General features: G+C 68.7%; 53 protein-coding genes and 1 tRNA gene (2 of these 54 only partly in view). 3 read left to right on the forward strand and 51 right to left on the reverse strand.

The annotated features are described in order from the left end of the window. The 6 genes in view from IT361_16150 to alr are tightly spaced (at most 8 nt apart) and all read right to left on the reverse strand, a layout consistent with a single transcriptional unit that may run on beyond the window. Positions 1-930 carry the 5' portion of a hypothetical protein gene (locus IT361_16150; protein ID MCC6319206.1) on the reverse strand. Its footprint begins 219 nt before the window's first position, so 930 of the gene's 1,149 nt are visible here — the first part of the coding sequence; the start codon lies at positions 928-930; its stop codon lies off the left edge, out of view. Beyond that, positions 927-2,177, reverse strand: a complete 1,251-nt coding sequence (locus IT361_16155) for a hypothetical protein (GenBank protein MCC6319207.1) — start codon at positions 2,175-2,177, stop codon at positions 927-929. Before IT361_16155 ends, IT361_16150 begins: the two co-directional genes overlap by 4 nt. Beyond that, positions 2,170-2,457, reverse strand: a complete 288-nt coding sequence (locus tag IT361_16160) for a EutN/CcmL family microcompartment protein (protein ID MCC6319208.1) — start codon at positions 2,455-2,457, stop codon at positions 2,170-2,172. The genes IT361_16155 and IT361_16160 overlap by 8 nt, the downstream gene beginning before the upstream one ends. Beyond that, a complete protein-coding gene (locus tag IT361_16165) occupies positions 2,454-2,858 on the reverse strand; it encodes a cytidine deaminase (GenBank protein ID MCC6319209.1) in 405 nt (134 codons plus the stop codon). The genes IT361_16160 and IT361_16165 overlap by 4 nt, the downstream gene beginning before the upstream one ends. Positions 2,859-2,866: 8 nt before the next feature. Beyond that, positions 2,867-4,027 carry a phosphopentomutase gene (locus tag IT361_16170; protein MCC6319210.1) on the reverse strand — a complete coding sequence of 387 codons (1,161 nt, stop codon included), beginning with the start codon at positions 4,025-4,027 and terminating at the stop codon, positions 2,867-2,869. Between the two features lie 2 nt (positions 4,028-4,029). Next, the gene (alr, locus tag IT361_16175; GenBank protein MCC6319211.1) at positions 4,030-5,118 is read right to left on the reverse strand and encodes an alanine racemase; all 1,089 of its coding nucleotides are present in this window, start codon (positions 5,116-5,118) and stop codon (positions 4,030-4,032) included. Between the two features lie 48 nt (positions 5,119-5,166). Between alr and mazG the strand changes: the two genes are divergently transcribed. Next, on the forward strand, positions 5,167-5,955 hold the full coding sequence (gene mazG / locus IT361_16180) for a nucleoside triphosphate pyrophosphohydrolase (protein MCC6319212.1): 789 nt from the start codon (positions 5,167-5,169) through the stop codon (positions 5,953-5,955). A 6-nt stretch (positions 5,956-5,961) separates the two neighbouring features. Here the strand turns inward: mazG and IT361_16185 are convergent, their stop codons facing one another. Then, on the reverse strand, positions 5,962-6,498 hold the full coding sequence (locus IT361_16185; protein ID MCC6319213.1) for a DUF1572 family protein: 537 nt from the start codon (positions 6,496-6,498) through the stop codon (positions 5,962-5,964). 5 nt (positions 6,499-6,503) lie between these two features. Beyond that, on the reverse strand, positions 6,504-7,937 hold the full coding sequence (gene asnS, locus IT361_16190) for an asparagine--tRNA ligase (GenBank protein ID MCC6319214.1): 1,434 nt from the start codon (positions 7,935-7,937) through the stop codon (positions 6,504-6,506). Between asnS and IT361_16195 the strand changes: the two genes are divergently transcribed. Both IT361_16195 and IT361_16200 read left to right on the forward strand, forming a co-directional pair. Next, entirely contained in the window at positions 7,906-9,396 is a 1,491-nt protein-coding gene (locus IT361_16195; protein ID MCC6319215.1) for a HAMP domain-containing histidine kinase, read from the forward strand. The genes asnS and IT361_16195 overlap by 32 nt on opposite strands. Next, positions 9,393-9,950, forward strand: a complete 558-nt coding sequence (locus tag IT361_16200; protein MCC6319216.1) for a hypothetical protein — start codon at positions 9,393-9,395, stop codon at positions 9,948-9,950. Before IT361_16195 ends, IT361_16200 begins: the two co-directional genes overlap by 4 nt. A 21-nt stretch (positions 9,951-9,971) precedes the next feature. Here the strand turns inward: IT361_16200 and recG are convergent, their stop codons facing one another. From recG to IT361_16415, 43 genes are all read right to left on the reverse strand, one after another. After that, complete coding sequence (gene recG, locus IT361_16205) at positions 9,972-12,074, reverse strand: ATP-dependent DNA helicase RecG (GenBank protein MCC6319217.1); 2,103 nt, start codon at positions 12,072-12,074, stop codon at positions 9,972-9,974. A gap of 36 nt (positions 12,075-12,110) precedes the next feature. Beyond that, on the reverse strand, positions 12,111-13,043 hold the full coding sequence (gene ftsY / locus IT361_16210; protein MCC6319218.1) for a signal recognition particle-docking protein FtsY: 933 nt from the start codon (positions 13,041-13,043) through the stop codon (positions 12,111-12,113). A gap of 42 nt (positions 13,044-13,085) precedes the next feature. Further along, positions 13,086-14,906 (reverse strand): hypothetical protein, encoded by a 1,821-nt coding sequence (locus IT361_16215; GenBank protein MCC6319219.1) that lies wholly within the window; start codon positions 14,904-14,906, stop codon positions 13,086-13,088. 133 nt (positions 14,907-15,039) lie between these two features. Then, positions 15,040-16,308: a M23 family metallopeptidase gene (locus IT361_16220; protein MCC6319220.1), complete on the reverse strand. Its 1,269-nt coding sequence runs from the start codon at positions 16,306-16,308 to the stop codon at positions 15,040-15,042. After that, positions 16,308-17,534 carry a cell division protein FtsZ gene (gene ftsZ, locus IT361_16225; protein ID MCC6319221.1) on the reverse strand — a complete coding sequence of 409 codons (1,227 nt, stop codon included), beginning with the start codon at positions 17,532-17,534 and terminating at the stop codon, positions 16,308-16,310. Before ftsZ ends, IT361_16220 begins: the two co-directional genes overlap by 1 nt. 278 nt (positions 17,535-17,812) lie before the next feature. Then, positions 17,813-19,072 carry a cell division protein FtsA gene (gene ftsA, locus IT361_16230; protein MCC6319222.1) on the reverse strand — a complete coding sequence of 420 codons (1,260 nt, stop codon included), beginning with the start codon at positions 19,070-19,072 and terminating at the stop codon, positions 17,813-17,815. Beyond that, positions 19,069-19,791 carry an FtsQ-type POTRA domain-containing protein gene (locus tag IT361_16235; GenBank protein ID MCC6319223.1) on the reverse strand — a complete coding sequence of 241 codons (723 nt, stop codon included), beginning with the start codon at positions 19,789-19,791 and terminating at the stop codon, positions 19,069-19,071. The genes ftsA and IT361_16235 overlap by 4 nt, the downstream gene beginning before the upstream one ends. Beyond that, a complete protein-coding gene (locus IT361_16240) occupies positions 19,788-21,176 on the reverse strand; it encodes a UDP-N-acetylmuramate--L-alanine ligase (GenBank protein MCC6319224.1) in 1,389 nt (462 codons plus the stop codon). The genes IT361_16235 and IT361_16240 overlap by 4 nt, the downstream gene beginning before the upstream one ends. 29 nt (positions 21,177-21,205) lie before the next feature. Then, positions 21,206-22,303, reverse strand: a complete 1,098-nt coding sequence (locus tag IT361_16245) for a UDP-N-acetylglucosamine--N-acetylmuramyl-(pentapeptide) pyrophosphoryl-undecaprenol N-acetylglucosamine transferase (protein ID MCC6319225.1) — start codon at positions 22,301-22,303, stop codon at positions 21,206-21,208. Continuing rightward, positions 22,304-23,464, reverse strand: coding sequence for a cell division protein FtsW (locus IT361_16250; protein ID MCC6319226.1), 1,161 nt, complete (start codon positions 23,462-23,464; stop codon positions 22,304-22,306). Next, positions 23,461-24,831: a UDP-N-acetylmuramoyl-L-alanine--D-glutamate ligase gene (murD, locus tag IT361_16255; protein ID MCC6319227.1), complete on the reverse strand. Its 1,371-nt coding sequence runs from the start codon at positions 24,829-24,831 to the stop codon at positions 23,461-23,463. Before murD ends, IT361_16250 begins: the two co-directional genes overlap by 4 nt. Positions 24,832-24,836: 5 nt before the next feature. Further along, positions 24,837-25,982, reverse strand: coding sequence for a phospho-N-acetylmuramoyl-pentapeptide-transferase (locus tag IT361_16260; protein MCC6319228.1), 1,146 nt, complete (start codon positions 25,980-25,982; stop codon positions 24,837-24,839). A gap of 24 nt (positions 25,983-26,006) precedes the next feature. After that, entirely contained in the window at positions 26,007-27,389 is a 1,383-nt protein-coding gene (locus tag IT361_16265) for a UDP-N-acetylmuramoyl-tripeptide--D-alanyl-D-alanine ligase (protein ID MCC6319229.1), read from the reverse strand. After that, positions 27,386-28,861 carry a UDP-N-acetylmuramoyl-L-alanyl-D-glutamate--2,6-diaminopimelate ligase gene (locus tag IT361_16270; GenBank protein ID MCC6319230.1) on the reverse strand — a complete coding sequence of 492 codons (1,476 nt, stop codon included), beginning with the start codon at positions 28,859-28,861 and terminating at the stop codon, positions 27,386-27,388. Before IT361_16270 ends, IT361_16265 begins: the two co-directional genes overlap by 4 nt. After that, on the reverse strand, positions 28,858-30,888 hold the full coding sequence (locus IT361_16275) for a hypothetical protein (protein ID MCC6319231.1): 2,031 nt from the start codon (positions 30,886-30,888) through the stop codon (positions 28,858-28,860). Before IT361_16275 ends, IT361_16270 begins: the two co-directional genes overlap by 4 nt. Continuing rightward, on the reverse strand, positions 30,875-31,186 hold the full coding sequence (locus IT361_16280) for a hypothetical protein (protein ID MCC6319232.1): 312 nt from the start codon (positions 31,184-31,186) through the stop codon (positions 30,875-30,877). The genes IT361_16275 and IT361_16280 overlap by 14 nt, the downstream gene beginning before the upstream one ends. Further along, complete coding sequence (gene rsmH / locus IT361_16285) at positions 31,168-32,094, reverse strand: 16S rRNA (cytosine(1402)-N(4))-methyltransferase RsmH (protein MCC6319233.1); 927 nt, start codon at positions 32,092-32,094, stop codon at positions 31,168-31,170. The genes IT361_16280 and rsmH overlap by 19 nt, the downstream gene beginning before the upstream one ends. A gap of 212 nt (positions 32,095-32,306) precedes the next feature. After that, positions 32,307-34,007 (reverse strand): tetratricopeptide repeat protein, encoded by a 1,701-nt coding sequence (locus tag IT361_16290; GenBank protein ID MCC6319234.1) that lies wholly within the window; start codon positions 34,005-34,007, stop codon positions 32,307-32,309. 68 nt (positions 34,008-34,075) lie between these two features. After that, positions 34,076-34,149: transfer RNA gene (locus IT361_16295), tRNA-Val, on the reverse strand. 66 nt (positions 34,150-34,215) lie between these two features. Beyond that, positions 34,216-34,383: a hypothetical protein gene (locus IT361_16300; protein MCC6319235.1), complete on the reverse strand. Its 168-nt coding sequence runs from the start codon at positions 34,381-34,383 to the stop codon at positions 34,216-34,218. 57 nt (positions 34,384-34,440) lie between these two features. Then, positions 34,441-35,454 (reverse strand): hypothetical protein, encoded by a 1,014-nt coding sequence (locus IT361_16305; GenBank protein ID MCC6319236.1) that lies wholly within the window; start codon positions 35,452-35,454, stop codon positions 34,441-34,443. After that, positions 35,391-36,251 (reverse strand): tetratricopeptide repeat protein, encoded by an 861-nt coding sequence (locus tag IT361_16310; protein ID MCC6319237.1) that lies wholly within the window; start codon positions 36,249-36,251, stop codon positions 35,391-35,393. Before IT361_16310 ends, IT361_16305 begins: the two co-directional genes overlap by 64 nt. Next, positions 36,244-36,726 carry a purine-binding chemotaxis protein CheW gene (locus tag IT361_16315; protein ID MCC6319238.1) on the reverse strand — a complete coding sequence of 161 codons (483 nt, stop codon included), beginning with the start codon at positions 36,724-36,726 and terminating at the stop codon, positions 36,244-36,246. The genes IT361_16310 and IT361_16315 overlap by 8 nt, the downstream gene beginning before the upstream one ends. After that, complete coding sequence (locus tag IT361_16320; protein MCC6319239.1) at positions 36,723-37,229, reverse strand: chemotaxis protein CheW; 507 nt, start codon at positions 37,227-37,229, stop codon at positions 36,723-36,725. The genes IT361_16315 and IT361_16320 overlap by 4 nt, the downstream gene beginning before the upstream one ends. Before the next feature lie 95 nt (positions 37,230-37,324). Next, positions 37,325-38,425 carry a chemotaxis-specific protein-glutamate methyltransferase CheB gene (cheB, locus tag IT361_16325; GenBank protein ID MCC6319240.1) on the reverse strand — a complete coding sequence of 367 codons (1,101 nt, stop codon included), beginning with the start codon at positions 38,423-38,425 and terminating at the stop codon, positions 37,325-37,327. After that, on the reverse strand, positions 38,406-38,903 hold the full coding sequence (locus IT361_16330; protein ID MCC6319241.1) for a chemotaxis protein CheD: 498 nt from the start codon (positions 38,901-38,903) through the stop codon (positions 38,406-38,408). The genes cheB and IT361_16330 overlap by 20 nt, the downstream gene beginning before the upstream one ends. Continuing rightward, positions 38,900-40,516, reverse strand: a complete 1,617-nt coding sequence (locus IT361_16335; protein ID MCC6319242.1) for a DUF4388 domain-containing protein — start codon at positions 40,514-40,516, stop codon at positions 38,900-38,902. Before IT361_16335 ends, IT361_16330 begins: the two co-directional genes overlap by 4 nt. Beyond that, positions 40,516-42,333 (reverse strand): ATP-binding protein, encoded by a 1,818-nt coding sequence (locus tag IT361_16340; GenBank protein ID MCC6319243.1) that lies wholly within the window; start codon positions 42,331-42,333, stop codon positions 40,516-40,518. Before IT361_16340 ends, IT361_16335 begins: the two co-directional genes overlap by 1 nt. 4 nt (positions 42,334-42,337) lie before the next feature. Then, on the reverse strand, positions 42,338-42,943 hold the full coding sequence (locus tag IT361_16345) for a GTPase domain-containing protein (GenBank protein MCC6319244.1): 606 nt from the start codon (positions 42,941-42,943) through the stop codon (positions 42,338-42,340). 27 nt (positions 42,944-42,970) lie between these two features. After that, a complete protein-coding gene (locus IT361_16350) occupies positions 42,971-44,119 on the reverse strand; it encodes a DUF4388 domain-containing protein (protein MCC6319245.1) in 1,149 nt (382 codons plus the stop codon). After that, a complete protein-coding gene (locus IT361_16355) occupies positions 44,120-46,810 on the reverse strand; it encodes a tetratricopeptide repeat protein (protein MCC6319246.1) in 2,691 nt (896 codons plus the stop codon). Between the two features lie 30 nt (positions 46,811-46,840). After that, positions 46,841-47,461 (reverse strand): chemotaxis protein CheC, encoded by a 621-nt coding sequence (locus IT361_16360; protein ID MCC6319247.1) that lies wholly within the window; start codon positions 47,459-47,461, stop codon positions 46,841-46,843. Next, positions 47,461-49,338: a chemotaxis protein CheA gene (locus IT361_16365; GenBank protein MCC6319248.1), complete on the reverse strand. Its 1,878-nt coding sequence runs from the start codon at positions 49,336-49,338 to the stop codon at positions 47,461-47,463. Before IT361_16365 ends, IT361_16360 begins: the two co-directional genes overlap by 1 nt. Before the next feature lie 15 nt (positions 49,339-49,353). After that, positions 49,354-49,716 carry a response regulator gene (locus tag IT361_16370; GenBank protein ID MCC6319249.1) on the reverse strand — a complete coding sequence of 121 codons (363 nt, stop codon included), beginning with the start codon at positions 49,714-49,716 and terminating at the stop codon, positions 49,354-49,356. A 37-nt stretch (positions 49,717-49,753) separates the two neighbouring features. Beyond that, positions 49,754-50,170, reverse strand: a complete 417-nt coding sequence (locus tag IT361_16375; protein ID MCC6319250.1) for a chemotaxis protein CheW — start codon at positions 50,168-50,170, stop codon at positions 49,754-49,756. Further along, positions 50,167-51,168, reverse strand: coding sequence for an RluA family pseudouridine synthase (locus IT361_16380; GenBank protein ID MCC6319251.1), 1,002 nt, complete (start codon positions 51,166-51,168; stop codon positions 50,167-50,169). Before IT361_16380 ends, IT361_16375 begins: the two co-directional genes overlap by 4 nt. Beyond that, a complete protein-coding gene (gene lspA, locus IT361_16385; protein MCC6319252.1) occupies positions 51,165-51,695 on the reverse strand; it encodes a signal peptidase II in 531 nt (176 codons plus the stop codon). The genes IT361_16380 and lspA overlap by 4 nt, the downstream gene beginning before the upstream one ends. Next, positions 51,682-52,098, reverse strand: a complete 417-nt coding sequence (locus IT361_16390) for a TraR/DksA C4-type zinc finger protein (GenBank protein MCC6319253.1) — start codon at positions 52,096-52,098, stop codon at positions 51,682-51,684. The genes lspA and IT361_16390 overlap by 14 nt, the downstream gene beginning before the upstream one ends. A gap of 2 nt (positions 52,099-52,100) precedes the next feature. Further along, entirely contained in the window at positions 52,101-55,319 is a 3,219-nt protein-coding gene (locus tag IT361_16395) for an isoleucine--tRNA ligase (GenBank protein MCC6319254.1), read from the reverse strand. Next, complete coding sequence (locus tag IT361_16400; protein MCC6319255.1) at positions 55,316-56,149, reverse strand: purine-nucleoside phosphorylase; 834 nt, start codon at positions 56,147-56,149, stop codon at positions 55,316-55,318. The genes IT361_16395 and IT361_16400 overlap by 4 nt, the downstream gene beginning before the upstream one ends. A 51-nt stretch (positions 56,150-56,200) precedes the next feature. Next, entirely contained in the window at positions 56,201-56,755 is a 555-nt protein-coding gene (locus tag IT361_16405) for a DivIVA domain-containing protein (GenBank protein ID MCC6319256.1), read from the reverse strand. Further along, complete coding sequence (locus tag IT361_16410; GenBank protein ID MCC6319257.1) at positions 56,755-57,438, reverse strand: YggS family pyridoxal phosphate-dependent enzyme; 684 nt, start codon at positions 57,436-57,438, stop codon at positions 56,755-56,757. The genes IT361_16405 and IT361_16410 overlap by 1 nt, the downstream gene beginning before the upstream one ends. Before the next feature lie 14 nt (positions 57,439-57,452). Further along, on the reverse strand, positions 57,453-57,671 hold the end of the coding sequence (locus IT361_16415; GenBank protein MCC6319258.1) for a DUF2723 domain-containing protein. Its footprint extends 1,740 nt past the window's final position; 219 of the gene's 1,959 nt are visible here — the last part of the coding sequence; its start codon lies beyond the right edge, outside the window; its stop codon occupies positions 57,453-57,455.

Consider the following 57,671-nt stretch of genomic DNA (forward strand, 5'->3'; position numbering starts at 1 on the left):
GAGCGCGCGCCGCGAGCGCTGCGACGCGAAGTCTGCGCCGACCGCGTACTCCCACACGTCGTTCCCGTCCGCCTGCTCGCTCCCGAGGCCGTTGATCCCCGACCATTCCGTGCGGTCCGCGGAGCCCATCAGGGAAACCCCGGGAATCGCATCAAAGCGAACGGCCACACCCAACCTGTTCGGAACGCTGGCCGAGGACCGCAGCGTGTCGGCCACGCGCAATCGCAGGTCGCCTCCCTGACGCACCGACGCGGCCGCGGAGAACCACGTGACCGGCGCGACCACCACGCCGGCCGAGGCTGCAACGCCGCTGTAGGCCAGCGTGAGGTTGCGCAGCAGCGTCCCGTAGCGGAGGCTGTCATCAAACTGGCGCCGCAGCGTGAGGCGGTTCTCCCCGGTGATCAGGTGGAGCCCGGCTCCCATCGCGACGCGTCCGTTGAACGGCGCAAAGGCCAGCGACAGGCGCGTCTCGTTGAGCCCGCCCGATGATCGATTGCTCTCGGTGAACAGGACGCTGTCCGGGCCAAGCCGCTGCCCCGAACGGATCACGGTCGCCCACGTGCGATCGAGCAACGAGTGTGAAGTGATTCCCAGCGCGAACCGGCTTTTCACCGGAAACAGAATGCCGATGGCGGCGAACCGTGGGGTCACGGTCCGGTCCCGCTGTGCCCCCTGCTCCAATTCGCGGAACTCCGGATCGTACTGGAAGAACACCCCGCGGCGCGAGCCGAGGATGATCGCCGCGGGATTCCGAGCGGCGTGGTCGTCGAACTCCCCGGAAGCTCCGCCGGTCGCGAGCGATCGGGTGCTCAGTCCGCCTAACGGATATCCGAACCCCTGCCCGCCCAGGGTTCCCTGGGCCGCGACCGGATCGGTCATGGCGGCGCCGGCGACGGCGGCCACCGCGAGGGACGCGAGCAGACGAATCATGGAATGCCGAAGGTAGTGCGCAGTGAATAGCTCACGCGCAGGCGCGGACGCAGGGCCGCGTCGGCTCGCACCGAGTGGAACCGCACCTCATGCGCCGCCATGCCCTCGTCGCTCGATCGAATCACGATCGCCCGCTGCTGGCGAAACGGATTGTTCCCCGAGGTCCACTGGCGCAACGCGGCCGCCATCTCGATCTGACGCAGCCCGCTGTCGCGCGACGCCAGCCGGAGCGTGTCCACCGGGAAGGTCGAGAGCAGCACCGACGCCCGCCCAACGTCCGCGACCTCTTCTCCAGCGAGGACGAGCTGCGGGAGCAGCAACGTACTGTCGGTGCTCGCGAACACGGGAATCGCTACCTGGGTCAGGAGCAGCGTGGCCCGGAGCACGGTAGCCGAGTCGAGAATTCTCGCCGGAACGTTGAATCGCAGAAAGGCACGCCGCGATGGCAGCCCGCCAATCGAGAGCACGTTGGCCGGAGGCAACGCGGGCGCCGCTGCAACGACTGTGTAGTCCAGCAGGTCGGTCTGCAGCTCGACGTTGTTGAGCGGAGAGTTCGAGCGCAACACGACCGCAATCTCGTCGATGCTGGTGTCCGCAGGCACCGGGTCGTACTTGAGGATCGTCGGCGCGCCACCATCGAACGAGCCCAGGCTCAGCTGCGCGGACCTGGTGCTGGTGATGCGCAAGCCCACGCGCAGCCGGCCCGGACCTTTGATGCGCTGTAACAGCCTGGCGTTGTCGAAGTACACCCGGGCGGAATCCCGCACCTGGTTGGTGTCGAGCGTCGTTCCGCCAAGCAGCAGGTCCGGCCGGAAGCGCGCCAACACCGCGGCGGTGGCCGTGTCTGCGGCCGTCGTATCGACATCATACAGGTCGATGCGCACCGGCGCGCTCACCCGCGTCCGCGTCGGGTTCACCCGCAGCAGCAGGTAGGCGCTATCGATGGCGGTGATGGCCGAGTCGCCCCCGTTGCGCGTGATCCGCGTGGTGAGGGAGTCGAAGCGCAGCACGACGCGCGTATCGATCGTGTCCCCGCGTGCAGCGAGCAGCAGCGCCCCCTCGGCGCCGAGCGACGGGATTCCCGTCACGACCGTGTCGAAGACCACGGCGTCGATCACCGTGTCGGTGACGACGACGTTCTGCCCCGGGCAGAGCACCGGACAGGCCGCGCCGCCGTCGAGATCCTCGCGGCACGCGGTCATGCCGAGCAGCGCGAGCCCCAGCAAGGCGAGGCGGGGGCTACGCAAGGCGTGTAACACGTCCTTCCACATCGAAACTATCGACAATGGCCATGATGACCGCATCTACCGGCCGATCCCTGGTAACGTTCGTGAGTCGTGCTGAACTTCCGCTGGCATACAGGACAACTTCACCGACCCCGGCCCCCACGCTGTCCACGGCGACCACATACCCACCCTCCTTCTCGAGCCCGGTCGTCACGTTCTCGACGATGAGCAGCTTGAGCGACTCGAGAGAAGGATCCTTGCGCGTGGACACGACGGTCCCGGACACACGACCGAGCTTCATCGGTGAGCGAGCGACACCGGAGTGAACGGGTGCGGCAGCAACTCGGTCAGGCGCCACGAGGCCCGGCGGCCATCGACGGTGACGCTCACCACTTCGAGGTGCGGGGCAAATTCGACGAGTGCCTGGCGACACAGCCCGCACGGTGGCGTGGGCTCGGTAGCTTCGGTGGCCACCACCAACTGCGTGAACCGTCGCTGGCCCGCCGCGATCGCGGCACTCAGCGCCGACCGCTCCGCGCAGATTCCCGCCGGGTACGACGCATTTTCGACGTTGCATCCGTGATACTCGGTTCCGTCGTCCGCCACGAGCGTCGCGCCCACGCGAAACTGCGAGTACGGGGCGTACGCATGCTGCAGCACGTCGAACGCCGTCTGCGCACCCACCCGACCCGTCGGCGGCACGGAGGGCTTCACGTCAGCACGTCGGCGAGAAACGAGGTCCCACGCCCGCGAAAGCCAAGTCCGAACCACTCGGCGATCGTGGCTCCGACGTCGGAGAACGTCCTCCGCACCGGGAGGTGCACCGGGCGGACCCGCGGCCCCACCATCAACATCGGCACGCGCTCGCGAGCGTGGTCCGTGGACGGCGTGGTCGGATCGTTCCCGTGATCGGCGGTCAGAATGAGCAGGTCGTCCTCGCGGAGAAAAGCCAGCAGGTCCGGGAGCCCCGCGTCCAGTTCGCGGAGCGCCCGGTAGAACCCCGGAACGTCGTTTCGGTGCCCGTAGAGCTGGTCGAAATCTACAAGGTTGGCGAAGAGGAACCCACTCGCCCCGTCCGCCATCCAGGCCTGGATGTGGTGGATACCCTCGGCGTTGCTGCGCGTATGGGTCGATGTGATGGACCGTCCGGCAAACAGGTCGTCGACCTTGCCGACGCCGATGCGGGCAATCCCGGCTGCGGCGAGGGCATCGAGCAGTGTTTCGCCCGCGGGCGCGATGGAGAAATCACGCCGGTTGGCCGTCCGCACCCACGCGCCCTGCGTCCCCCGAAATGGCCGCGCGATGACGCGCGACGCGTCGTGCGGGGGGACCAGCATCCGCCGCGCGGCGGTGCATGCCGCATAGAGTTCATCGAGCGGCACGACGTCCTCGTGCGCGGCGAGCTGAAACACCGAGTCGGCCGAGGTATAGAGGATCCACGCACCCGTCGCCACGTGCTCGTCGGCGTGGCGCTCCAGAATCTCGGTGCCACTTGCCGCCACGTTGCCGAGCACGCGACGCCCCGTTAGGCGTTCGAACTCCCGCACGACCTCGGCCGGAAATCCCGCGGGCCAGGTGGGAAACGGCCGGTCGAGGTGGACGCCGCACAATTCCCAGTGGCCCGTGGTGGAGTCCTTGCCCGCCGAAGCCGGCTCCAGGGCACAACGCGCTGCCGTGCCTGCGATCGGGTCCACCCCGGGCAACGAGAGCAACGATCCTATCCCAAGCGCCTCCAGCGTCGGGAGCGAGAAGTCCGGCGTGTGTTCCGCGACGTGACCAAGCGTATTGCTGTCGGCGTCGCCGTAGCGGTCGGCATCATGCGCCGCGCCGATACCGACCCCGTCGAGCACCACGAGCGCAGCCCGTCTCACCGTCAAACCGCAGTTCCCGGTGACGGCAGGTACACGCGTCGCGCCCGTAGCTTGAGTCCCACGAGCATCTCGTACGGCAGCAAGTCCACGGCGTCGCAGATCCGGTTGATATCCAGATGATCGTCACCGTCGCGCCCAAGCAGGGTTGCCACATCCCCAACCGCGCACGGCACGTCCGTCACGTCGATCATCGTCATGTCCATCGTGACGCGGCCCACGACGGGCGCCCGCGCGCCGGCAACGATTGCCTCTCCCCGTGAAGAGAAGAGTCGCCGGTACCCATCGGCATACCCGATCGCCAGCGTCGCAACGCGCCGGTCACTCGGGGCTGTCCAGGTCGCGCCGTACGACACCGTTTCCCCCCGGCGCACGGTGTGGAGCGCCACCACGCGCGCCCGCAGATGCGCGACGGGTTCCGGTACCATCTTCGACCCGGGCCCTCCGCCCACGCCGTAGAGGAACACCCCCGGGCGAACCATGTCCCATGGCGACGGGGCGTGCCGCTCGACGGCCGGCCCGTTCTCGCAGTGCACCACGCTCGGGCGACTTGGCATCGCCCGGATGGCGTCACGAAACCGCGCCAGCTGCTCCTGCAGCAAACGCTCCACATCCGGCGAGTGGAAATGCGTGAATGCACCTTCGGGCGGACTCGATGCGAGCAGCGCGGAGAGCTCGCCGATCCGCCACCACTCGATGCCGGAGCGGTGCATTCCGGTGTCAATCGCCAGGTGCCACGGGCCGCCACCGGCCGCGATCCACGCCGTGAGGGATTCCGCGGAGCCGAGGGTTGGCGTGACGCCCAGCTCTCGCGCCTCTCGATACTCCGCAGGCAGGAGTGGCGTGAAGACCAGCACGCGCCGACGAATGCCAGCGCATCGAAGCTCGCGGGCCTCGTCGAGCGTGCCGACACCATGGCCCCAGGGGTCCAGGCCTTCGAGCGCCCGACACACCTCGACCGCTCCCAATCCGTAGGCGTCGCCCTTGACCATCGGCAGCAGGGGCTTGCCGGAGCGTTGGCGCATCGCACTGGCGTTTCGGACGAGGGCGGCGAGATCGACCTCGACCCAGCACCGCTGTGCATGCGAATCCATTGACCGTCCGAAGAAGGGGGCGGTAGTATATCCGACCGGAGGTGATCAATGCAACCCAAGGCCACGCTTGAAGATACGCTCTCCTTGATGAGGGATCTCCGAGCCCGCTGCGAGTGGGATGCGGCCCAGACCCACGCAAGCCTGCGCCCATATCTCGTCGAGGAGGCGCATGAGCTCGACGACGCCATCCGGGATGAGAGCGATGCGCACATCCGCGAGGAGTTGGGCGATGTGCTCCTTCAGGTGCTCTTCCATTCCGTGGTCGCCGAGGAGCGTGGCGCCTTTGACATCGGCGACGTGGCCGGCGGTCTGATCGACAAGATGCACCGCCGACATCCTCACCTGTACGGCGATGGGGTTCGCGTGGGCTGGGAGCAGCTCAAAGCCCACAGCCGGCCGTCGATCGAACACGGACTGGCATCGGGACTGCCGTCGTTGCACCGCGCCCATCGTCTGCAGGATCGCGCCGCGGGCGTCGGGTTCGACTGGGACGATATCGAGGGCCCTACTGAGAAGGTCGCCGAAGAGCTGGCCGAAGTACGCGAGCATCTCGGCGACGCGCGGCCTCGTGGCGACGGCCATGCCGCTCCCGCAGCGGACGAGCGGCACGCGGCCCTGGAGGGGGAACTCGGCGACCTGCTGTTTGCCGTGGTGAACCTGTGTCGAAAGGCGGGAGTCCACGCGAGCATTGCCCTGGATCGAGCCAACGCCAAGTTCGCCCGCCGGTTCACCGCGATCGAGCGACTTGCCGAGGCCCGTGGGATTGACGTGAAGACCGCTGGCCTTGCCGTGCTCGATGGACTCTGGGACGAGGTGAAGCTGATCGAGCGCGGCTGAGGACGCTCAGTCCACGTCGCCGCGCCCGTCTCCGAGGAACAGCGGCGCCGCGTTGTTGGCGTCGTCGTAGAAACGGATGGCCCCGGGGGCACTGCACATCTTTCCGATCCACACGATCTGGCCGACGTGCGTGGAGAAGTGTTCCACCACGTGAAAGATCGCCGCGAAGACCGTGGTCTCGCGTCCCTGAATGGAGCGCCGCTCCATCAGCTGTTCGGGCGTGACCTTCGCCAGAGTCGCATCGACCTCGCTCAGCGTACGCTCCAGCAGGTCGATGAGCGCGTCGGCCGTGATCCCTCCACGCGTCGCGAACTCCAGCTCTCGACGTCTGGCATCGGGGGCGCCGCCAATGCCCGAGACGATCCACTGGCGCACGTTGCCCGTGAGATGCATGACCAGGTTGCCGACGCTGTTGGCCTCGTCATGGGGACGCCACCAGATGGCTTCTTCGGGCATGGCCTTGATGGCCGCGCGCACCTTGGCGGGATACTCGACCCCCAGGTAGTAGCGGGCGCGCTCGATGAATCGGACCTCGATCGACATCGGTATCAGGGTCGGAGGCGGTGCATCATGCGCGGGAACGCAATGCACTCGCGGATGTGGGGCGTCCCGGTGATCCACGCCACCGTGCGCTCGAGCCCAAGCCCAAACCCGGAATGCACGAACGTGCCGTACTTCCGGAGATCGAGGTACCAGCCGTACGCGTCGACCGGAAGGCCTTCCTCGTGGATGCGGGCGAGCAGTTTGTCGTGGTCATCCTCGCGCTGGGATCCGCCGATGATCTCGCCGTACCCTTCCGGGGCAAGGCAGTCGTCACAGAGCACGGTCCGCGGGTCATCGGGGTTCTCCTTCATGTAGAACGCCTTCGCCTGCTTTGGATAGTTGCACACAAAGACCGGTGTCTCGTAGTCGGCGACGAGCAGCGACTCGTCCTCGGCACCGAGGTCGTCGCCCCACGTGATGGTGCTGCCCTTGCCCTGCAGGATGGCCACGGCGTCCGTGTATTGGATGCGCGGGAACGGCCCCCGCACCTTCTGCAGCGGTGCCAGGTCGCGCTCGAGTTCCCGAAGCTCGGCCTGCCGCCGCTCGAGGACGCGACCCACGAGGTAGACGAGCATGTCCTCCTGCAGCTGCATGTTGGCGTGCGTGTCGTACCACGCCATCTCCGGCTCGATCATCCAGAACTCGGTCAGGTGCCGCCGGGTCTTGGACTTCTCGGCCCGAAAGGTCGGGCCAAACGTATAGATGCAGCCCAGCGCCGCCGCGGCAGCTTCGCCATAGAGCTGGCCGGTCTGTGCCAGGTAGGCATTACCCTCCTCGAAGTACTCCGTGGAAAACAGTCCTGAGCGTTCGCCGATCGCTGCGGTCAGGATCGGCGTGTCGACGTGGATGAATCCGCGTTCGTAGTAAAAGTCGTGTATCGCCTGCTCGATCTCGTGCCGGACGCGCATCAGGGCAACCTGACGGGGCGACCTCAGCCACAGGTGCCGATGGTCGAGCAGAAAGTCGACGCCGTGTTCCTTGGGCTGAATGGGATAGTCGAGCGGGCTGCTTCCGATGACTTCGAGTCGCGTGACGCCCATTTCGTAGCCGCCGGGCGCCCGCGGCTCGGCACGAACCTCACCCGTGACCGCAACGCTCGTCTCCTGCGTCAGAGTGCCGAACAGCGCCCAGTCCTCCGGCGAGAGCTGGCTCTTCACGAGCACGCACTGCAGCTGTCCCGTGCCATCACGGAGCACGAGAAAGGCCACCTTGCCCGATGACCGCAGGTGCGCGACCCAGCCGCGGACGGTGACGGACTGCGAGACCACCTTTGGCAGGGTCGCTACCGTAGCGTAGGTTTTTGACACGTAAGGCCTTGGGTGGAATTGGGTGCGGGGGACGCGAAAGGTATGAATGGCGCGGAACCGCGGCAACCGAGCCCGCGGCCCCGCGATTCCCGGGAGATCGATGACGCTTCGTACACGCCTGGCCCTCGGCATTCTCGCGATGGTCGTGGTCATGCTCGCACCGCTCATCCTGTCGCTCCGCGCGATGGATGAGTTTCGTCGCGACGCCGAGCGCCTTCGCGATGTCGAGTTCCGCGCCGCGGTGATCGTCGGCCGGGCAAGGACCGCGCTGCAGGACATCGACCAGACGCGGATGTACCTCTCGCTGTTCCCATCCCCACAGACGGCCGCGCAGTTCCAGGCCAAGCTCGACACCCTGCGGCTCTACGTGGATTCGCTCGGCGGCATGACGAACATGGTCACCGTGCCACGCATGCGAAACTCCATGCGCGCCGTGCAGGACGAGGCAGAAACGGCGCTGCGCCTGGCTTCGGCCGGGCGGGCAGCGATGGCGGACTCGATCATTGATCGACCACTGCTGAGTGCGATCGGCGACGTCGAGCGCATCCTCACCGTGACCGAACAATCGATTCAGGAGGAAACGCGCGATCGGGTGTCGGCGGTCGCGGTGGAATCCGAGACGGCGCGACGATCGGCACTCTTCCTGCTCGCTGGAGCGGCGGTGCTCGCCGTACTCATCGGCCTGTGGCTCACGCAGTCGGTGTCTGGTCCGATCGACGAGCTCGACGCGGGCATGCGCGCCGTCTCTGAGGGCGACTTTGGCCACCCGCTCGGTATCGACGCCGGTCGGCGCGACGAGTTCGGTCGACTGGCGGCGTCGTACAACTCCATGGCGATGCAGCTGCGGGAACTCGATCGGCTGAAGGCCGAGTTCGTGTCCGTGGCGTCGCACGAACTCAAGACTCCCATCAACGTCATCACGGGCTACCTGCAGCTGCTGAAGGAGCACGTGTATGGCCCACTCACCGACCGACAGAACGAAGTCGTCGACACGTTGGCCGCGCAGGGAAAGGCGCTGTCGCGACTCGTGCGCGGATTGCTGGACGTGTCGCGATTCGAGGCCGGGGGGGGCCGCATCGACCCACGCACGATCGCGCTCCCGGCATTCCTCGGCGACCTCGAGCGCACCTTCCGCGTGCTCGCCATCCAGCGCGATGTCTCTTTCGAGGTCGCGCGAGAGAACGAGCTTCCGGCGGAGGTGGTGTGGGATCCGGAACAGATGAACGAGGTGCTGGGTAACCTGTTGTCAAACGCGTTCAAGTTCACGACGAAGGGCGGATTGGTGCGGCTCCGCGTGCGACGCGAGGGCGACCAGGTCCAGATGACGGTATCGGACACCGGCGCGGGCATTCCGGCGGCCCAACTGCCCTACGTGTTCGAGAAGTTCTATACGGCCGACAACCAGACGACGGGACTCAAGGGAACGGGCCTCGGCCTCGCCATCGCCAAGGGCATCGTCGGCGCCCACGGCGGCTCGATCTCGGTCCAGAGTTCCGTAGGTTCCGGCACCGCCTTCACGATCCTGCTGCCGCTGCGCGCGCTCGCGGCGCGGGTCGTCAACCCCCGCACGGCCGAAGCCTCTTCTGCATGACCCGCACCGCCAACATTGCCCTGCTGCTCCCGCTCGTTGTCGCGTGCCACCGACCGCCCGCGGTCCCGCGCACCGTGCCGCCACCGGTGACGATCGTGCTGGCGGACAGCGCCCTTTCCGAGTGGCCCACCACCCTTGCCGACGCGTTGCGCGCCGCAGAGGCCGGCAAGTTCGATGTCGCGGACCAGGCGCTGCTGCAGTACGGACTCAAACACTCGGGAACGCGCGAAGGCACGGAGAGTGACTTCTGGCGCGCGGTGCTCAAGGCCGACCCCCTCAACGTGGGGCCGCAGGCCCGTGAACGCATGGCGTTGTTTGACGCCTACCTCGCGAGTGGGCCGACCGCGCCACACTACACCGAAGCCATGGTGTTTCGCCGTCTTCTCGAAACCGTCGACTCGGCTCGCGCAGCGGTCGCGTCCCTCCGCCAGGTGACCGACGCGCGTCAGCGTACGCGCGAAGAGGAGATCCGCAAGCTCTCCGACGACCTCGATCGCACGATGGCGGAACTCGACCGCATCAAGAAGCGGCTGGCGCCGGTCAAGCAGCCGTGATCGCCACCTGATCGCGCGCCGTCATCCCACGCGAAAAAGCTCCAGGGCACGCGAGTAGCGATGGCCGATCGTTCGGCGGAGCGTCGCGTGCTCGGGCCGTGCGAGGGTGGGGTCGTCGGACAGGAGGCTCGTCGCGACGCGCTGTGCCGCCTCGAGCAGTGCCTCGTCCCGCACGGGGTCCGCGATCCGGAATGACGCGTCACCACTCTGCTGCTTGCCAAAGAGGTCGCCCATGCCGCGGAGCCGGAGGTCGGCGCGCGCGATCTCGAAGCCATCGTCCGTCGTCGTGAAGACGCGCAGACGCTCCGCGGCCTCCTCGCCGACGTCACCTAACAGGATGCAGTAGGACTCCTGGGCACCACGCCCGACACGCCCGCGGAGCTGATGGAGCTGCGACAGGCCGAACCGCTCGGGATGTTCGATGAGCATCACGGTGGCGTTGGCAACGTCGATGCCGACCTCGATGACCGTGGTGGCCACGAGCGCATCAATGGCGCCGTCGCGGAAGGATCGCATGATCGCGTCGCGCTCGTCGGCCGGCAGCCGCCCATGCAGCAGGGCGAGGCGAAAGCCGGCGAGCGCCCCGCCGGCCAGGTCGGCGTGCATGGTCGTTGCCGCCCTGAGGTCCACCTTTTCGGACTCCTCGATGACCGGGTAGACGATGTACGCCTGGCGCCCGGCGCGCAGCTGCGAGGTCACGAACGCGAGCACCCGCGCGCGCGCCGACTCCGGCCGGTGCGCGGTCGTCACAGGCTGACGCCCCGGTGGCCGCTCGTCGATCGTGCTCACGTCGAGGTCGCCGTAGGTGGTCAGCGCGAGCGATCGGGGGATGGGCGTCGCCGACATCAGCAACATGTCCGGCGATTCGCCCTTGCCGCCTAACGCGGCGCGCTGCTCCACGCCAAAGCGATGCTGCTCGTCGATGATCGCGAGGCCCAGGCGTCCGAAGCGCGTCGCCTCCTGCACCAGGGCGTGCGTGCCGATTGCGATCACCGGCGCGGTGGATGCCAGCTGCGCCTCGGCCTCGCGGCGCGCCGCGGTGCCCTGACTTCCCCAGAGGGGGACCGGGAAGATTGCGAGCGGCGCGAGCAGCTGGCCAAGCGATCGTGCATGCTGCTCCGCCAGCAGCTCGGTCGGCGCCATGAGCGCCGCCTGAAAGCCGTTCTCCATCGCCAGCAGCGCGGCGAACACCGCCACGATGGTCTTGCCGCTGCCCACGTCTCCCTGGAGCAGCCGGTGCATGCGATGCGCCGAGCACATGTCCGCGGTGATCTCGCGAATCGCCCGTCGCTGTGCCCGCGTCAGCTCAAACGGCAGCGCCGCGGCGAGGCGGCTGGTGAGCGTCTTCTGCGCCTCGAACATGATGCCACGCCGCGGGGCCCGCGCCACGGCGTTCGCACGCCGCTGCAGGATCTGCACGAACAGCAGTTCGTCAAAGGCCAGCCGGTTGCGCCCACGGATGGCATCACCGAGCGTGGCCGGGCGGTGCACGAGCTGCATGGCCTCCGCAAGCGGCGGCACACCGACGGCATCGCGGATCGCTGCCGGCAGGTAGTCCTCCACCTGAGACGTGAGGGCGTCGAGGTGCTGCTCGATCAGGGCGCGGATCTGCCGAACGGTCACGCCCTCGGTCGCGCGATAGACGGCGAGCACGCGCCCCTGCTCCGCGTCATCGTCGTCGTCCGCCCCGAAGTTCACGTACTCGCGCGGCTGCAGCTGCCGGCCGTGGTAGAAGCGACACGGCCCCGAAAGCAGCAGGAGATGCCCCTTGTCGATCGAACGATCGAGAAAGGGTTGACCAGGCCACGAAACCTCGAGCAGGCCGGTGGGATCCCTGATCACGGCCTGGAAGATCCGCAGGCCGCGACGCGTCGGCAGGACGCCTTTGGAGATCACGCGACCGAGCACGGTGACATCCATGCCCGGCTGCACCGCCTGAATGGGCGTGATGGTGCTCGCGTCTTCGTAGCGATGCGGCACGTGGTACAGCAGGTCGCCCGCCGTATGAAGGCCGATGCGGTGCATGAGCTCCGCCCGGCGTTCACCGACGCCTTTGAGAAACTGGATCGGGGTCTCGAGGGCCACCCGCGGGCGCGCCGGCCCATCGCCGTGCGCGGCGCTCACGCGAGCGACCGGCGCATCAGGCGATCGCCGTCCACCTCAGGCCTCGAGAACCTCGCGGGCGAACGCGTCGGCATCGAACGGCTCCAGGTCCGTCGCCTGCTCTCCCGTACCGATGAACTTCACCGGCACGTCGATCGCCTCATGCACCGCGACCACGATCCCTCCCTTGGCCGTGCCATCGACCTTGGTCACGACGAGTCCGGTGACGGCCACCGCGTCGGCAAACGTGCGCGCCTGCGCCACGGCGTTCTGCCCGATGGTGCCGTCGAGCACCAGCAGCGTCTCGTGTGGGGCCTCGGGGAGTCGACGCTTGATCACGCGCGCGACCTTCCGCAGTTCATCCATCAGGCTATCGCTCGTGTGGAGGCGACCGGCGGTATCGATGATGACCACATCGGCGCCGCGTGTCACGCCGGCGTCAATCGCGTCAAAGGCCACCGCCGCGGGATCCCCACCGGCGCGACCGCCAACAAAGGCCGCCCCCGTGCGCTCGGCCCACACGCGCAGCTGATCGATCGCCCCGGCACGAAAGGTGTCGCCGGCGCCGAGCACGACCTGCTTGCCCTCCGCGCGAAAGCGCGAGGCCAGCTTGCCGATGAACGTGGTCTTGCCTGCCCCATTGACTCCGACGACCAGGATGACCGTGGGGCGCGAGGCCGCGAGACGCAGCGCCGGATCGGCGTTACCACTGCGCAGCGCGCCGGCGATGCCTGACGAGAGCGCGCCGAGGAACTGGTCGTGCGACTTGACGTCGCCGCGCCTGGCGAGCCGGTCAAGGTCCTCCACCAGTCGCAGCGTCGTCGGGACGCCGAAGTCGGCCTCGAGGAGCAGTTCCTCCACGGCTTCGAGCGAACCCTCCTTGGCGCCTCGACGCGCCAGAACGGTGACGTCAGTGAGCGCGAGATCCTTGATCCGCTGCCACAGGGATCTGCGCGGAGTGTCGTCAGAACGGCGGAACAGTCGAGCCATGAAGGAAAGGTAGCGGGAACTGTGCCCCGGGCCGCGCGGCGATCAGCGCAATCCGCTCCGACGACGGATGATCCACTCCAGGCAAAACGCGGCGATCGCCAGCGCAAACAGGATCGGGAGGTCGCGCGCTCGCGGTCGCTCGCCAGAGGCCGCGCGCGTTCCATAATTGCCCGCGCGCACGGTGGGTCGGCGCGGCAGCAGCTCGGACGACGGATTCACCACAAGGAGCGATGCGCCGCCCGCGGCCTGGACATCGTATGTTCCGACCGGCAGCGGGGCCGATTCCGCGTCGATGCCCGTCGCGCCGAACCGCAGGGCGAGCGTATCGCTGCTCACCACCGAGTCAGCGCGGCGAGTGAGCACCACGCGCACCACGCTGTCCGCTTCTGCGCCTCGTCGCCACCGCACACGCTCGCCCTGTCGGATGGACGGGGCGTAGGGAATGGCGGCACGCACGTCCGACCGTTCGCCGGCAAGCCAGTCGAGGGCACTCCCCCACACGGCGGTGAACGCATCGGCACCCGCGCCCCCTCGAAAGCGCCAGCGCCAGTAGCCAGAGGCACCACTCACGAGCACCCGGCGCGGCGTCTCCCAGCCGACGATGGCCACGCGACGGTCGAGCCGACGAGCGCGTCGCGTCTCGAGCACCTCGAACTGGGCCTCCGGCAGGCTCGCGGCCACTTCGAGCGGCGGGAGCGAGTCCCACGGCGTTCCGGTGAGCGCTGCACTCATCGGAGAGGGCGGCGCGCCGGTGGCAAACCACTCACCGGTGTTGCCGCCGGGTGGCGCGACCAGGGCAAGGGCTCCGCGCGTGACATCGCGCGGCGGCCCGAACAATGAGGTATCCCCATGCAGGACCACGAGCGGCGCGTTGCGGATCGCGCGACGCACCACGTCTTCGGAAACCGAAGCCAGCGTGCCGTCCTCGCGCCATTGTCCGGGCGCAACGCGAAGGTAGGTCCGCGTGGGGAGCGCCGCGGTGCCGCGGAGCAGCGCCGCCAATTCGCGCGAATCGAGGTCCGGCGCCGTCGACACCAGCACGGCGGCCGCGGCCGACCCCACGTCGACGGCGGTGGCCGACGCGTCATTGCGTGGGTCGGCATCGCCGGTCGACGTGAAGGACGCTCGCAGCTCACGATCGCCGGCTGCGGTCCCCGCCCGGGCGGCAGGCGCCACAAAGCGCAGCGTCACCGCCCGCTCGCCGAACGCGCCCAACGAATCGAGCGTCGCGGTGGCCACCTGGCGTCCGTCGAGCGTGAGCGCCAGCGTGCCCGCCCCGGCACCACCGCTCCCGGCTCCCACCGTAACGCGCACGTTGACCGTGTCGCCATCCGACGCCACACGCGGAGCAAGCACCTCCGTGACCGCTGCGTCGCGCGAACGGGCCTCAGGCGCGACCTCGACACGGGATCCCGCCGGCAAGCCGGCGAGCGCGTCGGGGTCGTCGATCTCACCGTCAGTGTACACCAGCAGCGGGCGCCCCGAGGCGATTGCGCGTTCGACCACCGGCCGGAGCCGGGACGCCGCATCCAGGCTCGGCGTCGCCGCCGTCGCCCGGCGCGAGGAGTCGCCGAATGCGATCACGGAGTCCGACGTCGCTTCCAGCGCCGCCGACCGCGACGCCACATAACGCGACGAGTCTCCACCCCGCAGCCAACTCGCGGATGCATCCAGGGCAACCAGGGGTCGCGCCGCGCGCGCCGTCCCGAGGATCACGTTGAGGGCCAGCGCGGCCGCGGTGGTCATGCCCACGGCCCGCAGGAGCATCGTGATGCGCTCGCCGCGTGCGCCGGCGAGAGCTTTGGGATACGCGATATACGCACCGGCGGCGCCGATGACGAGGGCGAGCAACCAGAGAATCATGGGGGAATGGTACGCACCGCGCCGAGCCCGACGGCGGTGACAAGGGGCGAAGCGCAGGAGCAGCGGCCGGCATGACGTCGAGCGCCCACAAGTTCAGCACCGGGCCACCGTTCCGGGAGTCCCGAATGTCAGGTCAGTCGTGATCCCGCACCGTGTCCGATGGCGAGGAGGCGCCGTTCGCGTGCTGGTCGAGCCGCGCGAGCGCAATGGTCCGCGCCCGATCAAAGGCCGAGCGTTCTGACGCCTCGAGCGGTGCGCCGGCGGTGGACGACAGCGCGGTCCTCGGGTTCTGCTGGACGCCACGCACCAGGACTTCAAAATGCAGGTGCGGCGCGGTCGCAAGGCCGGTCATACCGACGAAGCCGATGGTCTGGCCGATCCCCACCCGCACGCCGCGCCGGATGCCGGTCGCGAATCCGCGCAGATGACCGTACCGCGTGACGAAGCCGTTGGGGTGGCGCACATCGATCACGTTGCCGAATCCGCTCATGCGTCCCGCCGTGACCACGACGCCGTCGCCGATCGACCGGACAGGGGTACCGGAGGACGCAGCATAGTCGGTGCCGCGATGACGCCGAACCACGCCGAGGATCGGGTGGCGCCGCATGCCGAACACCGAGGAGATCCGACGGAACTCGAGCGGCGCCCGGAGGAACATCGCCTGCATGCTGCGTCCGTCCTCGTCAAAGTATCGTGCTCGGCCTTCACTGCCTGGCAGTCGGATCACGCGCAGTCGCTTTCCCCCCGTGGTGTAGTCCACGGCGAGCACGTTGCCCACGCGCACGACGCCCGTGGTGGTCTGCTGTCGCTCGATGAGGACCAGGAAGGCATCACCCTCCTGCAGGTCGCGGCTCATGTCCAGGCGGTACTCGAAGACGTCGGCAACATCCCACGCGAGTTCGGCGCGCACATCCCGGGGCAGGTTTACGGCCCCTCGATCGAAGGCGTCGTAGAGATTCGCGCCAAGGGTTCCGCCGACGACCAGGGTGTCGGTCGTCCAGGGCAGCGACTCTTCGGCACCGACCCAGCCCGAATCGCTGCGACGCAGGCGCAGCAGGCGGTCGACCGCGAGGTGGAGCACGATCTCCGACGGCACGGAGTCGGCGGACTCGGCGCCCAGTGTGATGCGCATCCCGGCGCGGAGGCGCCGAGGATCGAGGCCGGCGGTGGCCGCGTCCAACGCGTCCTGCGCTTCCTTGCCCGTGAGGCCGAGTCGATCGAGCAGCTCGGTGATGGTCTCCCCGCTGCCTAACGTGTCGACCCGGGTGACCCACGATGGCACCCGACGGCCGGAGAGGACGGTCCCGGCCTTTCGCTCCGGGAGCGGGCGCATGACAGCAATGGCGCCCCAAGCCAGGAGCGCCACCGTGAGAAACGCCAGCACGCGACCCATCGGTCGCATCAATCCATCTGCCTCCGGATGAACGTCGGAATATCGAGATCCTGAATCTGATCCGCGGGGCGCGCTGATGGCGAGGGGGGCGCGTGCGGCGTGGACGAGGCCGGCGGCATGAAGCGTCGGTTCGGATCCGGCGGCGCCGGCTTGGCGATGGCACGCGGCGGAGGCGGAGGCTGGATGGCCGTGCGCCCGGTGTTGATCGGAATCACCGTGCGCGAGTTCCCGCCCACCGCGGGCTGTGCATGCGCCGTGACCCCGGTGTGTCCAAACGCGCGGTCGAACCCGGTGGCGATGACCGTGACGCGAATCTCGCCCTGCATGGCCGGCTCGTGCACGGCGCCAAAGATGATCTCGGCGTCATCGCCCGCGGCGTCATGCACGATCTCGGAGATCTGCGTGACCTCGCCCAGGGTGAGGTCGCCGCCGCCGGTGATGTTGAGCAGCACACCGGACGATCCGGCGATGGAGATGTTGTCGAGCAACGGCGAGGAGATCGCCTGCTGGGCCGCTTCCATCGCCCGGTTTTCGCCCCGACCGATTCCGGTGCCCATCAGCGCGGAGCCGCCGTTCTGCATGACGGTGCGCACGTCGGCGAAGTCGACGTTGACGAGGCCCGTGCGGGAAATGAGCGTCGAGATGCCCTGCGTGGCGTGCAGCAGGACCTCGTCCGCCTTCTTGAGCGCGTCCTGGAACGGGATACCCTTGCCGACGACCGCCAGCAGCCGCTCGTTGGGCACGACGATCATCGTGTCCACGTGCACGCGCATGTCGGTGATGCCCATTTCCGCCTGGCGCATCCGCTTGCGTCCCTCGAAGAGGAACGGCTTGGTGACGATGCCGACCGTGAGCGCCCCGACGTCCTTTGCGAGTTCGCACACGATCGGCGCCGCGCCCGTCCCGGTCCCGCCGCCCATGCCGCAGGTCACGAAGACGAGGTCGGATCCGCTGAGAGCGCGCTGCACCTCGTCGCGATTCTCCTCGATCGCCTGCCGGCCGATCTCGGGGCGCGCCCCGGCGCCGAGCCCCCGCGTCAGCTTCTTGCCGATCTGGATCTTCACGTCCGACTTCGACGACAGGAGCGTCTGCGCATCGGTGTTGATCGAAATGAACTCGACTCCTTCGAGTCGCTCATCGATCATGCGATTGACGGCGTTCCCACCACCGCCGCCGACGCCGACGACCTTCATCCTGGCGTTCTGGCTCGCGTTCTCCTCGAATTCGAAAATCATTGCGCGCGGCACTCCCCTGTCAGCGGGAAACGGGCTTGCATGGACGTGAGGTCGAACGGTGGATCGCGCGTGACGCACCGCACGAACCGTGCGCCCGAGCTCGCGATCGCGCCAGAATATAATGCGAAGCCCGACAGAAGAAACGTGTGACTGAAGACAAGCGCTCGACGCAAGCGGGCAAGCATGCAAGAGCGGCGCCCTCGTTCGTGAGAGCGCCGCTTCTCCACATCGCACGCTGCGAATATCAGGTTTTTGACGTGCCTAACGACCACGCACGCTCAAAAGAAGTCCTGCAACCACGTCTTCACCCGCTGGGCCAGCTTGTCCACATTGGGGGCCGCCAGCGCCACGCGACGCCCGCCCACCGTCGCGCTCCCCAGCGCCAGGCGGTTCGCCGCGTACAGCGTCAGGCCCACCGCCGTCGAGTACCGCGGCGCCTCCACCGCGTCCGCAAGGCCACTCAACTGTTCCGATGGAACGCCCACGCGCACACCCGTGCCGAACACCTCGGCCGCCAGCTCCCCCACGCCGGGGTGCGCCGCGACGCCACCCGTCAGCACGATTCCCGCGCTCAGCCGACCGGCAAATCCCGCCGTATCGATCTCGCGAATGACGTGATCGAAGATCTCGTCCACTCGTTGATGGATGATGTGCGCCAGCAGCTCCCGCGGCACCTGCCGCTCGCCCTGCGCCGCCGTCCCCGGCAACGAAATCACTTCCGACGGGTCGACGAGCGGCTCGTACGCGCAGCCGTAGCGCTCCTTGATTCGCTCGGCGTCCACCTGGGTGAGACCCAACCCGTGCACGATGTCGTTGGTGACGTTGTTCCCCCCCAGGGCAATGGTACCCAGGTGGCGGATCTTTGCCTCGTGGAACACCGCCACGTCCGTGGTCCCGGCGCCCATCTCGATCACGGCCACACCGAGTTCGCGTTCGTCGTCGGTGAGAACGGCCAGTGAGCTCGCCAGAGGCTTCACCACGAACTCCGCCACATGGTAGCCGGCTCGCTCGACGGCCTTGCGGAGGTTGCTGGCCGGCGACTGACCGATCGACACGAGGTACATCTCCGTCTCGAGCCGGGTCCCCAGCATGCCGACCGGGTCACGAACGCCTTCGTGCTTGTCGACCGTGTACTCCTGCGGAATGGCGTGCAGCAACTCACGGTCCGGAGGGATCGATTGCGCGCGCGCCACCGCGTTGGCGCGATCCACGTCGGCCTTGCCGATTTCATCGCCGGACACGGCGACGATGCCCTTGGAGGTCATCGCCTGCACGTGTTCGCCGGTGATCCCGACGTAACACGCCTCGACCTTCGCGCCCGCCATTTGCTCGGCGTCCGTCATGGCCTTGCGAATCGACTGCGTGGTCTCCTCGATGTCGGACACGACGCCGCGTCGCAGCCCGGTCGTCCGCGCCTGACCGAGGCCAAGCACCTTGATGCCGGGACGACGCGGCAGGTCGCCCACGACCTCGCCGATGATCACGGTAGTCTTGGCCGACCCGATGTCGAGTCCGGCGACGAGTCGTTCGGCGTTCATGGGAGGCGGACGATGACTTGGTCCTTGAAGCGAAGATCCAGCTCGGCGGGCACAATGCGCTGGCGCGCCAGGTCGCGCCGAACGGAAGATAGCTCGTCGAAGCGTTCGACGACGAGTCCGCGCAACGCCAACACGGGAACGTCCAGCAGCATCACGCGCAACTGGTCTCGACCCACGAACCGAATCTCCGACACCTGCGCGTACATGGAGGGATTGTCGGCCTTGAGATCAGCGAGCAGACGAAAGATCGCCGTGTCCGCGCGCTCGACGATCGGCAGGTCGGTGACCACGCGCGCGGGATCGAGTGGCAGCGCGCGCCCCGACTCCTCATACGCCCGCATGCCTCGCGGCGCCGGGACCAGGGCGATCGGTTCGTTCTCGACGATCTCCATGACCAGTTTGTTCGGGAGCCAGCGACGCAGGGTCGCCGAGCGGACCTGCGGATGTCGTTCGACGCGCGCCTCCAGCGAGTCGAGTGGCATCCAGATCGACGTGAGCGTGTCGACGCGAAGGCGAGCCACCAGCTCGGCCGGCCGCGTGTAGCGCGTCCCGCGTACGTCCACTGACCGGACGCGGAAGAACGCGAGCGATCGCCCCCACCAGGGGATGGTGAGCACCGTGATCAGCAGGAGCGCCATCGCGGCGGCCGCCAGCCGTCGTCCCCACCGCGGCCCCGGGGAAGCCGAGTCCCGGGCGGACTCGGGTGCGTCGCTCGTCATCCGCCGCGTGGCGCGGCGAGCCGCGCCAGCAGTTCGGGTCCGGTCCGCGTGATGTCACCGGCTCCCATCGTCAACACGACGTCGCCCTCGCGGACCTCGCCGACCAGTGCCGCCGCCAGGTCCGCTCGCGCGCCGCGCCAGACGGGCCCACGGCCCCTCTCCATCAGGCGTGAGGCAATCAGATCGGACGTCACGCCGGGGATCGCCCGCTCACGCGCGGGGTAGATGTCGGCCAGGTAGCAGGCATCGGCGATCGCGAGCGCGTCGCCGAACTGCGACGCAAAATCCCGCGTGCGCGAATACAGGTGCGGCTGGAACGCGACGACGACGCGTCGGCCCGGGAACGCGGCACGCGCGGCGTCGAGGGTTGCGGCGACTTCGGTCGGATGGTGTGCGTAGTCATCCACCACGTCCACGCCCGCGGCGCGGCCGAGCCGCTGAAAGCGGCGTTCGACGCCGCTGAAGGCCTCGAGCCCGGCGCGCATCGCCTCGAGCGTCGCGCCTGACGCGAGGCCGGACGCGATCGCCGCAAGTGCGTTGCGCACGTTGTGCAGCCCGGGTACACGCAACACGACGTCGCCCAGACACTCGCCGTCGAAGTACACCGCCACCGCGGTACGGCCGTCGACCAGCGTCGAGGGCACGCCGCGCACCCGCGTGTTGGCCTCGCCCAGTCCGTAGCGCAGTACCTGCGCCCCACCGGTGACGGCGAGGCTCGCGGCGCCCGGATCGTCGTCGCAGAGCACGACCGTATGCGCCGGTCCGGCAAACTGCACAAAGGCGCTCCGGATATCATCGAGATCGCGATAGATGTCGAGGTGATCGGCTTCGACGTTCGTGATCACCGCCACGGTGGGGCGCAAGGCGAGAAAGGAGCGATCGTACTCATCGGCTTCGACGACGAACACCGAGTCACCACCGAGGCGCAGGTTGCCGCCCCACGCGCCCACACGACCTCCCACGATGCCCGTGGGTGCAAGGCCCGCGGCGGCGAGCGCTTCGGTGGTCATGACGGTGGTGGTCGTCTTGCCGTGCGTGCCGGCGATGGCCACCACCCGACCTGCGTTCACGACCTCGCCCAGGGCCTCGGCGCGCCGGATGACGGGGACGTTGGCCGCGCGCGCCGCGTCCAGCTCGGGATGCGATCGAGGCACGGCGGAGGTCACCACCACCGCGCGCGCGCCCGCCACATGCCGCGGATCGTGTCCGGTCTCGATCGCAACGCCGAGCGCCGCAAGGTCCGTCGCGCCCGCCGCCTGACTGTCACACCCGCTCACGCGCACGCCGCGCCGAACGAACAACTCGGCGAGCGCGCTCATGCCGGCGCCAGCGATCCCCATGAAGTGCACAGGGCGTGGATCTGAGGGATCGAGAAGGCTCGTCACCGTGGGCAATCTACGTGCGGTGTCATGGATCAGACGCGGCTCCGCAGCAACACGTCGAGGCGCGTGGCAATCACGTGCGCGGCGTCGGGCCGCGCACGGCGCAGCGCGCCCTCGGTGAGCTCGCGGCGGCGTGCGGGGTTGGAACTCAGGCTCTGCACGAAGGCATTGAGGGCGGCCGGCGTGGCCTCCCTTTCCGAAATCCACGCGGCGGCCCCGGCGTCGCCGAGCGCGCGAGCGTTGGCCGTCTGGTGATCGGCCGCCGCCGTCGGTAACGGGACCAGGTACATGGGGATGCCCCACGCGCACAACTCGGCGGTGATCGAGCCGGCGCGCGACACGGCCACGTCGGCGGCCGCGTATGCCTCCGCGATCGGGGCGAGATACGGCCGCACGCGTACCGTCGACGATTCGCGGCCCGCATGGCCTGTGTAGTGTGCCTTGCCCGTTCCCCAGATCACGCCGACTCCTGGCGGCAGCCCACCGGCGATCCAGGCGTCAACGAGCGCATTGAGGGCAGCCGACCCCTGTGAGCCACCGACCACCAGCGCGACGGTCGTCACCGTCGCATCGAAGCCCCACTCGGCACGGGCAGCGCCGCGATCCGGGCGCGGCGCCGGCGGTGGTTCGATCGGGTTGCCCACGTCGATCACGCGTTCGCGTACCTGCCCAGGCAAGCGCCTGGCAACCTCCGGAAAGCTGGCGTAGATCTCGCGGGCCCATCGGGAGAACCAGACGACGGTCTTGCCGGGGAAGGCATTGGATTCCTGCAGCACAAACGGAATGCCGCGCACGCGCGCATACGCCAGCGTCGCGCTCGACGCGTAGCCTCCGGTGGCCACGACCAGGCGCGGACGTTCGCTGGCCGCGAGTCCGGCAACGGTGCGCCAGCCACTCACGAGGCCACGCAGCGTCGCCACATTGCGCCACGGCGCCGCGCGGTAGAGCGGATACAGGTCGAGCAACGTGTGCGGGAATCCGGTCGACGGGAGGACATCCCGCTCCAGTCCGCGCCGGGCCCCAATGAAGTGCGGCTCCACGTCCGGCCGGACCTGCACGAGCGCGCGTGCGATCGCCAGCGCCGGATACAGGTGTCCGCCCGTTCCGCCTCCGGTAAAGAAGACCCGCACTCAGCTCGCGCCGGCCGAAGGGTCCGTGGCCGCCGCGCCGTAGATGCGCTCGCGGGCGCTGCCGATGTTCACCAGGATGCCGGTCACCAGAAAGGTCAGCACCAGGTTCGAGCGGCCATTCGAGAAGAAGGGCAGCGTGAGGCCGGTGTTGGGCAACAGGTCGATGACCACGCCGAGGTGGACATAGGCCGTGATCGCGACCATGCACGTGAGGCCGAGGGCAACGAGTCGGAGGAACGGCGTTCGCGCCTGGCGCGCGATGCGGAAGCCAAGCCACGTGTACAACCCGAACGCGAGAATCACCAGCGTGAACCCGATGAACCCCCATTCTTCACCAATGGTCGACGCAATGAAGTCGTCCATGCCCATCGGGACCCAACCGTACTGTTGCCGCCCGCTGCCAAATCCGGTCCCCATGAAGCCACCCGAGCCGACCGCAATCAGCGACTGATACTGCTGGTCGGTGAGCTGCTGCGGCGCCTTGTCGGACCCGATGAAGGACCAGATTCGTGCCAGCGCGTAGTGGCGCTTCTGCAGCTCGTGCCAAAGGATCGGGGCCGCGAGCACACCGACGGCGATGAAGTGCCCGATGCGCACGTTGGCCGCGAACAGAACGATGCCCATGAGCAGCACGAACATCATCCCCATCGACAGGTCGGGCTGCACGAATGCGACGGCCGCCAGCACGCCGACCACACCGAGGAAGGCGGGCAGGCCCTTCGACAACCGGCGCATACGCTGCTCTCCCTTGCGAAGCACCAGCATCGCGGTCCAGACGACCACCGCGATCTTGGCGAACTCCGCCGGCTGCACGGAGCCGTTGAGCAGGAAGCGGCGCGAACCGAGAATCTGGCGGCCCACGCCGGGAATCAGGGTCGCGATCATGAGCACGATCGCCGTGATCATCATGGGCCACGCCCACTTCTCGAAGCGCTGCGCATCGACCTTGGCGGCAATCGCGAAGACGACGACGCCCGCCAGCACGCCGGTCAGCTGCTGGAAGAAGTAGGTGGTGGCCGGAAGCCCCTTCTGCAGGGCAACGAGCGCGCTCGCGCTGAACAGCGTGGCGAGGCCCAGGGCGGTGAGGATCGCGGTGACGAGCACGAGGGCGCGAGCTTCCGCGCTCATCGCCCAGCGGTCACGATGGGACGTGCCGCTCATGGCCGGCCCAACTCCGCCGCCTGCGCAAAGGCGCGGCCCCGCTCTTCGTAGTTGTTGAACATGTCGTAGGACGAGCAGGCGGGAGACAGCAGGATGGCGTCTCCCCGGTGCGCCAGTTGGTGCGCCCGGCGCGTGACGGCATGAAAATCCCCCGTGACCTGTTCCACCGGGGCGTTGCCCTGCAGGTCCCGCAGGATCAGCGGCGCAGCTTCACCATAGGCAATGACGTGGCGACAGTGCCTGGCGATGCCAGCGAGGAGTGCGGTGTACGGCTCGCCCTTGTGGCGGCCACCGAGCAGCAGCACGGTGGGGCGCGTCATGCTCTCCAGGGCGACCAGCGCGCTCGCCACGTTGGTGGCCTTGGAGTCGTTGATCCATTGCACACCGTCGAACTCGCCCACCGGCGCCAGGCGATGCGGCATCGGCTGGAACGAGGAGAGCCCCGCCGCGAGCTTCGCGCGCGCCCCGATGGAGCCGTGTGTGTCGGACGCCGCGATCACCGCGAGCGCGGCGGCGAGGGCGTTGGCCACGTTGTGGACGCCGAGCAGGTGCAGATCCCGCCTGGCTAACAGCGGCTCATCGGCCACGATCAGCTCGTCATGCCGACGATCGAGGAACGCGTCGCCGAGTCGACCCGCGGCGCTGAACCGCAGCACGGTGCCGGGCACGCCATCGATCATCGCGAGCGAGGCGGGATCATCGGCGTTGATGACCCAACGCGATCCGCGTCCGCCGTTGCGAAACAGGAGCGCCTTGTCTGCATAATACGCCTCGAGCGAGGCGTATCGGTCGAGATGATCCGGTGCAAGGTTCGTGAGCACACCGACCACCGGCGCCAGCGCCGGTGTGTCGTGCAGCTGGAACGACGACATCTCGAGCGCGATCCAGGCTGGCTGCACCTCGCGGATCGCGACGTCGCAGAGCGCCAGCCCGATGTTGCCCGCAGCCTCGGCGTCTTCCCCAATCGCGCGCAACAAGTGCGCGATGAGCGCGGTCACGGTCGTCTTGCCGTTGGTCCCCGTCACCGCGATGATGCGCGTATTCGGCAGCGCCGAGAGGCCGACCTCCACCTCACTCACGACCTCCACGCCGGCATCGCGCGCGCGCACGAGCGGCGGCGCATCGGGAGGGACGCCCGGACTCGCCACGACGACGCGGGCCCCCGCGATGCGATCAAGATCGTGGCGTCCCGTGTCAGCCTCGGCGCCGGCCGCGCGCACCTGGGCCGCGCGCTCGCGAGTCGACGGCGCATCGGCCGCATCGGACGCGTAGACCTTCGCCCCGTGGCGCGCGAGCAGCAGCGACGCGGCTGCGCCGCTCTTGCCGAGTCCCACCACCGCAACCTCGCCCAGGGTCCAGTCGCGCATCGGCGTCACCGCAGCTTGAGCGTGGCCAGCGCGACGAAGGCGCAGAAGATCCCGAGGATCCAGAACCGCACCACGACCTGTGACTCCTTCCAGCCCTTGAGTTCGAAATGATGGTGGACCGGCGCACGCAGAAAGACCCGGTTCGCCTTCGCGTACTCGACGCCAAACCGGGCCTTGCGGTACTTGAACATGGTCCGCTGGAGGATCACCGACACGGTCTCCATCGCGAACACACCGCCCACGAACAGCAGGAGAAACTCGCTCTTCAGCAGCACGGCGATCGCGCCCAGCGCGCCGCCGAGCGCGAGCGAGCCGGTGTCTCCCATGAAGACCTGGGCCGGATACGTGTTGTACCACAGGAACCCGATACACGCACCGACCATCGACAGGCAGAAGATGGTCAGTTCGCCGGACCCGCGCAGGTAGAATAGTTGCAGGTAGGCGCTCGCGTCGATGCGACCCATCACGTAGGCGAAGAAGGCGAACGTGGTGATCGCAATCGCGCAGAGCCCCGCGGCCAGGCCGTCGAGGCCGTCAGTGAGGTTCACCGAGTTGGAAACGCCGGTGATGATGAACGTCACCCACGGCACGTAGATCCATCCGAGGCCCACGGTGAGCGGCACCAGCAGCACGTTCTTGAGGAACGGGATCGTGGTGGACGCGCCGGGGAGGTCGGACACGGGCCAGAGCCAGAGGATGAGCGCCAGCAGGAAGCCGATGCCCACCTGCCCGGCGAGCTTGTAGCGCTCCACCAGCCCTTCGTTCTTCTTGCCTTCCCGCTTCTGTTTGAGCTTGAGGTAGTCGTCGAGGAATCCGATGCCGCCCATCCACACGGTGACGAGCAGCGCCAGCGCGACGTAGCGCTGGTTGTCGAACCGCGCCCAGAGCAGCGTGGGGATGACGCCGCAGGCCAGGATGATCAGGCCACCCATGGTCGGCGTGTCACCCTTGGCCTGGTGCGTGTCGGGTGTGCCCTCGCGCACCACCTGCCGCACCCGCAGCGCCTGCAGGCGGCGGATGAGGGGCGGCCCGAACACGAACGTGAGGAGCAGCGCGGTGACCGCCGCCGCCGCCGCTCGCACCGAGATGTAGGTGATGAGCCGCAGGGGCGGAACGTCGTCGAGGAACCGGCTGAGCAGGAAATAGAGCAAGGCGTGATGTGGTCGGCGGTCCAATCAGTGTGCGGCGGCCGGTTCCACCGGCACTCCCGCGCGCTCCTGCAATCTCGGTACGAGTCGTTCCAGGCGCGTGCCCCGCGATCCCTTGAGGAGCACCAGCGCATCGGGTGGCAGTCGCGTGGCGAGCAGCGGCCACGCCGCCTCCGCATCGGTCGCGGAGATGACGCGGGGGTCGCCAGGTGCCACGCGAGCGAACGCGTGCACAAACTCTCCAATGCCAACGATCACCCGGGCGCGTCCGGCGAGGGCGCGACGCGCAATGTCGTCGTGCAGGTCCGGTCCCTGCGGGCCCAGCTCCAGCATGGATCCCAGCACCACCACGCGCGGCCGTTCGGTCGCGATCGCGTCGAGTGTCGCCAGCGCCTCGCGGGCTGACGCAGGGTTCGCGTTGTAGGCATCATTGAGCACGAGGAACGGCCCGATGGTTTCGAGGGCGCTCCGCATCGACGGCGGCCTGAGCGCGGCCATGCCGGCGGCGGCGTCCTCGTCGGCGATGCCGCACGCCCGCGCCACGGCCACGGCAAGCAACGCATTCCGCAGGTTGTGGAGGCCGACGAACGGCACCGACACCCTCACCTCGGCGAGCGTGAACCAGCCGCGCGCCTCGTCGTCGAGCCCCCACGCGGTCGGGCGCACGTCACCCGCGTCGAGCCCCGCCGCGATCACGCGACCGGCCCGCCCACGCGCCGCGTCCACGACCTCGGGCTGCGATGCCGGTGCCACCGCGAGTGGCACGCCGGCAAACACCGCACTCTCCTCGGCAAGCACGCCGGCCAGCGACCCGAGACCCTCGAGGTGCTCCTCCCCGATGCTGGTGACCACCGCCACGTCGGGACCAACGATGGCCTGCAAGGTTGCGACTTCTCCTGGATGATTCGTCCCGATCTCGACCACGGCGACGTCCGCGTGGTCCGGAATGGCGAGCAGCGTCAGCGGAACGCCGATGTGGTTGTTCAGGTTGCCCCGGGTCGCATGCACCGAGAGGCGGCCGCCGAGGGCCCCGGCAATGAGCTCACGGGTGCTGGTCTTGCCATTGCTGCCCGCGACCGCGATCACGGTGCCACCCCACACGCGCCGCCGAAACGACGCGAGTGCTCCGAGCGCTGCGGTGGTATCCCTGACGACGCAGGCGGGCACGCCGTGCCCTGCGACCGACCTCGGGTCGGATACCACGAGCGCCGACGCGCCCCGCGCCACCACGTCGCTCACGAACGCGTGGCCGTCAAAGTGGTCTCCACGGAGGGCAACGAAGACGTCGCCAGGCGCCAGCGTGCGCGAGTCCGTATGCACGCGCGCAAGCGGCGTGCTGCCGCGCGGGATTGCCCCCTGCCGCTCTGACTGCAACGCGGCCGCCAATCGATCCAGGGTCCAGAAGCTCACGCGCGCCTCTCACTGACGAGTTCCTGCACGATCGCCTTCTCGTCGAAGGCGTGCGACGTTGTACCGCGAATCTGATACGTCTCGTGTCCCTTGCCCGCGAGTACCACCAGGTCGTCCGGCCCGGCCTCTTCCAGCGCTCGCGCGATCGCCGCGCGGCGATCCTCGATACGCAGGTGATCTCGCCGCGTCATGCCCGCCTCGATCTCGTCGAGAATGCGCTCGGGGTCTTCGGTCCGGGGATTGTCGCTGGTGAGGATCACGAGATCGGCCTTGCGCTCGGCGATACCGCCCATGATCGGGCGCTTGCCGCGATCGCGATCCCCGCCGCACCCGAAGACCACGATGAGCCGCTGCGGGGCAAACGGGCGGACGGCATCGAGCGCACGCTCCATGGCATCGGGCTTGTGGGCGTAGTCACGCAGCACCGCGGGGCGTTCGAGCACGCGTTCGAGACGCCCGGGTACCTGCGGCAGGGTGCTCAGGCGTTCGGCAATGCAGGCCAGCGGAATACCGATCGCCCACGCAGCGGCCGCGGCGCCGAGCGCATTGGCCACGTTGAAGTCACCAATCAGCGGGAGCTGTACGGGACGTGTTTCGCCGCCGGCGGTGAGCATCCACGACGATCCGCCCGGCCCGAAGCGCATCTCGCGCGCCGAGACCTCCGGCGCGCCGGCACCGAATCCATAGCGCACCACACGCGGCGCCGCAGGGAGTGCCGACCACGCGTCATCATCCGCGTTCACCACCACGGCCCCACCCGGCGCGACGAGCGAGACCAGGCGCGCCTTCGCGGCGAGGTACGCCTCCATGGTCGCGTGGTAGTCGAGGTGATCGCGCGAAAGGTTGGTGAAGACGGCGGCGGTGAACGCTACCCCGTCAACGCGTCGCTGGTCGAGCGCGTGTGACGAGGCCTCCATCGCCACATCCCGCACGCCGGCGTCGACGAGCGCGCGGAGTACGCGCTGCAGCTCAATGGGGCCCGGCGTTGTGAGTCCCTGCCCACCAGGCCACGGAGTGCCCTCACCGCCGATAAGCACGCCCAGCGTCCCGATCGACGCCGCGCGACCGATCACCCCGTCCAGCAGGTGGCGTAGCATGGACACGGTGGTCGTCTTGCCGCTGGTGCCCGTCACCCCAACGACGCGCAGCCAGCGCGCGGGGAAGCCGTACGCCGCGGCTCCCACCACGGCCGCCGCCTGGCGCGAATCGCGCACGAGCAGCGCGGGCCCGGAGACCCCCGTCGCATCCTCGACGATCGCCAGCCCCATCCCACGCTCGGAGGCATCGCGCAACCAGTGGTGCCCGTCGGCGACGCTGCCACGCACGGCGACAAAGGCCCAGCCGGGGCGGACGGCGCGGCTGTCATCGCTTACGCCAGCGATCTCCACCGGCAGCGTCCCCTGCACACCTACGAGCAGTCCGGCCTCGTGCAGCGCCAGTCGCAGCCCCTCACCGCTGCACAGCGCGCTCATGGCCGGGTGAGCCTGACGAGTGATCCGGCCTTCACCTCCCGTCCTGCCGGCGGCTGGGTCAGACTGCCGCTCCCGGGGACGAGCACGACGGCGAGCCCGGCGCGGTGCAGCACGCGCACGGCCACGCGCGTGGGCAGCCCGTGGACATCGGGCACCTGTACCGGTCGCGACGGTTGGGTGCCGCGCGTGGGCGGTTTTCGCAGGTCGATGGACACCGACGGCACGAGATCGGGCGTCGGAGTCGAGTCGACCAGCGGCACTGCGGGGAGCGCGTCGACCGTGTCCGGCTGCACCGTGTCCCGCGGCACGGAGCCTGATGACTCCACCTCGCCAGGAATCGGGTCGACCTCGCGGCGCTGTGCGGCGAGCTGCGTCCAGTCGAGTGAGGCATCCTGCGCCGCGAGCGCGCCCTCGATCACCGCGCGCGTCAGCGGCGCGGCCACCTTGCCACCGTAGATCGACTCCTCACGTGGATTGTCGATCTTGGCCAGCACCACGTACTGAGGATTCCTCGCCGGGAAGATGCCAACGAACGTGGAGGTGTACATCGCCGCGCCATAGCGTCCGTTGACCGTGCGACGCGCGGTGCCCGACTTGCCGGCCAGGGAGAATGTGGTCACGCTGGCGTCCACCGCCGTGCCGCTGTCCACCACGCTCTCCAGCATCGGCACCACCGACTGCGCCGCCGACGCGGCAAACACGCGGCGCAGCATGCGCGGCTGGTGTTCGTAGACCACACGATCGTCGGCGTCCCGGATCTCCTTCACGAGCGCCGGCTCGACGAGCATGCCGTTGGTCGCCAGAGCGCTGTACGCTGCGGCGAGTTGGAGCGGCGTCACGGACAGTTCGTATCCGATGGCGTGCGAGGCGTGCGACTGCGCCGACCAGAACCGTGGTTCACGCAGTCGACCACCCGATTCCGAGGGATACGGGATGCCGGTCGGCGTGCCGAATCCGAGGTCACGCAGCAGTTCGAAGACCTCGTCATCGGACAAACGCTCCGCAAACCGTGCGATGCCGACGTTCGAAGAAAAACGAATCACGTCGCGCAACGACATCGACCTGGCCTTGTGCACGTCGGTGATCACGCGGCCGTGCACCTCGTATCGGCCGTTGTAGGTGTCGATCACCTCGTCGGCGCCGGCACGTCCGAGTTCGAGGAGTCGTGCTGCAAAGAACGGCTTGAGCGTGGATCCCGGCTCGTACGCCTCGATAAACGCGGTCACGCCGCCGGTCCGACCCCCAGGCCGCTGGCCGGAGAGGCAGCGGATCTCGCCGGTGCGCGGATCGAGGACCACGACGTCTCCGCCATCGGCTCGCAATCGCGCGACGGCATCCTGCAGCGCCTTGTCGCAGATGTTCTGCAGCGTCTGGTTGATCGTGAGTCGGACCGTGTGCCCGCGCGCCGGCGGCTCGTCGAGCATGTCCGGCGACTCGTACCGCGCGCCCCGCAGGCCCTTCACGGCGCGCGTCCGACCCTCCGCGCCCAGCAGCAGGGAGTCGAGGTGCAGTTCGAGCCCCGCCGCTCCGCGTCCGTTGGCACCCACGGCGCCAAGCAGCTGTCGCGTACCCGGCGAGCGCACGTAGACCCGATCCCCGACCGACGTGACATGCACGCCGTTCATTCGGACGAGCGACGCCACGCGCGACGGCAGGAAGCGATCGCGCAGTTCAACCCACTTGCGCGTGCGATCCGTGGCGCGCCGGACTTCGGCCGGCGCGATCCCGGCGGCCGCCATCGCCTTCTTCAGCGCGGGCACGTTCCTGACCTCGCCAATCGCCACCGAGAGGCGTACCAGCTCGCGGCTGTAGGCGATCGGGACGCCGTTCGCATCTTCGATGTCGCCGCGCGGCGCCGGGATGGACGCGACGGCGAACTGCTGGCGCACCGCGGCCTGCGCCCACTTCTCATGCTGCCACAGCTGCACGTAGCCGGCGCGCGCAACCAGCGCGATCGCGAACGCGACGAGCACGGCATGCACCACCTGGGAACGCCGCAGCGGGCGCGGCGCTTCAGGATTGTCCACGACGCGTCACCGGCTTGGGCAGTTGAAAGATCCGGCTCGGATCGGGGCGATGCAGGCCGAGACGCCGCTCCACCAGCGGCTGCAGGCGCGCGAGGCTCTTGGCACTCCCCACGTCAGCCACGAGCTTCGCGCGCTCCGACACGAGCGTGGCCCGCTGCCGGTCCAGGCTGTGCAACGCGCGCGCGCGCGTCGCGCCGACCGTGCGGCGAGCCACGACGATGCTCGCCACGACGACGAAGCCGATGAGCACCAGCGCGATGCGCGCCCGCGCGCGCGGCGCTACGCGGCGCTTCGCCATACGCGGAGATGCGCACTTCGCGCGCGGGGATTGGCGGCCACCTCGTCGTCGCGCGCCACGATCGGCTTGCGCTGCACGAGAGCGCCGCGCGCCTGCCCGCCGCACGTGCAAACCGGCTGCCGCGGCGGGCACGTGCAGCGTCGACTCCATGCCTGGAACGCGTGCTTCACGAGCCGATCCTCGCCCGAGTGATAGGCGATGACGGCAAACCGTCCCTCGGGGAGCAGTCGATCGCGCAGGGCTGGGAGCGCCGCGGCGAGGCCGGCGAGTTCGTCGTTGACGGCGATGCGCACGCCCTGAAAGAGTCGCGCGAAATCGGCCGGCCCGGCGCTCGGCCCGAGGACGGCGCGAATGGCACCAACCAGGTCATCACTGATGGCAAACGGGGTTCGCTCACGTCGGCGCTCGATCTCACCCGCCAGTCGTGACGCCCTCGGCTCGTCGGCGTAATCAGCGAACGCGCGTTTGAGTTCGGCCCGGGGAGCTGCATTGAGCCATTCCCCTGCCGTGGCGGTCGAGTCGGCGCCCATGCGCATGTCGAGCGGAGCACCGCGCCGAAAGGTGAAGCCGCGGCCTTCGTCGTCGAGCTGGTGCGACGACACTCCCAGATCGAGCAGGATGCCGTCGAACATCTCGCCGTCCAGGTCGTCCACGAGATCCAGGTCCGCGTAGTTCCCGAGACGGACGCGGAGCTGTCCGCTCTGGATGTAGGGTGCGAGTCGCGTTGAGGCTTCGGAAACTGCGGCGGGATCCCGGTCGATGGCGCTGACCCGGACACCGCGTTCGAGGAGGGCAGCGGCGTGCCCCCCTCCCCCGAGCGTACCATCCAGGACGTGCCGTGCGTTGCCAAGCTGGTCAACGACCTCGCGCGCGAGTACCGGTGCATGATACGCGCTCTGCCAGTTCATGCTGCCGGTGTCAGGACGGGTCATACTAAAGCCGAGGTGTCTGATGCGTCAAGTAATTGTCACGAATGGAGTTATACACACGCCGTGCATGGTCCGCACACACGTCGGGAGGGGGAGCAAGGGTCACGGAGGGGCGTAGCGAGTCGCTGGAAAGCGACGAGGGCCCGCGGCGCGACGCCGACGGGCCCTCGGAGCACTGCAGCCAGCGGCCCTTACTTGCAGTAGGCCTTGATCATCTGGTCCGGGTAGCTGCTGTATTGCTGGAGCTGCGCCATCACCGGGCCAAGCTGTTGCGCGAACGTCCGGCCGCCCTTGGGCAGGTTGATCTCGGCGTCGGTGAACAGGGTCTTGGCTTCACGGGACTGATCGCAGCTCTTGGCGGTATTCGCTTCCTGCAGAACGGCCGCGCCCAGCTGGAAGCTGATAACGCCGGTGAGGAAGTACACCGTTTCGGACGGCTGCACCGCTTCGGCCAGTTTGAGCACTTCGAGCGCCTTTTGCGCGGTGGGCTTCTGCTTGTCCGTGTCGTACTGCTTGCGCAGCCGATCGGCAATCGCCGTGTAGATTCCGGAGACCTGCGCCTTATCGTCGCCGGCCTCCTGCGCCAGCTTCACCGATGCGAGGGCTTCGTCGACCTGGCCCTGGTCCGCCTGAATGCGCGCGATCTGCAGGTTGATGGCCGGGGTCTTTGGATTGATGGCGAGGAGCTTCTGGTAGGCGTTGAGCGCGACCGGCATCTGTCCCGTCTGGCGGGCAAACTGCGCGACGAGGCCCCACAGCCCCTCGTTGGTCGGGAACTTGGCGGTACCACGCGATGCGGCCTCGAGCGCCTTGGCCGTGTCGTTGGCGGCCAGGTACGCGGCCGCCTGACGGCCGAAGAAGTTGGTGTCGGCCGCGGCGGTATCGGTCTTGATCATGTCCTCGCCAATCGTCGCGGCCGCCGCGTAGTCCTTGATCGCCAGGTAGATGCGGTACTGCAGGCGGATCAGGTTCGGATCACCCGGATTCAGCTTGACGGCTTCGTCGATGATCGGCTTGGCCACGGCAAACTGCCCGGTGCGTGCGATTGCCTCGACGATGGTCTCGGTGAGGCGGATGTTGGTCGGGTCGAGGGCGAGGAGGCGCGTGAGCGTCGAGATGTACTTCTCGTCCATCTTCTTCGTCTCGTAGGCCTGCGAGAGGAGGAAGAGCGCTCGACGGTTGTCCGCGTGGAGCTTCGTGATCTCCTCGCCGATCCGGATGATCGAATCGGGCGGCTGCTTCTGGGACGCGGCGATCTCGAGCTGGCAGACTCGCGACATCACGGAGTTGGGGTACTCGCGGAGGCCCTTGGCGGCGTCACTGCTCGCGCCCGGGTACTGGTTCTGGCGCCACTTGAGAACGCAGCTCTTGACCTCTTCGATCGGCTTGCGCGCCGCTTCGATGGCGTCGGAGACGCCCTTGGCGAGGTCGCCCACCTTGGCCCCCGTCACCTTGGGCAACGGCTGCACCATGCCATCGCCACGCACCAGCAGGTGGTAGCCGTCGAATTCGTAGCCGGCATCGGTCTTGTTGATCGTGCCTTCGACGTATTCTTCGGCCCGGATCAGGTTGGCCAGCTGCTTGGCATCGTTCTGGTTGAGCGGCTCCGTCTTGGAGTAGCCGGACTGCTCGAGCGCGTTGTCGATGTCGCTCTTGACGATGATCCACAGGGTGCGGCCCATGAAGTCCTGGCCCATGCGCTGACGAAGCTGGTCGGCGAACTGCCAGCCGACGTTGCGTTCGTTGCTGCGGAAGACCGGAACCATGAACCGGGGCCCGGGCGTCTGCCCGCGCTGGAGCTGCTGGTCCTGGGCCGACAGTGCACCCGGTCCGAGCAGGGAGCCTGCGAGCAAGGTCGCGAGAGCGATCGCCTGATGCTGCCGTGCCTTCACGTTCCTGACCTCCAGAGGGTTGTTGAAGCGTACACCGACCCGACCTGCAGGGTCCGGATGCCACCAGGTGGGCGAAGAGGGACTCGAACCCCCGACATCCTGCGTGTAAGGCAGGCGCTCTGACCAACTGAGCTATTCGCCCGGGCGGTACGAGACTCTCGCGTTGCTAAACGTGCCGTGCAGCCATCCCCTCCGCCATCCCAACGGCCTACTTGAGAATCGCCACCGGAATCAGGACGCAATACCCGATGACGAGCAGAATCGGCGCCAGGGTCTCCCCACCACGCCACAGATCCACGAACCCGGCAAGGATCGTCAGGAGCGCGATCCCCCAAAACAAAAGCGGCCGCGATTGCGGCGTGTCCGGCGGTGCCATAGGGCGGAACGATACGGGCCGTCGTCGCCACGTGTCAAGCACAGACCTCCCATTACGTTACGATGAAGAACCGGGCTCCCGCGGCGGAGCCTGTGTCGGGTCGTCGACGCTCCGGAGCAGCGCCTCCAGCGCACTCTCGCGGTCCCGCTGTTCCGTGGCCGCATCCGACGCGCGCATCTGCGCCAACCGCACGCGATCGCGCCGCCGCCGGATCACATACAGCGGGGCGACGATCACGAGCAACGCGAGCGTGCCCACCGTCACGTCCGCGAACAACGCCAGCCCGCCGTACCGCCGTCGAGTCTGCTCGATCCAGCGGCGTTCGAAGCCGCCCAGCGTGAGTCCATACCCGCGTCGGAGCGCGCGATCCAGGCTCCCCTCCTCGCGCCAGTACCGAAAGAGCAGCGTCAGCCCGCGCGCCTCGTCGAGCGCCACCAGCTCCGCGACGGCCCGATACGACAGCGCGTACGCGGCGTCGGCCTCGCCGCTGCCCGCCGCGAATCCGGAGTCGAGACCGGCAAGGGTTCGATACCGACCGAGCGCCAGGCCAAGGTTGGCGGCGATCACCTCCTCGCGGCCCCACTCGCCGGCCGCCCAGGACGCATACCCCTCGTCGAACCAGCGGGGCGGAAGGTCACCCAGCGCCTCATGCAGGGCGAGGTGAGCGAGCTCGTGCCGGAGAACCTGCCGCGGATCGCCCGCACTCGATGGCGCCGATCGACCCTGCATCACCACGCGCCGTTCGGCCGGGAAGGCAAACGCCGCCCCCCACTCCGGCGCGTGGTCACCGACCAGAGCGCGAAAACTCCGCTGGTCGGCCGCGATCTGGATGAGCACGGTCGCACTCGGCCGCGGCAATCCCGGAAACGTGTCCGTCGCCACCGCGCGCGCGGCCAGTGCGCTCGCGAGCAGGCTATCCTCGGGTTCGGCAACGATGGTGAAGCGCCCCCGATCGATGCGGACCCCCGTCGATTGCGCCCCGCCAACGTCGGCGAGGAGCCCCAGGATCAGCGCACCGGCTCGTGACCAGCGTCGACCTGCCGCAAGAGCTCGGCACAGCGCTCGGCCCATGGATTGAACTTGTTCGTCTGTGCCCCGTCGCGCCACGCGTCCCGGGCGGAGCCGCGGTCACCGGCAAACCAGAGCGCACGACCCAGCTCATACCAGGCCTCGACCAGATTGGGACCGAGTTTGATGCTCTTGCGGAAGAAGTTCTGGGCGTCGTCGTACATCTCGCGCTCGAGATACAGCAGGCCGAGGTAGTAGTGCGCGTACAGCGTGGCCTTGCGGTCGTTGTCGAGGCGGATGGCGCGAGACAGGTGCTCGATCGCTTCCCCGAAGATCCGCTTCTTGAGGCAGATGTAGCCCACGTTGATGCGGGCCAGCGAGTTGAGCGGCTCCTTCATGAGGACGCGCTGGAAGTGCAGCAGCGCGTCATCGTATTTCTCCTGCAGCATGAGCGCCCAGCCAAGGATCGACATGGCCTGCGGATCGTTAGGCGCGAGGGCGAGCGCCTTGTCGAGCGCGGCGACGGCGCCGGCGTGATCGCCCAGCGACAGGAGGCTCCAGCCCTTCTCGATGAAGGTCGACGCGTTGAGGTGATCCTCGCGCGACGGCGCAGGCGGCGCGGGCGCGCCCAGCCCTTCATCGCTGGTGCCCGAGGGATCGAGCAGCTTCCACTGCTCCACGAGGCTCTTCACCTGCGCCTTGAGCTGCTCCAGCGCCTGCAATTCGCGGTCGATGCCGCGGTAGAGCGTGATGATGCCGGCCTTGAGCTCATCGCGCCGGCCCGCGGCGCCGGGCGCGGCGATGGCGTCGGCGAGACTCGCGAACTCGCTGGCGAGCGGCGCGTGCAGGACCTCAGGCATTGGCCGCCTCCGTCACGCCCGAAGCGACGAGCGCGAGGCGCTCGCTCGCGCTGAAGAGGTGCGCCGCATCGAGCAGCAACACGAGCGCGGACCCTCGGCGCAGGGTGCCAAGGACCAGCGAGCCGGCCAGGCCGCGCACCAGGCCCGGCGGTGGGGCGAGTTCCCCGGCGGCATACGGCCGCACGTCCAGCACCTGATCGACCACCATGGCGCACCAGTCGCCGTCGAGCGCGAGCAGGAGCAATCGCGTCTGCGCGCCGGCGTCCGTGACCTCCGCACCGAGCCGTCGCCGGATATCGACGACGGGAATCACGCGCCCATCGAGTTCGACGATCCCTTCAATCCAGTCGGGCAGGCGCGGCACAGGCCTCGGCGTTACGTACCGCACGACGCGTTCGACGCCCTGCACGTCCACGGCAAAGAGATCCGCGCCGATACGGAACGTGACCGCCCGCGCCTGATCGAAGGTGCTCATCGTCCGCCTCGCGCGATCGCCGCAGCCGCGGCGGTGACCATGGCGCGGGCGTCCACGACGGCGAGCAATGTCGTGCCGTCCCAATGAACGGCGAGCAACAGGTCGTCGCCATCCCACGGCGGCTGGCGGAGGGCCGACAGCTCAATACTGCACACCTCATCGACGTCGTCCACCAGCAATCCGAGCTGCTCGTTCCCGCGCCGCATCACGAGGACCGTGCCACCCTGCCCACCGTCCACACCGAGGAGCGCGGTGGCGCGAACGACGGCGAGCGACCGGCCGGCGTACTGACATACCCCGGCCATCGCCGGGTCGGCGGCGGGGAGCGGGTACAGCACCGGCGCCTCGACCACTTCTTCGACGGCGCGCACATCGCAGGCAAAAACCTCGTCGCCGACGCGAAAGACAAACAGCTCGGCGGTCCCGATGCGCGCACGCACCCGATCGCGAAAGCGAACGGGAACGGTCTCGTTAGGTATGACGGGGGTGCTGGCGGAAGGCATTCGGCAGTGGAATCATGCTCGCTGGATAGACCGTTCGCCGGTCGTGCGCGTCACGAGCCGGCGCGTCGCGCCGCCGAGCCATGGGCGCGCCCTCATCATCGACCGCGTGACGCGGCGCACAGGCGTGCCATCGCGTCGGGCATGGCCTCGAGCGGCAGCACGGCATCCGCTGCGCCAGCGGCGAGAACCGCCTGTCCCATGCCGCTCACCACGCACGTCTCGGGATCCTGTACGATCATCGCGCCCCCCCCGGCGCGAACCGCCCGAGCGCCCTGCGCGCCGTCGCGGCCCATCCCGGTCAGAACGACCCCGATGCACCCGGCACCGAAGACGGACGCGAGGCTCGCAAAGGTCACGTCGGCCGCTGGCCGGACGCCATGCACAGGTGCGTCGTCCCCGAGGACACAGCGCACCACATCGCGAGCACCGCGCGCGGCGCGCAGGTGCCAACCGCCGGCGGCCATGTAAACATGACCGGCCAGGAGCGGCATGCCGTCGCGCGCTTCGTGCACCGGACGTGGCCCGAGCTCGTGCAGGCGCGCAGCGAGGCTGCCAGTGAAGCCGGCCGGCATGTGCTGGACGATCACGATGGCCGGAACCAGCGCGCGGGGAATGGTCGGCACCAGCGCAGCAAGCGTGCGCGGCCCGCCCGTCGATGCCGCGATGGCGATCACCGACGTCGCCGCCGCTTCGGGTCGTGCACCGGTCACCGCCTCCGAGCGAATCGGCGACGCACGCCATCGACGCGGCTCAGGTACGGAACGAGCGAGTCGATCCACGCGACCGGTCCCCGCTTCGCGCAACGCCTGGAGCAGCCGACGACCTAACGTCTCGACATCGAGCGTTTGCGCCCATGACGGCTTGCGCACGAAGTCCACGGCGCCGAGTTCGAGGGCGCGAATGGTTGCGTCGCCGCCGGCGGCGGCTTCCTGTCCGCTGAGCACGACGACGGGACGCGGGCACTCGCTCATGATGTAGCCAAGGGCCTCGAGTCCGCTCATGCCGGGCATCTCGATGTCGAGCGTCACGAGGTCGGGCCCGAGCGCGTGCACGAGTCGCACGGCCTCGTGCCCATCGGCGGCTTCGCCGGCCACGCGCAGATCGGCGCTGGCCTCGATCGCGTCGCAAACGACGCGACGGATGAACGCCGAGTCGTCGACCACCAGCACGCTGCGCCTAGAGGATCCGCCGGCCATGGCGCATCGAGACGACGCGGACTTCCCCGGTCGCGACGTCGAAGTACACGCTGCGGCCGTAGTCGCCCCCGACGTCTTCGCCGATCAGGGGGATGCCGCTCGCCGCCAGCCGCTGCTTCACGGCATCGACGTTGCGCTCTCCCATGTTGACTCCCGACGAGAGGAGCGCGCCGAACATCGAGGCGCCGCCGACGATGCGTGCGACGGGCTGAGCCCGCGAGCCGTGGCGTCGCATCTCGTTCAGGAGGAACGGCACCGCGGTCGAGCCGAACTTGGCCGGGCGCGACCGGTCTCGCGACAAGGACTCGTGAGGCAGGAGCACGTGTGCGAGTGCGCCAACGCGCGCCACGCCGTCGTGCAGCATGACCGCCACGCACGACCCGAGCCCGACCGACGACAGGACGCCTCGTTCAACAAGGACGCCCCAGGCCGCGACCGGGACGTGCGTCTCGACGGGCACGAGCGTCGGCGTCGTCACGCCGGTCGCCGGGCGCGATCGAGGTGCTGTCGGGCCGCGGGATTCTCCGGTGCCAGGGCAAGAGACCGCTCCCAGCAGCGCGTGGCATCATCGAGCTCGCCGCGAGCATGGCGCAGGTTGCCCAGCGCGAGCCACACGTCCCCCCCGAGGTCGGGCACGAGGCGCACGGCGCGCGCGTAACACTCGAGGGCATCGGTGGCCTGGCCCGCTGCGCCATGAAGGTCGCCGCGGTTCTTGTGCAACTGCGCGAGGGTCGGCGCCTCCTGCAGGCCGCGATCGAGATGGGCGGCCGCCTCGCCGCCGCGCCCACGCCGTTCGAGCACCACCGCGAGATTGTTGGCCAGCACGGCATTGTGCGGGTGCAGCGACGCGCCCTCGGACAGGATGGCGATCGCGCGATCGAGTTCTCCGAGGTACGCCGCGGCAAGTCCGGCGTAGTGATACCACGCCGCCGCGCGCGGCCGACCGTCGCCGCGGAGCGCCGAGGCGCGCAGGGCGACGTCGGCCGCCTCCACGTCGCCTCGACGCAGGGAGAGCACCGCTCCGGTCAGCAGCACCGATGGATCGTTAGGCAGGAGGCGCTCGGCGGTCGCGTGAGCGGCCCGGGCTTCGTCGAAGCGGCCGAGCTTCTCGAGCGCATAGGCGAGGTTGGCGTGCAGGGCGCCCTTGCCGGGCGCACGGGCCACCGCCCCTCGCAACACGCGCACGGCCTCGTCGTGGCGGCCCTGCCGGATCGCGAGCAGGCCAAGGTAGAACTCCGCCTGCACGTCGTGGGGCTGCAGGTCCGCCACGCGCCGGAACTCGCGCACGGCTTCGTCCAGCATCCCCGATTTGTAGAAGGCCACGCCGAGGTTGCTGTGCTCGGCCACGCGCGTGGCAAGGGCCGGCGCGTCCTGCGTGCGGCGTCGCCCCACGCGATGGAGGAATCCCGCCGTGATCAGCCCGAACAGCGCCTTGCCCATCTCGAACTCGCCGAGTCCCGACAGGTCCATCAGGGCCGCGACGTCGCGGGTTCCATCGATCAATGGCAACACCGCATCCTGATCCATCGTCAGCTCGACGCGGGACGCCTCGAGATGCGTCCGGTCGAGGGCAAACACGCAGTCGAATCCGGGAATCTTCTTCTCGATCAGGCTCCACTCATCGATGCGCCGCGCACCCTCGAGCAGCAGCGACTCGGGGTTGATCGATACGACGAAGTCCTGCTCGTCCGGCGTCACGTCCGCCTCGAACGAGAACGTGCCCTGCGTCCAGGTGAAGAGGTAGTACACTGCCTCCTCGATCTGCCGCTTGATGTGCTGGTGGAGTTCTTCGCGCGCCAGGAAGTCCTTCGCGACCAGGATCTCGCCCAGCCGCCGATCGGGCTGCGAGGCCTGCTCGGCGATGGCAATGTCCAGCTGCTCACGGGCGATGATCCCGTTGCTCACCAGCAGGTCGCCCAGCCGGTCGCGCCGGTTGACGATGCTCGCGAACGCAATGCGTCCCCGTTCGAAATAGATGCTTCCGAAGGCGTTCTTGTGCGTGACCGAGAGGCAACCGGTCTTCTTCCCCATCGCCAACAACTGGAGAACGTCCGTGAGGCTGGCCTCGCGCAGGGAACCGCGGATCGCCATCAGCCCAGGTCCTCCAGCAAGCGCCCCGTCGGCTCCGGCCACTCGGCGACCACCTTCTCGGAGTCGAAGAAGAACGAATCAAGGGCGCGACGCGCCGAGGTCGCCTCGGTGACGCCGGCGCCAACGGCGACCGGTTCCCGCTCCTCGGGCACCATCGTCGGGTCTGCGGGCGCATCGATCGTCGGTGCGGCCGCCTCGTCGCCCTCGGGCACCGGCGTGTGGCGTCCGAGCCGATCCGCCGGTCCCGGCGGCGCCATGGTGACCACGAGCCCACGCTCGACGACCGTGCGCAGGCGATCGGCAATGCCGAGGTAGGCCGAGAGTGGGCGATCGCTGGTAAGCACCACCGGTCGCTGCTCGGCGCACACCGCGGTGAGGAGTCGCAGCAGCTCGTCCTGCACGGCCTCTCGTCCATCGATCGCCTGGAGACCGTCGATGATGAGTGCGTCGACCGCGCCGAAGCGCGAGCGCCAGGACTCGAGGCGTTCCTGGTGGATCGCCTCCGTCAGTTCATCGACCAGCGAAGACCCGCTCACGCAGGCAATGCTCCGACCGGCGCCATGACGGGCCGCGAGCACGTTGCCGATCGCATGCGCCAGGTGCGTCTTGCCTGACGCCGTTGGCCCCACGATGAGCAGCGGGTTGGCAGCGCGTCCTGGCGCGTCCGTGATCGTGGCCGCGGCGTGCATGGCGGCCCGGTTCCCGGCGGTGCGCACGAGCGAGGCCATGCTGTACTCCGGCAGCGGTCCGGGCGGAGGGTCCGTCGCGGCGAGCGCACGGCGCACCAGCCGCTCCGCTTCGGGAAGCCGATCGGGATCACGAAAGACGGCCTGCCCGGCGAGCGACGGGTTGACCGCAATGGCCTGACTCTCGAGCGCGCGCAACCGTTCGGTGACCGCGGCGAACGCGGCATCGAGTTGCGGCACGTCAGGGGCTTCGGGGAGTTCGAGCGCCTGTTCGAGGATGGCAGTGCGAAAGCCCTGCCCGGACCACCACGCGATGCGCTCGCCGAGCCGAAGGCGCCACCCATCCACCGAGGCCGCGACACCGCTCGCCACATCCTGCAGAAACGACGTGAACTCGTCGGACGGCCCGACCGCGACCGCACCCCCAATGACGTCGCGCACCTCAGCCACCGAGAGTGGTTCAGCGCTGCGCGACTGCCGGGCAATGAGCCGATGCAGCGCCGCTTCCATCTCGCGCACGCTCGCACTCGAGCCCCTGGCGAGTTCTTCGAGGACGCCGTGACCAAAGCTGGTGCGGCGGTCTGCGCATTTGCGCTGGAGGATGGCGACGCGCGTCCCGTGGTCGGGCGCGCCCAGGTCGACGATGAGCCCGCCGGAGAGTCGGTTGAGCAGCCGGTCGTCCACGTCGGCGATGTCGGCGGGCGCGCGATCCGAGGCCATCACGATCTGGCGGCCGCTGCTCTGCAGCGCGTTGAAGACGCGCAGCACCTCACTCTGCGTCTCACGGCGACCGGACAGGGCCTGGACGTCATCGAGCAGGAGGAGCCCCACGGTCAGGTAGCGCCGCTTGAACGCCTCGGCCTGTCCCGTTGCGATGGCAAGGTGCAATTCCTCGACGAACCCCTCGAGGGTCACGTACACGACCGAAAGCGTCGGGTGCAGTGACTGTGCGCGGTGACCAATGGCGGCGAGCAGGTGCGTCTTCCCGAGGCCCGGCGGCCCGAACACAAAGAGCGGATTGTAAACCGCGCCCGGGTGCTCCGACACGTTGCGCGCCGCCGACACTGCCAGGCGGTTGGCATCGCCGACCACGAAGGCCTCGAAGGTGAACTGCGCGTCGGGGAGCGTCATGTGCCTAACGCCCCGCCGGCTGCGGCGCCGCGAGGCGCTGGAGCACGAGCTGCGAGACCTTGCGCAGGGTCTCGAAGACCCCGGTTCCCGCCAGTGCATCGGCCGCAAAGCTCGGGACGCCGCGGAAGTTGAGGGCGGCGTCCAGTTCCCCGCGACTCATCACGAGGTCGGCGGGCAGATCCTGCTTGTTGTACTGCAGGACCAGCGGCAGCGCGCGCGCGTCCACGCCCTGCTCGGCAAGCACCTCATGCATGTCGCGGAGGCTTTGCAGGTTCTCCTCGCGTTGCCGGCGCTGCGAGTCGGCAACAAAGACCACGCCGTCTGCACCCTGGAGCACGAGCTTGCGCGTCGAGCGGTAGTACACCTGCCCGGGCACCGTGTAGAGCTGGAAACGCGTGGCGAACCCGGACACGGTGCCCAGGTCGAGCGGGAGGAAGTCGAAGAAGAGCGTCCGTTCGCTGTGTGTCGCCAGCGACACCATCGAACCCCGTCGCTCCGGCGGCACGCGATCGTGGATATAGTGCAAGTTCGTCGTCTTCCCCGAACGCCCGGGACCGTAGTAGACGATCTTGCAGGTCAGCTCCCGCGCCGGGTAGTTCACGAGCGGCATCGGTCCCTCCCGGCTTCGTGGCGGTGCTTACGCATCGACGGCCTCCAGCACCGCGGCGAGCTGCGAGGCGTGCGCGATGGCGTGCCGTGCCTGTTCGCCCAGCGGACTCTCCGGACACGCGGCGAGCACGCGCTGCCATGACTCGATCGCCCGCGCAAGCTCTCCATGGCGCGCGGCCAGGCGGGCGCGCTCCATCAACGCCCCCGCGTGCGCGGCGTCGGCCTCCAGCGCGATGCGCAATTCCTCGGCGGCCTCCGCTTCGCGACCCTGGCGCAGGAGCACCCGGGCGAGGGTGGAGCGTGCTTCCGGATCCTGCGGCGCCAGCGAGACGGCAGTTGCTGCCCGCGCGAGCGCGTCATCGAGCCGTTCGGCCAGCAGCGCATCCCGCGCCTCGGCAAGGCACGTGGCCAGATGTTCGCCTGAACGGTCGGGCTCCGTCGCGTCCGTCGGCGCCAGCACGTCGATCACGGCGATGGTCGCGAGCCCGAACGCAATGCGGGCCACCTCGAACTCTGAACGCTCGAGCGTGCGCGCGATGGCGCGCAGGTCCTGCACGCCATCGACCAGCGACAGGACCTCCCACTCGTGCGGGAGCAGATCCAGTCGTGAAGGCGCGATGCCCTCCTCGGCCTCGGCCAGCACCGGGATCACGGCGAGGCTCGGGATGCGCTGCTGAATCTGCGTCCATTCATCGAGGCGTCGCGCACCCTCCATGAGCAGCGACTCGGTGGGAAGGGCTACCATACCCTCGGCCCCCGCCGGTGCCTGTACGTCTTCCTCGGCAAACGAGAAGAAGCCCTCCTGCCACGACAGCAGTTCGAAGACGACGGTTTCCACCTGACGCATGATCGCGCGCTCGAGTTCGCGCACCGAGACGACGTGCTGCGCCACGAGGATCTCGCCCAGGCGCCGGTCCTCACCGGGGGCCTCCTGCACGGCGCGCGCCCGCGCGAGGTCCGCTTCCGTGATGCGTCCCGAGCGAAGCAGGAGCGCACCGAGCGGGTGCGGATTCGATCGAATCGTCGCTGCGACGATGCGTCCGACGCGAAAGTACACCGTCCCCTCGTTGTCGCGCAGGGCAGACGACACGCGAAGGCGTCCCGTCTTTCGGCTCAGGTCCAGCAGTTGAAACACGTCGTGGATGCCAAGCTCGCGGAGCGGTCCCTCGATCGCCATCTAGGCCGCCTCCCCGTGCGCCGCGCCGAGCAGCCGCTCGCGCATGGCCATCGCCGTGCGGGCATCTCGTGCCGCACGCTGTGCGTATTCGCTGTCGGGCGCGAGACCCGCGACGCGTTCCCACCGCGCGAGGGCCAGTGCGTACTCGTGCTCCTCGGCCAGCAACACGCCCTCGAAGTAGAGCGCGGCGACGTGCTCCGGGACAAAGCGAAGAATGCGGGCGAAGGCGAAGCGCGCGTCGGCGCGCCGCCCCGCGAGAAACAGCGATTCACCCAGCATCGCCAGGGCGTCGAAGTGATACGGGTCGTCGATGAGGAGGGCGGCGAGCGGTTCGACGCTCTCCCCCGCGCGCCCCAGGTCGCGCCGAAGTCTGGCAAGCGCCAGCACGACGACGGCGTCTCCGGATGCGGCACCTGCGAGGGTTGCGAAGACCCCTTCGGCTCCGGCCACATCGCCGGCGTCCGCGAGCAGGTGCCCCAGTTCGCCCGCGATTTCGGCGTCGTCGGGCGCGAGAGCCCAGGCGGCGCGCATCGCCGTCACAGCGTCGGGCACATCGCCCAGGCGCACGTGCAAGCGAGCTACCTCGCGGAGCACACGGGGTTCTGCCGCTGCCAAACGATGCGCAGCGCTCAGGCCCGTACGCGCATCGTCCGGGCGTCCCGTTTCCGCGCGGACGCAGGCGGCGAGCAACTGCACCTCGGCGCTCTCGGCTCGATGCGAGGCGAGCCACTCCGCGGGCGCCGCCGCCTCGGCGTATCGCCCAAGCGCCACCAGGGCGCGCACCTCGCCTTCGGCGGCCGGTCCGTGCGCACTGTCGTGTCGGCGCGCTTCACGGAAGCGTTCGAGCGCCTCACCGCTCGCGCCGCGCGCGAGGAAGACGCTTCCGGATGCCACGAGCCCATCGACGCGGGGGCCTCCCGCTCCCATGACGCGTCGGACCTCCGCCGCCGCGCGATCGTGGTCGCCTTCAGCCAGAAGCGTCCACACGCGCGCATAGGGCGACTCGCCGAGCGCCTCCACGCGGCCCTCCGGAGCCAGATCATCAAAGAGCGTTTCGAGTGCGCTCTCCTCGAAGGCAAACGAGCGGACCGTCGCGTCGCGCCGCGAACCACTGAATTCCGGCGGAACCTCCAGGCGCGTGGAGGCCTGCTCGATGTCCAGCTCGAACTTCTGCGGCGCGTAATACGCGTCCAGTTCGAGAGCGCGCTGCGTCTCACGCAGGGCGCCCTCGTGGTCTCCGAGGTTCGTGAGCGCAAACCCGAGGTTGTAGTGCGCCTCCGCGTACGACGGTCGCGCCTCGATCGCGCGCGAGTACGCGGTCCGCGCGTCGTCGAACCTCGACTGGCCCGCCAGCACCAGCCCCACGCCGTTCCAGGCCACCGGGTGTTCCGGCGAGAGGCGCAGCACCTGACGATAGGTGGCGAGCGCTCCCTCGACCTCGCCGTGCCTTACGAGCAGGTACGCGAGGTTGAGTCGGGCCTTGAGTCCCCCGGCGTCCAGGGCGAGCGCGCGCGCAAACGCGTCGCGCGCCTGCGCCACGTCGCCGGCATGGCAGGCGGCCACGCCGAGGTTGTTGAGCGCGGCCGCGTGCGCCGGGTCCGCGGAGAGTGCGCGACGATAGCTCTCGCGCGCCTCCACGTATCGGCCACCGTGATGCAGCGCCACGCCACGCGCATTCCACAGCCGGGCGTCATTCGGGCGCTCGGCCACGAGGGCTTCGTAGAGCGGCAGGGCCGCGGACGTGTCTCCGCGCAGCAACTGCACCTCGGCCATCGCCTGCCGGACGAGGAAGGCGTCCTCGCCGCGATCGAGCGCCTGGGCGAACTCGCGCAGCGCATCGTCGAGGTAGTGCTTGTGCCGGAACGCCAGGCCCAGGTTGTAGTGCGTCATCTGCGACGCGTCCTGATCTTCGTGAGCGAGGATGCCACGGGCTTCGCGCGCCACCCGCGCCTGCTCGTGCGACCCGCGGTCGAATCGCTCGAGGGAAAGGTTCGCACGCGCGCGCCCGAGGGCCGGGTTGAGGCGCAGCGCGCGCGCGGCGATCGCCTGCGCCGACTCGTGCTCCCCCAGATCGCCCAGCACGAAACCCAGCAGGTACGTCGCCTCGGCGTGATCCGGCGCCAACTCGATCGCGCGCTCCAGCGCGCGCCGGGCCTCGTCGTTCATCCCGCGATGATACGCGACCTCTCCAAGTTGAAAGTGCACATCCGCGTCGTCAGGCTCGAGATCGAGGGCGTGCTGCAGCCACTGCGACGCGGAGACCAGATTCCCGGCCCTCGCTTCGGCAGCGGCGACCTGCCGCACGAGCGGCACGTCATCGGGCGCGTCCCGCAACAACACGCTGAACGCCGCCAGCGCCCGGGGAATGTCTCCAAGCAGCAGATGCATGCAGCCCAGCGACCACCGCGCCTCTCGATCCCGGGCATCGCGCGTCAGCTGCGCCTCGAGCGTCGCGAGCCGGTCGTCATAGTACCCGCTGGTGAAGTACGCGATCTCGATGTTGCGCTGCGCGATCGTCATGCGGGCATCGAGGTCGAGGGCGCGCGTGAACGCCCCCACGGACTCGGCGATCATGCCCTTGGTGAAGTAGAGCACGCCAAGGTTGTTGAGCGCGCCCGGGTCGGACGCATCGATCCGATGCGCGAACGACCGCAGGATCGCCTGGTCGCGTGCCGAGGGCTGCGTCATCATGACCTGCACCGTGCGTCGCGAACCGTGCGTTCAGTCCATGCGCATCGCGCGCAGGAGGGTGCGCAGCGACGTCATGTCCGGCAACAGCAGGAAGTAGCCGCGCAGACGTTCGGCCGCGTCCTGCATGAGGAACTCCGTCTCGACGCAGAACACGAGGTCGCGGTCGCTGCCGAACTGGAGGTAGGCCGTCGTGAGCACCGCCTGCGCCATGTCGATCGCGAGCGATGGCGGCGAGGGCATCAGCATGAGTCCCATGAAATCGCTGAGGGCGTTCATGTACGCGCCGCTCAGGATGTTGCCCGCCTCGCGGATCGCCGACTGCTCCAGTTCGGACAGCTCGTCGCCACCGATGTGGGCGCGCCGGGTCATGATCTCGGCCATGCGGATGGCCGTCGGTCGCGGGAACACGAGGAGCGTGCGACCCGTGAGGTCACCCACCATGTTCATCAGCACCGCCGCCACCGGTTCGCCCGGATCGCCGATGTGCGGCGGGACGTCTTCCAGGGGCGTGATGTTGATCGTCGGCACCGAGATCATGATCGTCTGGCCCGTCATGAGTGACAGGGCCGTCGCCGCGTGACCGGCGCCGATGTTGGCGACTTCACGCAGCGCGTCCAGCTGCATCGGCTTGAGCGCGAGTAGGTCCTGCATCAGTGCTCCTGGAGAAGTCCGCCCACGTCGAGGATCAGGGACGCCGACCCGTCGGACAGGATCGCCGCTCCCGTGCAGGCGATCGCGTCCTTCGCCGCGTCGAACGCCTTCACGACGATGTCCTGTTGACCGTCGAGCCGGTCGACGGCGATCGCCGCCCGCCGATCCGTCACCTCGACAATGACGATTTGCTGCCCCATCACGTCCCGCACGGGGAGCCCCACCAGCTGCCGCAGCGACAGCAGGGGCAACACCTCGTTCCGGAGCACAAACACCTGCCGGCCGCGGAGGGGCCGGACCGCGCCCGCTGCGGGCTGGAGCGTTTCGGTGACGTGCGTCAACGGCAGGGCGTACGATTCGTCCCCAACGCGCGTGATCACCGTGGGGACGATCGCGAGGGTGACCGGCAGCCGCAGCTCGAACACCGTGCCCCGACCCTCGACCGTGGAGAACACCACGGTCCCGCCGAGGGCCCGCACCTTGGCCAGAACGGCATCGATGCCCACTCCACGCCCCGAGACTTCGCTGACCCGCTCGGCGGTCGAGAAGCCCGGTCGGGAAATGAGGCGTAGCACATCGTCGTCAGAGAGCTCTTCCGTGGTTTCAGGCACCCAGCCGCGCGACCTGGCCGTGGTCAGGATGCGTAGCCGATCGACCCCCCGACCATCATCGGCGACCACGATGACCACCGCACTCCGTTCGCGGCGCGCGATCAGTTTGATGCGCCCAACCGACGGCTTGCCGGCGGCACGTCGCGCGTCCGGCGCCTCGATCCCGTGATCCACCGCGTTGCGGAGGAGATGCACGAGCGGATCCGCCACCTGCTCCAGCAGCGTTCGGTCCAGTTCGATCTCACGGCCCTCGAGCGTGAGCGCGACGTCCTTCCCCACGAGCCGGGCCGCGTCGCGCACCACGCGTGGAAACCGATCGAACACCTGCCAGACAGGGACCATTCGGCTCCCGAGCACCCCGTCCTGCAACTCACCGATCAGTCGGGCGGCCTTCGCGACCGTCTCGTCGAGTGCGCCGTCTTCATGCGCGGCCGCGAGCACCTGCAGCCGGCCGCGCACGGTCACCAACTCTCCCACCAGGTCGAGCAGGTGGTCGAGGCGACGCAGTTCGATGCGGACGTATCGCTGAAGGGGCGCCTTGAGATCCCGGGTCGCCCAGGCGTCGTCCGCCGTGGCGTTGCCGGCGGTGCGCGGCGAGGCGGGCGCGCTGATGCGCACCTCGCGCACGTCACCACAGCCACATACCAGTTCCCGGATCGTCTCGTCGTCCTCGGTGGTCTCGATGAAGACCGTGAAGCGGCCGTCGAATCCCTCCGCCCAGAGCGCCGCATCGGCCGGCTGCGTCCCGTGCACGGTACCAACGGTGCGCAGCTTGTCCGTGATGATCCGCGCCCGCGCGCCCGGCAGCGGCGCGTCGGGCTCGAGCTGGATGCGCACCGGCAGGCCAGCCAGGAGCAGCTCGGGCATCGCCGGCGAAACAGCCGACGGAGCGCCGGGTTCACCGGCGCCGGCCAGGCGGCGAACGAGCGACGCCACATCGAGAGCGGTCGGCCGCCCTTCGGTCGCCACCTCGACCGCGCGCGCCAGGGCATCCGCGGCCTCGAACAGCATGTCGATCGTCCCGGGGCCTAACGACTCTTCTTCGGCTCGCACCCGGGCCAGGCGCGTTTCCATCGCGTGGGACAGCTCAGTGACGGTGCTGTACCCCATCACCCCGCTCATCCCCTTGAGCGTATGGACCGATCGGAAAAGCGCGTCGATGGGCTCGCGCGCCTGGGGATCAGCCTCCAGCTGGAGCAACGCATGCTCCATGGCCGTGAGGTAGTCACGGCTCTCGGTGACGAACAGCTCGGCGTACTTGTTCACGGCGGGTGGCCCGCCCTATCCCAGCACGCGCTGCACCGCCTCCAGGACGCGGCTCGGCTGGAACGGCTTGACCACGAAATCCTTCGCCCCGGCCTGGATGGCTTCGACCACCAGGGCCTGCTGACCCATGGCGCTGCACATCAGCACGCGCGCCGCCGGATCCTGGCGGGTGATCTCGCGAACGGCGTCGATGCCCCCCATGTCGGGCATCACGATGTCCATCGTCACGAGATCCGGCTTGAGCGTGCGGTACCGTTCCACCGCCTGCGCGCCCGTTTCGGCTTCACCGATGATGTCGAAGCCGGCCTGGGAGAGGATGTCCCCCAGCATGGTGCGCATGAAAATGGCGTCGTCGCAGATGAGTACGGAGTGGCTCACGTGGTCTCCCGGTGCCCGCCCGCGAGACGCCGCCGCCCTATGCCAGCGACTGCCTCACGAGCTCCTGCACGTCCACCAGCAGGACGACCGACTCGCCAAAGTGTCCCATTCCTGAAATGATCCGAGCACCACCAGCCGTGGTGGCCGGGCCGTCAGCGAACTCGTCCGCAGGGATGACTTCCCGGACTTCGTCCACCAGGACGCCCAGCGTCTTGCCCTCGGCGGCCAGGATGACCACGTCGGGGTCGGGGGCCTCCGACGGGTTTCCGGTCACGCGGTGCGCCAGATCGAGGACGGTGACGAGATGACCGCGCACATTCGCCAGGCCGCGCACGTCGGCACTGGTGCCCGGAAGCCGCGTGGTCACCGGCATCGCGGTGATCTCCCGGACCGTTTCCGACGGGAGCGCGTAGAGGCGCCCCCCCGCCTGAACGACAAGCACCTGTCGCGTCATGCGCCGGCGCCCTCGTCGAAGAATGCGAACCGTTCGAGGGCCAGTGGGTCGTCAGCCAGCGTCGGATCGGAGGCCACGGTGGCCAGTGCCGTCCGGAGATCCGCCGGGAGCGGTGCCCGGAAGTCCATGGGCTGTCCGGTCGCCGGATGCGCAAAGCGCAGCCGCGCGGCATGCAGGAAATGACGCTTGGGCGGAAGCTTCACGAGCTTGCGGCCACCGCCCCCACCGTACGTGTCGTCCCCCACCACCGGGTGGCCGGCCGCGGCGAGGTGCACGCGGATCTGGTGCGTCCGGCCCGTATGCAGATGGGCGCGCAGCAAGTCGACGGCATCGAAGCGTGCCAGCCGGACGAAGGTGGTCTTTGCCGGCTTCCCGGTGGGTACGACGGCCATGCGCTGGCGGTCCCGCGGATCGCGGCCGAGGGGCTTGTCGATGACGAGCCGGTCGTCGTCGAGGTGCCCCCAGCACAGCGCCGCGTAACGGCGCACGATGGTACGGGCGGCGAGGGCGGCCGACAGCACCCGATGGGCGCGTTCGGTCCGCGCCACGAGGAGGAGGCCCGAAGTGTCCTTGTCGAGCCGGTGGACGAGTCCCGGGCGTTCCTCGCCGCCTAACGACGAGAGCGCGCCGCCCCGACCCACGAGCGCGTTCACGACCGTCCCGTCCCAGTTGCCAGGCGCCGGATGCACGACCATCCCCGCTTCCTTGTCGATCACGAGCACGTCGTTGTCTTCGTACAGCACGCGCAGGGGGATGTCCTGCCCCACGACTTCGCGGCCGGGCCGCGGCGGAATCCGCACGGTCACGCGGTCCCCGCGCACCGCCTTGTACGACGCCTTCTCCCGACGGCCTCCCACGTCGACGTGGCCAAGGGCGATGAGCGTCGCGGCCTGCGTCCGCGACACATCGACGCGGGTTGCCACCAACAGATCGAGGCGGACATCGCTGTCCGCCTCGAGCTCGATGACGTGAACCGCGATCGGTGCCTGCTCGGTCATGTCGCCCGCGTGGAGTCCCTCGCCACGGCCGCGGCGCGGGCCGCCGCCTTGTCTTCTCCCCACAGCACAACCGCGAGGAGGATCGCGCCGGTGCTGACCGCCATGTCGGCGACGTTGAACGTTGGCCAGCGCCGGTCACCCAACCCGACGTCGATGAAATCGACCACGCCGTCCGGGGAAATGACGCGATCGACCAGGTTGCCGAGCGCGCCCGCCGTGACCAGGGCGATCGCGAGCAGCCGCCAGCGGTCACCAGGGGCCGTGTGCCGGTAGAGGTTCCACAGAATCACCAGCGCGGCAATGGTGAGCCCCATGAAGATCCATCGGGAGTACGGGCCGAGGTGCAGCCCGAACGCCGCACCCGGGTTGTAGACCAGCGTCCAGCGCAGGAAGTCTCCCCACACTTCGCGTGGCACGTAGCGGGGCCAGAGCGTCGCTTCGGCAATCGCCTTGGTGACGCGGTCGGCGATGACCAGCACCACGACGACCGGGAGGGCGAGCAGCGCCTTGCCGCTACTTCTTGGCATCTTCTTCCTTCTGCTTGCACTTGATGCAGTACCGCGCGTGCGGCAGCGCATCAAGGCGCTCGAAGGCAATATCCTCACCGCAGCTGTGGCACTTGCCGAAGGTCTCCGGGCTCTTGTACAGCCGCCGCAATGCCTGATCGATGTGCCAGAGGAAGCGCCCTTCCTGGCTGGCAAACAGGAACGCTTTCTCCCGCTCCATGGCATCGGTCCCCTGGTCCGCCATGTGGAACGAGTAGGAGCTGAGGTCGCCATCAGCCGACTGCGGCGTGGCCCCGAACAGGTCGTCGTGGTTACCCAGTTCCTTCTGGACGCGCCTGCGCTCCTCGAGCAGGCGCTTCTCGAAATGCTGGAGGTTCTTCTTGTTCATCGCCTTCGGCTTCTTGGCGCCGGTCGGTGTCGCCATGTCTAGGGGTCCACGCGCAAGGCAACGCGCGCCTGGAGTCCATCGAGCTCCACGGCCTGCGCTGCATGGTCGTCAGGTGCGTCCGGCCCGCCCACATCCACGTGGCGAGCCAGCACTTCTCCAGCCATCCAATCTATATACTCCCGGACCGACTGTTCGATTTCCGCGTCTCCCCGGACCCGGAGCCGGATCCGGTCCGAGACGGCCAGGCCGGCGTCCTTGCGCATCCGCTGGATCCGGCTGACCAGTTCACGCGCGAGGCCTTCCCGACGCAGTTCGGGCGTGATGGTCGGGTCGATGGCGACGAACCGACCACCTGCCTCCTTCACCACCAGGTCGCCCACCGCTCGCCGGACGATCGACAGGTCGTCGCTGGCCACCGGGTGCGACTCGCCGCCAACCAGGATCACGACGGGTTCGCCGCCCTCGAATCGGCGCAGGTCTGCGGAACTCAGTCCCTGCACCGCCTTCGCGGCCAGGGGCGTCGCCTTGCCGAAGCGGCTGCCTAACGACTTGAAGTTCGGCCGGGCCTCGAGCGTCACCAGATCGTCCGCCGAGGACAGCAGGCTCACCGCCTTGATGTTGAGCTCCAGCGCCAGGACCGGCAGGAGCACCTGCACGCCATCGACGCGGCCGGCCGGTACGACGCACTGTGCCCGCGACAGCGGACGCCGGACGTTGATCGATGCCTCTTCCCGCGCCGCGCGCCCGAGACGCGACAACTCGCGGATGTCTTCCATGGCCTCCTCGAGGGCCGGCTCCGAGTACCCGCGCGGGCGCACGAAGGACTCCAGGTGCACCGTCGACCCGGTCAGCTCGCGATGGATCCAGTCCGAGATGTACGGCGCGATCGGCGCCACCAGCCGACACACCGTCACCAGCACTTCGTGGAGCGTCGCGAAGGCCGCCGCGTTGTCGGGCGAGGTCACGTCGTAGAAGCGCGACCGCGTCTGTCGCACGTACCAGTTCGAGACGTCGTCGACCAGGAAACTCATGATCAGCCGCGAGGCTGCGGTGGCGTCGTATCCCGTCAGCGCCGCGTCCACGGCCGCCTCAACCGAGGTGAGCCGCGACAGAATCCATCGGTCCATCGTCGGACGCTCGGCGGCCGGCGCCACCGGTTGCTCCGGGCGCCATCCGTCATTCGCGTACTGGGCGAAGATGCCCGAGTACACGTTGCGCAGCGTCATCAGAAACCCGGCCGCCGTGTCACGGATGACGCTCTCGTCGAAGCGTTTGGGCGCGCCGAGCTGCGACGACGCGACCAGGAAAAGTCGCACCGCATCGGCGCCGTGCCGGGCCACGACCTCGAACGGATTCACCACGTTGCCGAGGCGCTTGGACATCTTCACGCCGTTGGCATCGAGCACGAGGTCGTTCACCACAACGGTGCGATACGGCGCCGTTTCGAACGTGTGACCTCCCACGCCGTTGTTCGGCAGTGCGTCGCCGAGTCCCGCCGCGATGGCCAGCAGGGAGTAGAACCATCCGCGCGTCTGGTCGAGCCCTTCGGCGATGAAATCGGCCGGATACTCGCGCTCGACGCGCTCGCGGTTCTCGAACGGGTAGTGCCATTGTGCAAACGGCATCGCGCCGGAGTCGAACCAGGCATCGATGACTTCCGGCACACGGCGCATTGTGCCGCCGCATGCACACGACCAATGCCAGTCGTCGATGAACGGCTTGTGCGGATCGAAGTCGGCCGGCAACGGTCGTTCAGCCCGGCGCGAGAGCTCGGCAAACGAGCCCACGACCTCGAGATGCCCCGCGTCGCGGTCACAGACCCAGACGGGCAACGGCGTGCCCCAGTAGCGGTCACGCGAGATCGCCCAGTCGATGTTGTTCTGCAGCCAGACCCCAAACCGGCCGCTGCCAACTTCCTCCGGATGCCAGTCGACGTTGGCGTTGCGCGCCAGCATGTCCTCCCGGTACCCGGTCGTGCGCACGAACCACGACTCGCGGGCGTAGTACAGCAGCGGCGTGCTGCATCGCCAGCAGTGCGGGTACGGGTGTCGCATCGTCCCGGCCTTCCAGAGCACGTCCCGCCGCTCGAGTTCCTCGACCAGTACGCGATCGGCATCCTTGACCCACAGACCACCAACCAGCGGAACCGAGGTCTCGAAGCGCCCGCGCAGGTCCACCGGATTGAGCATTGCCAGCCCGTGCGTTCGGCCGATGGCGTAGTCGTCCTGGCCAAAGGCCGGCGCCATGTGGACGATTCCGCTGCCGTCGCCCTCGGACACGAAGTCCGCACCGACGATCAGTTCGTGCTCCCGGTCTCCCTCGGGGTAAGCAACGAGATCCAGTGGACGTCGATAGCGTCGCCCAACCAGCTCGCTGCCGGCAAGGTGTCGCACGACGTCCCACCGATCCGCATAGTCGGCGCCGAGCACCGCGGCCGCGCGCGACGTCGCGAGGACGATGGTCCAATCGCCGACATTCCGCTTCTTCAGCTCGACGTAGCCAATGTCGGGATGGACCGCGAGCGCCACGTTCGAGACGAGGGTCCAGGGCGTCGTCGTCCACACGATGAGCCGTCGCCGCACGCCCGCCGCGCTCGCAGCCGGATCGACGAGATCCAGCGCCACGAACACCGAGGGATCTTCGACGTCCTGATAGCCCTGGGCGACCTCATGCGACGACAGCGACGTGCCGCAGCGCGCGCAGTACGGCAGAATCTTGTGCCCCTTATAGAGGTACCCACGCTCGTGCAGCGTCTTGAGCGCCCACCACTCGCTCTCGATGTATGCGTTGTGGTACGTGACGTACGGGTGCTCGTAGTCGAGCCAGTGCGCGATACGCTCGCAGAGCTGCTCCCACTCGGCGCGGTACTTCCAGACGCTTTCGCGGCACTTGCGATTGAATGCCTCGATGCCAAGGGCCTCGATGTCCGGCTTGCCCTTGATGCCTAACGCCTTCTCGACTTCGATCTCCACCGGGAGCCCGTGCGTGTCCCACCCGGCCTTGCGTGGCACGTGGTGCCCATGCATGGCCCGATGCCGGCAATAGAGGTCCTTGACGGTGCGCGCGAACACGTGGTGAATGCCCGGGCGTCCGTTGGCCGTCGGCGGCCCGTCGAAGAACACGTAGGGCGTGCCGTCCTTCCGGAGTTCGACTGAGCGCTCGAACAGGCGCTCCACTCGCCACGCGGCCAGGATCTCCTGCTCGAGGTCATCCGCCGAGCGGTCGGCCGGCAGCAGCCGGTAGGGGCGCGCGCTCACAGGCGCCCCACCACGCCTGCCACCAGAGTCGTCAGGCCCGGCTCGGCCTTTGCCGCGATCGCGATGATGCGATCGAGACTCGCGGGCTCCAGGGCATCGGGCAGGCACATGTCGGTGATGATCGAAAGCCCCAGCACGCGCATGCCGCCATGCACCGCCACGATGACTTCCGGCACCGTGGACATGCCCACCACATCGGCGCCAATCGAGCGAAGGAACCGGTACTCCGCCTTCGTTTCCAGCGCGGGCCCCGTCACCGCCACGTAGACGCCCTCGCGCAGCGTGAGCCCCAGACGACCGGCTTCGTCACGCGCGAGCGCGCGAAGGTCCGCCGCATACGGCTCCGACATGTCCGGGAATCGTGGCCCCAGGCGGTCGTCGTTGCGACCGATGAGCGGGCTGTCGCCCAGCAGGTTGATGTGGTCGGCGATCAGCATGAGGTCACCGGCGTTCCAGAGCGGATGCATGCCTCCGCACGCGTTCGAAACGACGAGCGTACGTGCGCCAAGCGCGCGCAGCACCCGCACGGGGAACGTGACCTGCTGCAACGAATACCCCTCGTACCGGTGGAATCGGCCCTGCATCGCGATCACAACCTTGCCGGACAGCGTGCCGCAGATCAGCCGGCCGGCGTGCGATTCCACCGTGGAGAGCGGAAAGCCCGGAATGTCCCCGTAGTCGATGGTGACGTCGGCCGCGATACGCGCGGCCAGCCCACCAAGTCCGGTGCCAAGAATGATGGCCGCCTCCGGCGGGCGCCCGAACCGGGCGCGCACCACGGCGGCCGCCCGTTCGATCGTCTCGAACGTGTGTAGCGAGGTGTCGGGCATGAGCGGCGAAAGTGTCCAGTCCTGGTCGAGCGATGGTATCCGGTCGCGTGATCAGTCCTTCACGACGGAGTCCAGCCAGAGCGGCGTCGCGGCGGGAATGGTGGCCGGTTCGGCCACGGCTGGCGCGCGCACCGCCGGGCCCGGGCTCGCTTCCGCGGCCTCGATCTCCGCCAGCTGACGCTCCACGAGGCTCCGCAACTGCAGCAGGTAGGCACGCCTCTGCTTCACCAACCCATCGAGATCGGCCTCGATCCGGCGCGACTCGTTATGCGCGGCAGCCACGATCCGATCGCCTTCAGCCTTCGCCTCGCGCAGGATCAGTTGTGCCTCGCGCTCGGCCTGTTCCTTGACCTCCGCGCGCAGCTGTTGCGCGGAGATCAGCGCTTCGTTGATGGCCTTGTCTCGTTCCCGAAACGCGCGCAACTGCTCGTGAAAGCCCTGCGCCTTGGCCTCGAGCCCCTGCGCGTTGCGCAGCAGGCGTTCGACCTCGTTGGCGACCTGCTCACGGAACTGGTCGACCCGGGCCCGATCGTAGCCGCGCAGCGCGTTGCCGAAGTCAAAGCGGCGAATGTCGAGCGGGGTGAGGTGAAAGGCATCGTCGGCCATTACGCTCGCGCTCCAAAGAGAATCGAACCCAAACGGATCATCGTGGCTCCCTCCTCGACCGCCACCTCGAAGTCACTCGACATGCCCATCGACAGCTCTCGCGCACTCGCGTGCCCTGCGACCTGCAGTCGACCCAGGGCGGCGCGCGCACCACCAAACGTCTGTCGCAGCACGCCTTCGGACGCATCGAGCGGCGCCATGGTCATCACCCCCCGCACGACCACCCCACGCAACGTCCTCAGCACGTCAGCATTCGCCTCCAGTTCCGCCGCCGCAAAGCCACCTTTGCTCTGCTCGCCAGAGACATTCACCTGCACCAACACGTCCAGTGGCCTGCCGCGCGCCACCCCTTCCGCCGAGAGCGCCTCGGCGAGCCGCAGACTGTCCACCGAGTGCACGAGAGCGAATCGGCCGGCGTGCCGCGCCTTGTTGCGCTGCAGGTGTCCGATCAGGTGCCATTCGACCGGAACGTCGACCTGGTCCATCTTCTCGAGCGCTTCCTGCACGCGATTTTCACCCACCCGCTGCACCCCCGCGTCCCAGGCAGCCAACACGGCGTCCGGACCGTAGGTCTTGGTCACTGCGACAAGTTCCACGGCCTGATCATGGCCCCCACGGGCCACTGCGGCCGCTACGCGCCCACGGATTTCCTGCACGCGTGCAGCAAGGCCCGAAAACGGCATAACGCAAGAAGCTATCAATAGTTACACGTCGTTTCAAGCAGGCCACCGCCTCCTCGTTGGCCGGGCGCCTGCGCGACGGCGACCTCGGGACATTGCAGGAGTCGCATCACGTAGCGCCCGGTGCCGTCACGTAGAGCTCGCGTGTCGCTCGAGACGCCCAGCGAGCGAAGCGCACTCGCACTGCGCACCGCGGCCGATCGATCCACGGATTGATCCTGGGCCGCAGGCTCGCG

The sequence above is a fragment of the Gemmatimonadaceae bacterium genome (assembly GCA_020846935.1).
Classification (GTDB): Bacteria; Gemmatimonadota; Gemmatimonadetes; order Gemmatimonadales; family Gemmatimonadaceae; genus RBC101.

Bases quoted from the DNA above. Each gene is read 5' to 3' on its own strand.
- IT361_16310 (MCC6319237.1), bottom strand. From the start codon at position 36,251: ATGCCTGAGGTCCTGCACGCGCCGCTCGCCAGCGAGTTCGCGAGTCTC.
- IT361_16195 (MCC6319215.1), top strand. From the start codon at position 7,906: ATGACGCTTCGTACACGCCTGGCCCTCGGCATTCTCGCGATGGTCGTG.
- IT361_16375 (MCC6319250.1), bottom strand. From the start codon at position 50,170: ATGACGCGACAGGTGCTTGTCGTTCAGGCGGGGGGGCGCCTCTACGCG.
- mazG (MCC6319212.1), top strand. From the start codon at position 5,167: ATGCAACCCAAGGCCACGCTTGAAGATACGCTCTCCTTGATGAGGGAT.
- ftsA (MCC6319222.1), bottom strand. From the start codon at position 19,072: ATGAACGCCGAACGACTCGTCGCCGGACTCGACATCGGGTCGGCCAAG.
- IT361_16215 (MCC6319219.1), bottom strand. From the start codon at position 14,906: ATGATTCTCTGGTTGCTCGCCCTCGTCATCGGCGCCGCCGGTGCGTAT.
- alr (MCC6319211.1), bottom strand. From the start codon at position 5,118: ATGGATTCGCATGCACAGCGGTGCTGGGTCGAGGTCGATCTCGCCGCC.
- IT361_16235 (MCC6319223.1), bottom strand. From the start codon at position 19,791: ATGACGAGCGACGCACCCGAGTCCGCCCGGGACTCGGCTTCCCCGGGG.
- IT361_16360 (MCC6319247.1), bottom strand. From the start codon at position 47,461: ATGCAGGACCTACTCGCGCTCAAGCCGATGCAGCTGGACGCGCTGCGT.
- IT361_16300 (MCC6319235.1), bottom strand. From the start codon at position 34,383: ATGGCACCGCCGGACACGCCGCAATCGCGGCCGCTTTTGTTTTGGGGG.
- IT361_16220 (MCC6319220.1), bottom strand. From the start codon at position 16,308: ATGCGACCGATGGGTCGCGTGCTGGCGTTTCTCACGGTGGCGCTCCTG.
- IT361_16410 (MCC6319257.1), bottom strand. From the start codon at position 57,438: ATGCCGTTTTCGGGCCTTGCTGCACGCGTGCAGGAAATCCGTGGGCGC.
- IT361_16355 (MCC6319246.1), bottom strand. From the start codon at position 46,810: ATGATGACGCAGCCCTCGGCACGCGACCAGGCGATCCTGCGGTCGTTC.
- IT361_16320 (MCC6319239.1), bottom strand. From the start codon at position 37,229: ATGCCTTCCGCCAGCACCCCCGTCATACCTAACGAGACCGTTCCCGTT.
- asnS (MCC6319214.1), bottom strand. From the start codon at position 7,937: ATGCCGAGGGCCAGGCGTGTACGAAGCGTCATCGATCTCCCGGGAATC.
- IT361_16390 (MCC6319253.1), bottom strand. From the start codon at position 52,098: ATGGCGACACCGACCGGCGCCAAGAAGCCGAAGGCGATGAACAAGAAG.
- IT361_16400 (MCC6319255.1), bottom strand. From the start codon at position 56,149: ATGCCCGACACCTCGCTACACACGTTCGAGACGATCGAACGGGCGGCC.
- IT361_16345 (MCC6319244.1), bottom strand. From the start codon at position 42,943: ATGCCGCTCGTGAACTACCCGGCGCGGGAGCTGACCTGCAAGATCGTC.
- IT361_16350 (MCC6319245.1), bottom strand. From the start codon at position 44,119: ATGGCGATCGAGGGACCGCTCCGCGAGCTTGGCATCCACGACGTGTTT.
- IT361_16200 (MCC6319216.1), top strand. From the start codon at position 9,393: ATGACCCGCACCGCCAACATTGCCCTGCTGCTCCCGCTCGTTGTCGCG.
- ftsY (MCC6319218.1), bottom strand. From the start codon at position 13,043: ATGGCTCGACTGTTCCGCCGTTCTGACGACACTCCGCGCAGATCCCTG.
- IT361_16305 (MCC6319236.1), bottom strand. From the start codon at position 35,454: ATGGGCCGAGCGCTGTGCCGAGCTCTTGCGGCAGGTCGACGCTGGTCA.
- IT361_16160 (MCC6319208.1), bottom strand. From the start codon at position 2,457: ATGAAGCTCGGTCGTGTGTCCGGGACCGTCGTGTCCACGCGCAAGGAT.
- IT361_16405 (MCC6319256.1), bottom strand. From the start codon at position 56,755: ATGGCCGACGATGCCTTTCACCTCACCCCGCTCGACATTCGCCGCTTT.
- IT361_16340 (MCC6319243.1), bottom strand. From the start codon at position 42,333: ATGACGCTCCCCGACGCGCAGTTCACCTTCGAGGCCTTCGTGGTCGGC.
- IT361_16250 (MCC6319226.1), bottom strand. From the start codon at position 23,464: ATGAGCGGCACGTCCCATCGTGACCGCTGGGCGATGAGCGCGGAAGCT.
- IT361_16185 (MCC6319213.1), bottom strand. From the start codon at position 6,498: ATGTCGATCGAGGTCCGATTCATCGAGCGCGCCCGCTACTACCTGGGG.
- IT361_16315 (MCC6319238.1), bottom strand. From the start codon at position 36,726: ATGAGCACCTTCGATCAGGCGCGGGCGGTCACGTTCCGTATCGGCGCG.
- IT361_16335 (MCC6319242.1), bottom strand. From the start codon at position 40,516: ATGGCGATCCGCGGTTCCCTGCGCGAGGCCAGCCTCACGGACGTTCTC.
- rsmH (MCC6319233.1), bottom strand. From the start codon at position 32,094: ATGAACTGGCAGAGCGCGTATCATGCACCGGTACTCGCGCGCGAGGTC.
- IT361_16380 (MCC6319251.1), bottom strand. From the start codon at position 51,168: ATGACCGAGCAGGCACCGATCGCGGTTCACGTCATCGAGCTCGAGGCG.
- cheB (MCC6319240.1), bottom strand. From the start codon at position 38,425: ATGGCCGGCGGATCCTCTAGGCGCAGCGTGCTGGTGGTCGACGACTCG.
- lspA (MCC6319252.1), bottom strand. From the start codon at position 51,695: ATGCCAAGAAGTAGCGGCAAGGCGCTGCTCGCCCTCCCGGTCGTCGTG.
- IT361_16270 (MCC6319230.1), bottom strand. From the start codon at position 28,861: ATGAGCGCGCTGTGCAGCGGTGAGGGGCTGCGACTGGCGCTGCACGAG.
- murD (MCC6319227.1), bottom strand. From the start codon at position 24,831: ATGCGCGACTGGACCCTGGGCGAGGTTGCGGTGGTGGGACTCGGCAAG.
- IT361_16280 (MCC6319232.1), bottom strand. From the start codon at position 31,186: ATGGCGAAGCGCCGCGTAGCGCCGCGCGCGCGGGCGCGCATCGCGCTG.
- ftsZ (MCC6319221.1), bottom strand. From the start codon at position 17,534: ATGATTTTCGAATTCGAGGAGAACGCGAGCCAGAACGCCAGGATGAAG.